Source organism: Streptomyces coffeae (genome assembly GCF_016741875.1).
Classification (GTDB): Bacteria; Actinomycetota; Actinomycetes; order Streptomycetales; family Streptomycetaceae; genus Streptomyces; species Streptomyces coffeae.
This window is the reverse complement of record NZ_JAERRF010000001.1, coordinates 115011-171760: the sequence shown is the minus strand read 5'-3', so window position 1 is coordinate 171760 and position 56750 is coordinate 115011. Positions and strand designations below refer to the sequence as shown.

The following is a 56750-nucleotide window of genomic DNA, read 5'->3' as shown; positions in this document are numbered from 1 at the left end:
TCTCCCACGCCTCGTTGTGCGCGGCCTCGATGAGCTTCTTGACCTCCTCGTCCACCAGCGCGGCGACCTCTTCCGAGTAGTCGCGCTGGTGAGCCATCTCACGTCCCAGGAACGGCTCGGAGTTGTCGGAGCCGAACTTGATCGCGCCGAGACGCTCGGTCATGCCGTACTGGGTGACCATCGCGCGGGCCGTGGCCGTCGCCTTCTCGATGTCGTTGGAGGCGCCGGTGGTCGGGTCGTGGAAGACCAGCTCCTCGGCCGCCCGGCCGCCCATCATGTAGGCGAGCTGGTCGAGCATCTCGTTGCGCGTGGTCGAGTACTTGTCCTCGTCCGGCAGGACCATGGTGTAGCCCAGGGCCCGCCCGCGGGAGAGGATCGTGACCTTGTGGACCGGGTCGCTGTTCGGAGACGCCGCCGCGACCAGGGCGTGACCGCCCTCGTGGTACGCGGTGATCTTCTTCTCCTTGTCGCTCATGATCCGGGTCCGCTTCTGCGGTCCGGCCACGACACGGTCGATCGCCTCGTCCAGGAAGTGGTTGTCGATCAGCTTCTTGTCGCTGCGGGCCGTCAGCAGGGCGGCCTCGTTCAGCACGTTCGACAGATCGGCACCGGTGAAGCCGGGGGTACGGCGGGCGACGGCCGACAGGTCGACGTCCGGCGCGACCGGCTTGCCCTTCTGGTGGACCTTGAGGATCTCCAGACGGCCCTGCATGTCGGGACGGTCGACGGCGATCTGCCGGTCGAAGCGGCCCGGGCGCAGCAGCGCCGGGTCGAGGATGTCCGGCCGGTTGGTGGCGGCGATCAGGATGACGCCGCCCTTCACATCGAAGCCGTCCATCTCGACGAGCAGCTGGTTCAGCGTCTGCTCGCGCTCGTCGTGGCCGCCGCCCATACCGGCGCCGCGGTGCCGGCCGACGGCGTCGATCTCGTCGACGAAGACGATGGCCGGGGCGTTGGTCTTGGCCTGCTCGAACAGGTCACGGACCCGGGAGGCACCCACACCCACGAACATCTCGACGAAGTCGGAGCCGGAGATCGAGTAGAACGGGACGCCCGCCTCGCCCGCGACGGCGCGCGCGAGCAGCGTCTTACCCGTACCGGGCGGGCCGTAGAGCAGCACACCCTTGGGGATCTTGGCACCCACGGCCTGGAACTTCGCGGGCTCCTGGAGGAACTCCTTGATCTCCTGGAGCTCCTCGACCGCCTCGTCGGACCCCGCCACATCGGAGAAGGTCGTCTTCGGGGTGTCCTTGGTGATCAGCTTGGCCTTCGACTTCCCGAAGTTCATCACTCGGGAGCCGCCGCCCTGCATCTGGTTCATCAGGAACAGGAAGACCACGACGATCAGCACGAACGGGAGCAGCGAGAGCAGGATCCCGACGAAGGGGTTCTGCTTCGACGTCGAGACGTTGTACCCGTCGGGGATCCCGTTGTCCTTCTGGGCATTGGCCTGAAGAGTCCTGGCGAGGTCGACGCCCTGGTCACCGATGTAGGTGGCCTGGAGCTTGTCGCTGCCCGAGATCTTCGCGACGTTGTCCTTGAGCTTGATCTTGATCTTGTGCTCGTCGCCGGTCGTCAGCTCGGCGGACTGGACCTGGTTCCGGTTGATCGCCTTGACGACCTGGCTGGTGTCCACCGACTTGTAGCCGCCGGACGAGCCGACGACCTGCATCAACACGACCACGGCGAGGACGGCCAGCACGATCCACATGACCGGCCCACGGAAGTAGCGCTTCACGTCCATCCATACGGGGCGAAGCCGCCCCGTCCCTCCTGCCACAGTGAGGCACGGCAGCCCTGGAGGGGGCGCCTGTGCGTGCGGTGTATTGCGGTGTATTTGTGGTGTATGAGCTGTGTAATCCTCAGTCTCGAAAAAGACTGACCTTCGGACGGTACCCCAGCATTGTCACCCGACGCCGCCGTGGACTGTTAACAAAACCGCCTTCCCATGCTCCAACGGCGGGAAACCGCGACAGGTTCCCCGCCGGGCGCGGCGCGGCGTCGGCGCGGCGTCGGGGCGGTTCAGCCGCCGTAGACGTGGGGCGCCAGGGTGCCGACGAACGGCAGGTTGCGGTACTTCTCGGCGTAGTCCAGACCGTAGCCCACGACGAACTCGTTCGGGATGTCGAAGCCGACCCACTTCACATCGATGGCGACCTTGGCCGCCTCCGGCTTGCGCAGCAGGGTGCAGACATTCAGCGAGGCGGGCTCGCGCGAGCCGAGGTTCGACAGCAGCCAGGACAGCGTCAGACCGGAGTCGATGATGTCCTCGACGATCAGGACGTGACGGCCCTTGATGTCGGTGTCCAGGTCCTTGAGGATCCGCACCACGCCCGAGGACTGGGTGCCCGCGCCGTAGGACGACACGGCCATCCAGTCCATGGTGACGGGAGTGGACAAGGCGCGCGCCAGGTCCGCCATCACCATCACCGCGCCCTTGAGGACACCGATGATGAGCAGGTCCTTGCCCGCGTATTCCGCGTCGACCTCGGCAGCCAGCTCAGCCAGCTTCGCGTTGATCTCTTCCTCGGTGATGAGAACCGACTTCAGGTCGGTGCCCATGTCCTTGTCGTCCACCCGCGCCACTCTCGTTAGGCAATCCGGCAATTCGGCGGGCGGCTCAGCCCTGCCGGATGACCAGTCTGCCACCCTCCCGCCGGGCCTCGACCCGCCCGGGGAGGTTGATGGCCCGCTGACCGCGCCAGCCGGTGATCAGCCGGTCCACCTCTTCGATGTGGCGGGCGAAGAGCGAGCCGGCCGGGGCGCCCGCGGCGATGGCGGCGCGGCGCAGCACCCGGCGGCGGACGGCGGTGGGCAGCCGGTGCAGCCCCACGGTGTCCAGCTCGACCGTGCCGCCGCCCTCGGCGGGCACCTCGGCGGCGGTCACCACATCGGCCTCGGCGCGGGCGGCCCAGGCGTCCAGGGCGTCGGCGTCGTCACGGGAGAGCTGGGCGGTGCGGGCGAGCGCCTCGACGACCCCCTTGCCGAGGGCCTTCTCCAGCACCGGCAGTGCCTCGTGACGGACCCGGGAGCGGGTGTAGGTGGGGTCCACGTTGTGCGGGTCGTCCCAGACGGGCAGCGACTGGGCCAGACAGGCCTTGCGGACGGTGTGCCGGTCGAGCTGGAGGAAGGGGCGGCGGTAGCGGCCGCCCGCCCCGGAGACGAGGGCCATTCCGGACAGCGAGCGGATGCCGGAGCCGCGGGCGAGACCGAGCAGAACCGTCTCGGCCTGATCGTCGCGGGTGTGGCCGAGCAGGACGGCGGCGGCGCCGTGGCGCTCCGCGGCGGCGTCGAGGGCGGCGTAGCGGGCGTCGCGGGCGGCGGCCTCGGGACCTCCGCCCCGGCCGACATCGACCGGGATGGACTCGACCGGCGCGAGGCCGAGCTCGCGCAGGCGCTCGGCGACCTCGGCGGCGCGGACGTCGGACCCCGACTGAAGGCCGTGGTCGACGGTGATGCCGCCGGCCCGCAGACCCATCCGGGGGGCCTCGAAGGCCAGTGCGGAGGCGAGCGCCATGGAGTCGGCGCCGCCGGAGCAGGCGGCGAGCACCAGCGGCCCGTCGCCGGGCGTCGGCCGGGTGCGCGGGGCGGCGGCCGGGCGGGAGGAGGGCGGGGTCGGAGCCGAGGAGGCGACGAGGACGTCGTGGAGGACGCGGCGCACCGCCAGGCGTATCGCGGCGACCGCTGGATGGGGACCCATGTCCGTTTCCCATCTGTCATGCGAGGGGGTGCCTCGGGGGGCGTACGAGATGTCGTCACGCAGAGTATGTCGATGGTGACAGAAGCGAGCTGTTCCCCGAGCATCGCACGCCTACCCGTGGCTCACGGTCCCTCGGACGAGTGATTAAGGAGGGCATTCCGCCGCCGCCGAGTGTGCCGGTTCTACGACTCCGCCCTACGGTGCACCCGCGCGACCCACTCCGCCGGTTTGTTGATCTCCGACTTGGTCGGGAGCGTGTTCGGGGACGTCCAGACCCGGTTGAAACCGTCCATGCCGACCTGGTCCACCACGGCCCGTACGAACCGCTCACCGTCACGGTACTGCCGCAGCTTGGCGTCGAGCCCCAGCAGTTTGCGCAGTGCCTGGTCCAGCCGTCCGGCGCCGCTGGCACGCCGCTTCTGGAACTTCTCGCGGATCTCCGCGACGGAGGGCACCACCTCCGGGCCCACGCCGTCCATCACGTAGTCCGCGTGGCCCTCCAGCAGCGACATCACCGCGGTCAGCCGGGCCAGGATCTCCCGCTGGGTCGGGGTCTGGACCAGCTCGATGAGGCCGGCCGCGCCGCGGTCCCTGTCGGCCTCCCGCTCGGTCCGGCCGCCGCCGACGGACTGGACGGCCTCGCGCAGCCGCTCCAGCAGAGTGGCCGGATCCACATCGGTCTCGCCCAGGAACGCCTGGATCTCGGACTCGATGTGGTCGCGCAGCCACGGCACCGCGGTGAACTGGGTGCGGTGGGTCTCCTCGTGGAGCGCCACCCACAGCCGGAAGTCGTGCGGGTGGACGTCCAGCTCGCGCTCCACATGGACGATGTTGGGGGCCACCAGCAGCAGCCGGCCGCCGCCCGCGGTCCCGGGCAGCTCACGGCCGGCGGGCGCGAAGGTCTCGTACTGGCCGAGCACCCGGGAGGCGAGGAAGGACAGCAGCATCCCCAGCTCCACGCCGGTCACCTTGCCGCCGACCGCGCCCAGGACGGCCCCGCCGGGCAGTCCGCCGCGCCGGTCCTGCATCTTGCCGAGGAGTGGCTTGAGGATCTGGCGGAAGCCCGCGACGTTGGCCCTGATCCAGCCCGTGCGGTCCACCACCAGCACCGGGGTGTCGAAAGCCGGACCGCCGTGCACGGCCATCCGGGTGAACGCCCGGACGTGCTCCTCCGACGACTTGGCGTGCCGCCGCAGCTCGGCGACGACGGCGCGCGCCTCGTCCCGGCTCACCTCGGGTCCCGGTCGGACCAGCCGGGTCGCGGTCGCGACCGCGAGATTCCAGTCGACCATCTCCACACCACCGATGCTCGTCATGGCTTCACGGTACGTGGCCCGCGTCGCATCCGGGAGGAGACGGCGGCCCGCACACCCGGTCGCCGGGGACCACTGTCGCCCCGGTCAGCGGCAGCCGCAGTTGGCCAGGGCCGATGCCATCCGGTCCAGGGCGCGCTGGGCGCCGTTCGCGTCGGTGGTGCCGTTGGTGATGAAGGTGAAGACCAGCAGCCGTCCGTCGGCGTCGACCACCGTGCCCGCGAGCGAGTTGATACCGGTGAGGGTGCCGGTCTTGGCGCGGACCACACCGCGCCCCACCGAGTCCTCGGCGTAGCGGGTGCGCAGGGTGCCGTTGAAACCGGCCACCGGCAGTCCGGTGAGGACCGACCGCAGTGCGGAGTCGTCGCGGTCGGCGGAGCGCACCAGCGTCTGGGCGAGCAGGGCGGCGGAGACGCGGTCGGCGCGGTCCAGCCCGCTGCCGTCGGCGATGTGGATGCCGCCCATCGGCAGCTTCAGCTTCCGCAGCCGGGCGGTCACCGCCGTGGCGCCGCCCTCGAAGCTGGCGGGCTGTCCGGCGGCGATGGCGGTCTGCCGGGCCAGGGCCTCGCCGAGGTCGTTGTCGCTGTTGGTCAGCATCCGCTCGACGAGCGCGGACAGCGGCTGGGAGCGGACGGCGGCCACCGCCTGGGGGGTCTTCCCGGCCTCCTGGGCGCGCGGTTCGCCCGTCACCGCGATACCGCGGTCGCGCAGCATCGACGCGAAGGAGCCGGCCGCGTCGGAGGCCGGGTCCCCGGCGCGCGGGGCCGGGCCGTGGTCGCTGTTGTCCTGCCGCCCCTCGTCGACCATGAGCGAGGTCACCGGCGCGATGTTCTCGTTGACGCCGATGGGGTGCAGCTTGGGGCCCGAGTAGAGGGAGGTGTCGTAGCCGAGCCGGACCGTCCGGGTGCCGCGCTTCTTCAGCGCGCGGGCGGTGTCGTCGGCCAGCTTCCGCAGTGAGGCGGGCTGGTCCGGGCCCTTCACGGCGCGCGCGGTGAGCGTCGGGTCGCCGCCGCCGACGAGCACGATGCCGTCCTTCCCGGCCTCGACGACGGTGGTCTTGATGCGGTAGTCGGGACCGAGGGCGGAGAGCGCGGCGGCGCCGGTGGCCACCTTGATGATGGAGGCGGGCACCGCGGCGCTGTCGGCCTTCGCCCCGAACACCTGGCGCCCGCTCGCCACATCCATGACGGCCACCGAGCGCCGGTCGCCCAGGGCCGGGTCGTCCAACAGCGGTTCGAGGGTGTCGGCGAGCCCGGCGCCGGTGGGCGGCGGCACCGCGTCCTCGCCGGTGTCCGGCGACGGCTCGGCGGTGGGCGCGCCGAGTGCGGCCAGCACCGGGGAGGCGCTGGGCGCGGGCTTGTCCCCGCCCGGACGGTCGCCACCGGTCGCCGGTCCCCCGGCGGCGCGGGCGCGTTCGGCCGTACGCTGGCCGGCCTCCCAGGGCCCGGCCACCAGCACCGAGCCGATCGCGACCGCGAGGCCCACCGTCGCGGAGACCGCCGTCAGCCGCGCGGTGTGCCGCTGTTCGCGCGTGGTCTGCCGCCACTGGTTCCGCACTTGGCTCCGCCCGCGGCTCAGCCACTCCCTGACCTGCCACGATCTGGCTTCAGGCACGATCGACCAGCCCCTTTCGCCACCACACACCTGCGTGGGGGACACTTAATCACCAGACGTATGTGTTGATCATGGAGGAGCCACCCGTGGAGTTCGACGTCACCATCGAGATCCCGAAGGGTTCGCGGAACAAGTACGAGGTGGACCACGAGACGGGGCGCATCCGTCTCGACCGTCGGCTCTTCACTTCGACCAGCTACCCCGCGGACTACGGCTTCGTCGAGAACACCCTCGGCGAGGACGGTGACCCGCTGGACGCCCTGGTCATTCTCGACGAGCCGACGTTCCCCGGCTGCCTGATCAAGTGCCGTGCCATCGGCATGTTCAGGATGACCGACGAGGCGGGCGGCGACGACAAGCTGCTGTGCGTCCCGGCCTCCGACCCGCGGGTAGAGCATCTGCGTGACATTCACCACGTGTCGGAGTTCGACCGCCTGGAGATCCAGCACTTCTTCGAGGTCTACAAGGACCTGGAGCCCGGCAAGTCGGTCGAGGGGGCCAACTGGGTGGGACGCGCCGAGGCCGAGGCCGAGGTCGAGGCGTCCGTCAAGCGCCTCGAGGCGTCCGGCGGCCACTGAGCCGAAGCACCGCGGACGGGCCGGATCGCATCCGGCCCGTCCGCTGTTTTTTGCTGAATTCCGGGGGATTTCCGGGGTGATGGAGCGGGACACCCGGGGCTAGAAGCCGCGGGTGCGCTTGGCCGCGCGGCGGCCGGACGGATCGATCGTGGCACCCGGCAGCTTGAGGAAGAGCCGTGCGGACTCGTTCCCCAGATTCACCCCGATGGCAATCGCCAGGGCCAGTGCGGCCGCTTGGGTGAGATGGGCGACCCCGCGGTCCAGATTGCCCTGTGCCAGGGCGAGCAGTCCGAAGTAGGTCGCGCTACCGGGCAGCAGCGGACCGATCGCCGCCGTGACGTACGGCAGCGCGGAGGCGAAGCGGTAGCGGGACTGGAGCTGGCCGAAGAGGCCGACCAGCCCGGCGGCCACCGTGGTGGCGGCCACCGGCGGTACGTTGGCGGTGTCGGCGAGCGCCGCGTAGACCACCCAGGCCACCCCGCCGTTGAGCGTGGCGAACAGCACGGTGTGACGTTCCTGCTGGAGCAGGATCGAGAACGTCAGGGCGAGCACCATCGCCGCCACTATCTGGATGGGCGGCCGCTCCACATGGCGCAGCGCCGCCTCCGGATTGAGCTTGGCGTCCAGCTGAAGGCCGCCGTACAGCACCGTGAGCACCCCGCACACGATGCCCACGATGAGGTAGCCGACTTCCAGGAGCCGGGCGGCGGCGGTGATGTAATAGCCGGTCAGCCCGTCCTGGACACCCGCCACCAGGGCCCGCCCCGGGATCAGCGCGAACAGTCCACCGGTGATCACCGCGGACGACTGGAGCCCGGAGCCCACGAGGCTGAGCGCGACGCCCATCGCGGCGGGCGGCATCGCCGCGGCCACGAACTGGTAGAACTCCGGCAGCCCGCGCCCGGAGGCCAGCCACGCCAGCCGGTCGCCGAGCATCGCGCCGACGGCCGCGGCGAAGAACACCAGCCATTCACCGCCGACCAGCATGCTCGCCGCTCCGGCCAGTCCGCCGCCGGCCACGGTCAGCGCCCAGCCGGGGTATGGGTGGCGGTTACGGCGTATCTCGGCCAGCCGCCGGTACGCCTCCTCCAGCGTGATGTCCTCGTGCGTGGTGATGTCGTCCACCAGCCGGAAGACCGCGGAGAGCCGGGTGTAGTCGGTGGCCCGGCGGCGCACGGTACGGCTGGCGGTGACCGGGTCGTCCACCAGCGAGGGCTGATAGCTGACCGACAGCAGGGTGAAGGTCACCGTGGGCTCGCAGCGGTCGAGTCCGTACGCATGGGCCACGCCGAACATGGCCGCCTCCACGTCCTCGGCCCCCTCACCGCCCGCGAGCAGCAGCTCGCCGATGCGGAGGGTGAGGTCGAGCACACGGGGCACGGCGGGGCCGCTGTCGCCCTCCTGCCGCTCGACGCGCTCGGGGACCGGGCGCTCGCTGAGCGGCATCCGCAGCATGGTGCGCATACGGTCCTGCCAGGGCGCGTCCTTGGTCAGCCGGACGACGGGTATCCCGCCGGGCGGGGTGAAGGCGGGGAAGCCACCCGTGGTCGAGTTGCCGTTCTGCGAGGTCTTCACCCCGCCCGGCGGGGCGAACGCCGAGCCCTCCGGCTCGGCGGCGGGTTCGGCGGCGAACCCCTCCGGGACGGCGAACTCCGACGTCGGATGCTCGTCCTCGGGGGCTGGCGGCAGTGGCAGTCCCAGGGGCGGGGTGAAGGCACTGTGCGCCTCATCGGACTGCGGTTTGCCGTTCCCCGCCGTGTCCGTCTCCACGGCCCCGCCGCGTTGTCCCTGCTGTCGGTCCGACCCCACGTCTCCTCGCTCCTCGCCGGCCTCCTCGTGCATGTCCGGGCAGCCGAACGCTCAGGCGACGGCGGCACCGCAGCCCATTGTGCGGGGCGGTGAGATCGAACGGGAGTGGGGGAGGTGGTGTGGCCGATGTGCAGCGGTGTGACGCGGGGTGAACGGGATGTGACCGGCGCGGACGGTGGCTCCGAGGCCCGCGGGTCAGCGCTTGGCGTGGCGTCCGCGCGGCGCCTGCGAGGGAGCTCCGGCGCCCGGCTGCCCCCCGGCCGCGCCCTGCTCGGCGGATCCGGCGGCCGCGCTCTTCTTGGCCTTGCCGCGGGCCCGCAGGAACTCGATGACGATCGGGATCACCGACAGCAGCACGATGCCGATCAGGATCAGCTCGATATGCGCGTGGACGAAGTCGACCTTGCCGAGCGCCGCGCCGAGCAGGGTGACACCGGTGCCCCACAACACCCCGCCGATGATGTTGAAGATGATGAAGGAGCGGTAGTTCATCCGGCTCACGCCCGCGATGATCGGCGTGAACGTCCGCACGATGGGCACGAAGCGGGCCAGCACCAGCGACTTGGGCCCATACTTCTCGAAGAACTCGTGCGCCTTCTCCACGTTCTCCTGTTTGAAGAGCTTGGAGTCGGGGCGGCGGAACAGCGCCGGGCCCACCTTCCGGCCGAAGAGATATCCGGCCTGGTCACCCAGGATCGCGGCGGCCGCGATGGCGACGCACACCAGCCACAGATCCTGCTTGATCACATCGGTGGTGACCAGCAGTCCGGTGGTGAACAGCAGCGAGTCGCCCGGCAGGAAGAAGCCGATGAGCAGGCCGGACTCCGCGAAGACGATGGCGAGGACGCCGAGCAGACCGAAGGTCTCGATCAGATAGTCCGGGTCCAGCCACTGGGGGCCGAGCGCGAGAGTGGTCACGGGTGACAGGCTCCTGGGTCGAGGGAAGCAGGCTCGTGCGAGGCCCGGCCGCAGGTCGGGGCGGACTGGTTGCGGTGTTCTTCGCAGTGTGCCGCCAAAGCTATCAACGCCGGGTGCGTGCCCTCGGTTCCCACCGGCCCGGGTGGGGTGCCCGGAGGGCCCGGAGGGGGATCTCCGGACCCTTCGGGCGGCTCAGGCGCCGCCGTGTCCCGCGCGGCGCGCGTTGGCCAGGATCGCGTCGCGGAGATAGGCGGCCAGCCCCGTCCGCACCGCGTCGTAGGTGGCGGTGAAGCGCTCGTCCGCCACAAACATCTCGCCCAGACAGGTGTGGATTTCGTAGGTGCAGTCGTAGGACCAGCGGACGATCTGCTGCCGGTGCTCCTCGGCGAGGTCCATCGCGGCCTCGGACTCCGGCGGGGTCCCGGCCTCCAGGAGGGCGGCGAAGTCCTGGTTGAGCCGCTCGCCCTCCTCCTTGATCCGCAAGAGGTCGTCCTTGCTGTAGGTCGCGTACCGGCGCATCGACTCCTTATACGCCTCGGTGTGGCCCCAGCGCTGCTCGGCCTCCTCCGCGTACTGCTCGGGGTCGTTGTCGCCGAAGACCTCGAACCGCTCCTCCGGGGTGAGTTTGACACCCATCTTCCGTGCCTCCATGGCGTGTTCGACGGCCGCGGCCATCTGCCGCAGCTTCTCGATCCGGTCGGTCAGCAGCTTGTGCTGACGCCGCAGATGGGCCTGCGCGTCCACGTCCGGATCGTCGAGCAGGACCGCCACCTCCTCCAGCGGAAAGCCGAGCTCCCGGTAGAACAGGATCCGCTGGAGCCGGTCGAGGTCGGCGTCGTCGTACCGCCGGTGGCCGGCCGGGGTGCGGGCGCCGGGGCTCAACAGCCCGATCTCGTCGTAGTGGTGCAGGGTGCGCACCGTGACGTTCGCGAAGCCCGCGACCTCTCCCACGGAATAGCTCATGGTCCGCTTCCGCTCTCCTGGTGTCGGGGTACCGGTCGTGCTCTCGGTACGGGCTCCACGGTGCGCCCTCACGTCACGTGAGGTGCAAGTCCGGATGGCGAAACCCGGATGAGCCGCCGTTTCGGTCACTGGCATCCTGCTGATTGTGCTCGGGATAACGGATCTTTCGACGTATCTGGCGGGACTGGCGCTGATCATCCTTCTGCCAGGCCCGAATTCGCTCTATGTGGTGTCCGTCGCGGCCCGTCGCGGCCCCCGTGTCGCCTATCGGGCGGCGGCGGGTGTGGTGTGCGGGGACACGGTGCTGATGGCGCTGTCGGCGGGCGGGGTGGCCTCGCTGCTGCATACCAGCCCGCTGGTGTTCAACGTGGTGAAGTTCGCGGGCGCGGGTTATCTGACCTGGCTCGCGGTGGGCATGCTGCGCGGGGCGCGGGCGCTGTGGCGGCGCGGTCCGGGGGCCGTTCGGGCCGCGGACGACGGCGCGCAGGGCGCGGCGGGTACGGCGGACGCGGCGGCCGAGGGGAAGCCCGCGGAGCGGCCGTACCGCCGGGCGCTGGTCATCAGCCTGCTGAACCCGAAGGCGATCCTCTTCTTCATCTCCTTCTTCGTGCAGTTCGTGGACCCCGAGTACGCCCATCCGGCACTGTCGTTCGTGGCGCTGGGCGCGTGGGCGCAGCTGTTCAGCATCACCTATCTGTCGGTGCTGATCTTCAGCGGCACCTATCTCGCGGCCACCTTCCGGCGGCGCAGGCGGCTGACCGCCGGTCTGTCGGCGGGCGCGGGCGCGGCGTTCCTGGGCTTCGCCGCGAAACTGTCGCTGAGCAGCGCGGGGTAGCGGCCGGGGCGGCGGCGCCGCTCCCGGACGGCACCGGGGAGCGGCGCGGGACCGAGCCTTACGCCCGATATGCCCGTACTTTCGGGAAGATGGCACTTCATCGAGGCTCCAGCGTCAGACACCGCGGAGAAGAGCGGCCCGCCTTCTCCGTCAACCCCTTCTACGGCGCGGCCGACCCGGTCAGCGGCATGGCCGCCGAACCACCGCGCCGCCGCCTCCCGGACGGGCCGATGGCGCCCTCCGCCGCGTACCAGTTCGTCCATGACGAGCTGATGCTGGACGGCAACGCCCGGCTGAATCTCGCCACCTTCGTCACCACGTGGATGGAGCCGCAGGCGGGCACGCTGATGGCCGATTGCCGGGACAAGAACATGATCGACAAGGATGAGTACCCGCGCACCGCCGAACTGGAACGGCGCTGTGTGGCGATGCTCGCCCGGCTGTGGCACGCCCCCGACCCGGACGCGGTCATGGGCTGCTCCACCACCGGGTCCAGCGAGGCGTGCATGCTCGCCGGCATGGCCCTCAAACGGCGCTGGGCGAAGCGGAATCCGGTGCGCTATCCGGCCACCGCCAAGCCCAATCTGGTCATGGGCAGCAATGTCCAGGTGTGCTGGGACAAGTTCTGCAACTTCTGGGAGGTCGAGGCCCGGCAGGTGCCCATGGAGGGCGACCGGTTCCATCTCGACCCCCAGGCCGCCGCCGATCTCTGCGACGAGAACACCATCGGCGTCGTCACCGTGCTCGGCTCGACCTTCGACGGGTCCTACGAACCGGTGGCCGAGGTGTGCGGGGCGCTGGACGACCTCCAGGAGCGCACCGGGCTGGACGTACCGGTCCATGTGGACGGCGCCTCCGGCGCGATGGTGGCGCCGTTCCTCGACACCGACCTGGTCTGGGACTTCCGGCTGCCGCGCGTTTCCTCCATCAACACCTCCGGCCACAAGTACGGCCTGGTCTACCCCGGGGTGGGCTGGGCGCTGTGGCGCACCACCGAGGACCTGCCGGAGGACCTGGTCTTCCGGGTCAACTACCTCGGCGGGGACATGCCCACCTTCGCGCTCAACTTCTCCCGGCCCGGGGCCCAGGTGGCCGCCCAGTACTACACCTTCCTGCGGCTGGGGCGGGACGGCTTCCGGGCCGTCCAGCAGAACTCCCGCGATGTCGCCTGCTCACTGGCCGAGCGGATCGAGGCGCTCGGTGACTTCACCCTGCTGACCCGCGGCGACCAGCTGCCGGTCTTCGCCTTCACCACGGCGGAGGGGGTGGACACCTTCGATGTGTTCGACGTCTCGCGGCGGCTGCGGGAGTGCGGCTGGCTGGTGCCCGCGTACACCTTCCCGCCGAACCGCGAGGACCTGTCGGTGCTGCGGGTGGTGTGCCGCAACGGCTTCTCGATGGATCTGTCCGACCTGTTCATGGACGATCTGCGGAGTGTGATGCCGGAGCTGCGGACGCAGGCGAAGCCGCTGGGACGGTCGGCGTCCGACGCCACCGCCTTCCACCACTAGGGCTTCTCAGCCCGGCTGGGACGCGGTGTTGAGCAGCAGCTCCGCTCTGCGGCGTACGGCCTCCAGAGCCCCGGGTCTGCGGCCGGGTACCCGGCCGCGCAGATCGATCAGCCGCGGGGCGAGGGCACTGGCCCTCCCCGGGTCCTGGACGAACTGCCACTGGTGGTGCGCCCGGTCCACGGCCCCCTCCACCTCGGGATGCCCGGCCGGTTCCCCGTTGCCCAGCCGGGCGCCGGCCACCGCAAGCCACAGCTCACAGGCGCGGGCGGGGTCGTCGGCCAGCCGGGCGAGATCGGCGCGGACCTCCAGCCAGTGGATCGCGTCGGCGGAGCGGGGACCGGCCGCGCGCAGCGCCTCCTGCTCCCAGGCCGCCGCCATGGAGGCGGCCTCGCTGTGCCGCCCGGAGTGCGCGGCCTCGAAGATGGCGGCGTGCGGATCCGGCACCGGGACGGACCCGGGGGCGGGCGGCGGCCCCTGCCGTACGGCGTCCTGGGGTACGGCGGCGCGTACGACGGCGTCCGGCACCGTGTTCACCGGCCGCTGAGACGTTTCCCCTGACCCGTCCAGCAGCAGTGCGGGCCCACCGCCGAGCCCCGCCTCCGCGACGGCCCGCTCATGCAGCAGGGCGTACGGCAGCGGGCCGGGGGCACCACCCGCCGCGGCACCGCGCAGCACCTCGGCCAGCGCACGGCTGTAGACCGGCGCCGCGAGCTGCCGCTTGGGCGGGGCCGGGGCGACCGCGCCATACAACGTCAGCCCGGACGCGAGCCAACCGGTGTCGCCCGAGGCCCCGGAGAGCCCCGGCCACGCCGTCTCGTCGGCCACCAGATCGGCCAGCACCGTGGTGCTGCCGGGCGGCCGCTGGGCGAGCTCGGCGGCCAGCCAGTGCCACGGCAGCGCCGTGTACCGGGCCGTCCGCGCAGTGGTGCGTGCCAACGCCAGGTGCGGTAAACGCTGTTTGGCGTCCACGGTGAGCCGGCCCGCGAGATAGATCAGCACCGGGCCCGGATGGGCGGCCGCGGTCCGCAGATGGGTCAGCACGGTCTGCGGGTCGGCGGGGTCGACGAGTTGGACCACGCTGGCGCCGCCGGGCGTGCCCAGCAGTGCCGCCGGAGGCACCGCCGCGAGCTGTGGCAGCGCGGCCGCCGCATCCATCATGCGGTGCTTTCCGGACGGTCCGGCCGCGATCAGCAGGGCGTATCCCGGCCCCCCGGCCGTGGCCGCCCCCATGCCCACGCTGTCGTTCCCCATACCTGCACCGTATCCGCAACCACCCAGCACCGGTGACGATGTGACCGAGGTGGCATCCGGGCCCGGTGCGCCGCCGTCAGCGGGTGAGCCTCCGGTAACGGCCGACGGCCAGCGGGAAGAAGACCGCCACCAGCAGCAGCGGCCAGCAGAGGGCGAGGAGTTGGGCGTGGTCGGCGGCCCAGGAGCCGCCCCCGGCGCCCGGATTCCCGAACAGATCGCGGGTCGCGGCGGCCGTCGCCGACATCGGGTTCCACTCCGCGACCGCCCCCACCCACGCGGGCATGTGCTCGGGCGCGGCGAACACATTGGAGAAGAAGCCGACCGGCCAGACCAAGATCTGTACGGCCTGGACGAGTTCGGGCCGTCCGGCCACCATGCCCAGGTGGATGCCGATCCACAGCATCGCGAAGCGCAGCCAGAGCAGCAGCCCGACCGCGTACAGCGCCTCCGCGATCCCACCGTGCCAGCGCCAGCCCATCGCCAGACCGACCCCGATCAGCGCGCACAGGCTCAGCGCGGACTGGAGCATGTCCAGCACGCTGCGCCCGACCAGCACCGCCGAGGGGGCCATGGGCATGGAGCGGAAGCGGTCGATGACGCCCTTGTTGAGGTCCTGGGTGACGGCGAGCATCGTCCCTTCCAGACCGAAGGCCATGGTGAGGGCGAACACCCCGGGCACCAGGAACTGCTTGTAGTCGCCGCCTCCGGGGACGGTCATCCCGCCGCCCAGGAAGTACGCGAACATCAGCAGCATCATCACCGGGAAGACCAGGTTGACGACCACCTGGACGGGCTGGCGCGCCCAGTGGGCGAAACCGCGCCGGGTCATGGTCCAGGAGTCGGCGAGGGCCCAGCGCAGGGTGCCCGAGGGCTGTGCGGTGGTGTCCGTCGCGGTGGTCATACGCCCGCCCCTTCCTTGGTGGTGTGGTCCGTGGTGTGGTCCGTGGCGTCGTCCTTGCTGTGGTCCTTGGTGTCGTCCGCCGTCTCCTCCGCCGCCCCGTCCGCGGCGCTCCTCCCGGTGAGATGGAGGAAGACCTCGTCGAGGGTGGGGCGGCGCAGCACGATGTCCTCCGCCTCGATCCCGGCTGCCGCCAGGGCCCGTACGGTCTCGGTGAGCGCGGCGACGCGGTTCTCGACACGGGCGGCGACCCGCCGTCGGTCGGCGTCGGTTTCGACCTCGTCCTCGGCCGCGCCGGCGGCCAAGCCCACGACCGAGGCGGCGGCGTCGAGTTGACCGCCGTCGCGCAGCACGACCTCGATGCGGTCCCCGCCGATCCGGGCCTTGAGCTGGTCGGCGGTGCCGTCGGCGATGACCCGGCCGTGGTCCACCACGCAGATACGGTCGGCGAGTTGGTCGGCCTCCTCCAGGTACTGGGTGGTGAGCAGCACCGTGGTGCCGCCGCCGACCAGGGAACGGACCGCGTTCCACACCTCGGTGCGGCCGCGCGGGTCGAGCCCGGTGGTCGGCTCGTCCAGGAACAGGACCTGGGGCCGCATGATGAGGCTCGCGGCCAGGTCCAGCCTGCGCCGCATCCCTCCGCTGTACTGCCCGACGGCCTTGTGGCCGGTGCCGGTGAGGCCGAACCGCTCCAGCAGCTCGTCCGCGCGGGCGCCCGCCCGCCGGGCGCCCAGGTGGTAGAGGCGGCCGAACATCTCCAGGTTCTGCCGACCGCTCAACTCCTCGTCCACGGCGGCGTACTGGCCGAGCAGTCCGATGCGGTAGCGGACCTGGTCGGGGTGGCGCCGTACGTCGTACCCGGCGACCTCCGCACGGCCGCCGTCGGGCCGCAGCAGGGTGGCCAGAATCCGAACGCAGGTGGTCTTGCCCGCGCCGTTGGGACCGAGCACGGCATGCACGGTGCCCTGGGGAACGGTGAGGTCGAGTCCGGCGAGGGCCGGTTTTCCGCCGTAGGTCTTCCGCAGTCCTTCGACCACGATCGCGGGATCGCTGCCGGTCAAGGTCTTCCCCTCTCGATTGCATTAGTCAAATTTGACTAAGCGGCTCCGGAGGCTACTCCCCGATCCGCGGACTAGTCAAACTTGATTAATGGATGGATCTCTCGTCGTCCTCCTGGGCGGAGGCGTTCTTGGTTGGGGCGTCCTAGGCGGGAGCGTCCTTGGCAGGGGCGTCCTCGGCGAGGGTGTGCTCACCGGGTGGCCGCGCATCCTCCATCAGCACATCCACCGAGCGCTTCCCCTCGCCCGCCATCACATAGGCCCCGCCCTCGAGGCGCTCGATCAGCCCCCGGGTCCACTCGGCCCCGCTGTCGGCGGAGTGCAGCCAGAACTTCATGATCTCGCCGATATGGCCCCACTCGTCGGGCGACTCCTCGGGGGGCATCCAGTGCCGGGTCACCTCGTCCCGCCACCCCTCGAGCGCCGCCACCCGCCGCTTGAGCAGATCGATGGCCTCGGCCCGGGTGAGGTCGACGATGAAGCCCACCCCGGCCGTCAGTTCGTCCAGCTTCTGACCGTGTTCCAGCAGGGACTTCCGCAGCAGCCGGAAGTACTCCTCCTCCCCCGCCTCGGTCAGCTCGTACTCGGTGCGCGGCGGACCGCCGGCCGTGCTCGGAGCGATGTCATGGGCGCGCATCAGCCCTTGCTTCGCCATCTGTTTGAGGGCGTGGTAGATCGATCCGGGCTTGGCGTTGGACCACTCGTGCGCGCCCCAGAACTCCAGGTCGTTGCGGACCTGATAACCGTGCGCCCGCCCGTGCTGGCGCACCGCTCCCAGCACCAGCAGCCGGATCGCTGACATCGCCCGATCTCTCCATCCCGCCGTTGTCCCCGCGGCCCTCTTGCTGCGTCCAGGCTAGACGTGACGGGCCGGGCGGGGCGGACCGGGCGAGCGGTTCAGGAGGTGGCGGAGGGGGTGCCCGTCTCGTCGATGAGGACGAAGGCGGTCTTGCCGTCGAGGGTCTCCCGGATGACATCCGCGTGACCGGCGTGCCGGGCCATCTCCTGGATCAGGGTCAGCAGCAGGAACCGCATCGACCGCTCACTGCCCTGGGGGAACCACGGGGCGCGGGGCAGCGGGAAGGTGCCGTTCAGATCCGGCAGCGAGCGGATGAACTTCTCCGTGCGCTCCGCCACATCGTCCCAGAAGGCGAGCAGACTCTCGACGGTCTGACCCTCCTCCAGCTCAAAGCTGAGGTGCCAGTTCTCGTGGTTGCGCACGATGGTGTGCGGTACGCCCTTGGCGTCCTCGACCCAGCCCTGCTCGACCTCGGCGACATGCTTGAGCAGCCCCGCGAGCGACAGTTCGCTCGCGGACGGCTTGCTGCTCGCCTGCTCGGCGGTCAGCCCGTGCAGGGTCCGGCGGATCGCGCCGCGCTGCGCGTCCAGGAAGCCCAGCAGGGCACCGGCCTCGTCACCGTGGGCTTCCTGACTCACCAGAGTGGGCATGGGATCCGCCTTCCGTCGGTTCCGCCGACCGGGGTGTTCCGGTCGGGCTGATGTCTTCGACGGTAGACAGCGATGCGGTCAGTTTCTGTCCTCATCGATCGGGAGAGCCAAAAACGGGCGGACCCCGGAACCCGGCGAGCCCCGGAACACCATGGATCAGAAGGGGAACTGGCTCCGCCCGTGCTGGATGGAGATCCACTTGGTGGTGGTGAAGTCCTCGACCATCGACTCGCCGTTGAGCCGCCCCAGCCCGGAGAACTTCTCCCCGCCGAACGGCACGATCGGCTCGTCGTGCACGGTGCTGTCGTTCACATGGATCATGCCGGTGTGGATGCGCCGGGCGAACCGCACCCCGCGCTCGATGTCGCCCGTGTGCACGGCGCCGCTGAGCCCGTAGTCCGTGTCATTGGCGATCCGCACGGCCTCCTCCTCGCCGTCGAACGGGATCAGCACCACCACCGGGCCGAAGATCTCCTGCTTGAGGATGGCCGACCCCTCCGGAACCCCGCCCAGCACGCTCGGCTCCACCAGGGTGCCCTCGGCGCGCCCCCGCACCAGCGCGGTGGCGCCCTCGGCTATGGACTGGTCGACCAGGGAGCTGATGGTCTCGGCCTGGCCCTCGTTGATCAGGGGGCCGATGTGGGTGGTCGGATCGCCGGGGTCGCCCACCTTCAGCGACTTCACCTTGGCCACGAACTTCTCGGTGAACTCCCGCTCCACCGCGCGGTCCACCAGCACCCGGTTGGCGGCCATACAGACCTGCCCCTGGTGGACGAAGCGGCTGAACACCGCCGCGTCCACCGCGTAGTCGAGGTCCGCGTCGTCCAGGACGACCAGTGCGCTGTTGCCGCCCAGCTCCAGGATCGACCGCTTGAAGTGGGAGGCGGCCACGGTGGCCACATGACGGCCGACCTTGTCCGACCCGGTGAACGAGATGACCTTGGGCACCGGGTGCTCGATCAGCGCGTCACCGATCTCCGCGATATCCGTGACCACCACATTGAGCAGTCCGGCGGGCAGCCCCGCCTCCTCGAAGACCTTGGCCACCAGACCGCCACCGCAGATCGGGGTGTTCTGATGCGGTTTGAGGACCACGGCATTGCCCAGGGCCAGCGCCGGGGCCACCGACTTCAGCGAGAGCAGGAAGGGGAAGTTGAACGGGCTGATGACGCCCACGACCCCGACCGGCACCCGGTAGAGGCGGTTCTCCTTGCCGTCGACCGGGGACGGGATGATCCGGCCCTCGGGACGCAGCGCCAGCTGGATGGCCTCCCGCAGGAACTCCTTGGCCAGATGGAGTTCGAACCCCGCCTTCACATGGGTGCCACCGCACTCGGCGATGATCGTCTCGGTGAGCTCCTTCTCGCGGTCCTCGATGATCCGCAGCACCCGCTCGAAGACCTGCCGCCGGACATAGGGGTTGATGGCACCCCACGACGGCTGCGCCCGCTCGGCCGCCCGATAGGCGAGATCGATCTCCTCGACGGTGGCGACGGTGATGGACGCCAGCTTCTCCCCGCCGTAGGGGTTGAAGTCGACGATGTCCCAGGATCCGTTGCCGCCGCGCCACTCACCGTCGATGTACTGAAAGGCCAACTCGGAGAAGTAGGACATGCCATCCCTATCTGGAGGACGCGGTGTCACGGCAACGACACCCGCGCACGGGTGGGGGGTCATCCTGACGCTACGTCATCCTACTGGCGCGTCAGGCGCCGCGAAGGAGTTCTCCGAGCAGTTCCCGGCTCTCGCGCGGTGACAGACTGTCCGCGCCCAGCCGCGCCAATACCCGCTCGTACTGCGCCACTTCATCGCGTTTGTCCAGGTAGAGCGCGCTGGTGAGCTGTTCCAGATAGACCACGTCGGGCAGGTCGGACTCCGGGAAGCGCAGCAACGTGAACGTCCCGCTCTCGGCCGCGTGGCCGCCGAAGGAGAACGGCATCACCTGCAAGGTCACATTCGGCTGCTCGGAGACGGCGATCAGATGGCGCAGCTGGGCGCGCATCACCTCGCGCCCGCCGTACGGACGGCGCAGCGCCGCCTCGTCCAGCACCGCGTGGAAGGCCGGGGCGCGCTCGGAGACCAGCAGCTTCTGCCGCTCCAGCCGCAGCGCCACCCGGCGGTCCACCTCGGCGGCGGCCGCCTGGGGCTGGCCGCGGGTCACCACGGCATGGGCGTAGGCCTCGGTCTGGAGCAGCCCGTGGATGAACTGGAGCTCGTAGCAGGCGATATGGGAGGCCGCGCCCTCCAGGCCGACATAGGTCTGGAACCAGCCGGGCAGCACATCGCCGTAACTGTGCCACCAGCCGGTGAGATTGGCCTCGCGGGCGAGCCCGAGCAGCGCCGCGCGCTCGGCCTCGTCCGTCACGCCGTAGAGCGTCAGCAGATCCTCGATATCGCGCGCCTTGAAGCTCACCCGGCCCAACTCCATGCGGCTGATCTTGGATTCGGAGGCACGGATCGAGTAGCCCGCCGCCTCCCGCGTAATGCCCCGGGACTCGCGCAGCCGCCTGAGCTGGGAGCCCAGGAGGATACGGCGCACCACCGATCCACTCGACTCACTTGCGGTCATCTGCGTGACCCTCCCTGTACGGAACTCACCCTTCCGAGGCGACCCCGCGGCCCCTGGGGCTGAAGTCTGCCACTTCCCAGGTTCCACGCTGTACACATGCCGTCACTCAGCAGGGCCATGTACGCATCATTGCGTAGGAGGAAAGGCGTGTAAATGCGGTCACTGTCCCTCAAAAAAGCACCGTGCACGTGCATCTGCCCTTGCATCTGCTCTACGCATTCGGAACCATAGGCTTAGCGCACGTGCAAGCTCGTACGAGATCTGGCCAAGAACCATCACGGCCACGGATGCAGGAGTGCTCGCATGGGGAGCGAAGGATCGACCCTCCTGGAGCCCTTGTGGCGAGGGCTCCCTCCGATCGACCCCTCCGGCATCTCCGGATCCGTCTCGTGCCCATTGCCCTCCCGCTTCGAAGCGGTCCGCGGCGCCCGGCAGTTCACCGGATCCACCCTGCGCCAATGGGGTCTGCCCGAGCTGTTCGACGAGGTGGCCCTGGTCGTCTCCGAGCTGGTGACCAACGCCCTGCGGTACGGGCTGCCCAGCGGGGCGGCCGGCGGTCTCACCGGCGGCCGGGGGGACGGCGAGAGCGATCCGCAGGTGCGGCTCCATCTGATGCACTGCCCCACCCGGCTGGTGTGCGCGGTACGCGACCTCAGCGAGAAGGGCCCGGTGGCGGGTGAGGCGGACTGGGCCGAGGAGTCCGGGCGCGGGCTTCATCTGGTGGAGTCCTTCACGGACGGCTGGGGCTGGCATCCGCTGGCCGGGCCACTGCGGGGCAAGGTCGTCTGGGCCCTGTTCCAGCTGCCCCGCCCCTGACCGCGACGTGCGGGCCGCACGGCCCAGGGTCCGTCGTCAAAGGGGGCGTCCGGGACGGGTCCTAGTGGTGGGCGGACTCCGGTGGCGCCGTGGCGATGCCCAGGGCGTGCAGCTGGAAGTACCGGGTCACATCGTGCATGGTGACGATCCCCTCCAGATGACCGTGGTCCACCACCAGCACCGGCATCCCTCCGCTGCCCGGCCGCGCCCGATCCAGCACCTCGGTCAGCAGCTCGTCGGATGTGGCCACCGTGCACCGTGACAGCGGTACGGCCGCCTCGCGCACCCGCCGGCTCTCCCGCTCCGCGGGCGGCACATTCGCCAGGGCGCGCAGCTGCACCACCCCACTGGGCCGTCCCTCGAAGTCGAGCAGAGGCAGTACGGAATGGCGGGAATGGGCCGCCACGTCGTCGATGAACCGCCCCACGGTCAGCCAGTCCGCCCCGGTGGCCACCGGCGTGGACATCGCGTGGCCCGCCCGCACCCCGCGCAGCGCCGTGGCCAATCCGGCCCGCTGGCGCTCCGCGTTGGCGATGACGACCATGAACAGCCCGATCAGCGCGAGCCACAGACCGCCGCCGTTGCCACGCAGGAAGGAGATCCAGCCGAAGGCGATGAGCAGCACCCCGAAGACCTGACCGCTGCGCCCAGCCGCCCGGTCGGCGCGCTCCCGGTCACCGGTGCGCCACCACAGCACCGCCTGCACCACCCGGCCCCCGTCCAGCGGGGCCGCGGGCAGCAGATTGAACACACCCAGCAGCAGATTGGCCCAGCCCAGCCAGACCAGCAGGGCCGCGGGCACACCCCATCCGACGAACGCGTTCACCCCGATCCCCGCACCGATGGCGATCCCGCCGAGCAACAGGCTGGTGAGCGGACCGCTGACGGCCACCAGCAGGGCGATCCCGGCGGTGCGCGGCCGTCCCATCTGGGTCACTCCGCCCAGCGCCCACAGCGTCACGTCCTCGACCGAGACGCCCTTCCGGAGGGCGGCCACGGCGTGGGCGGCCTCGTGCAGCAGCAGGCTGCCCATCAGCAGCACGGCGCCGACGAGGCTGGCGACGGCATACACCACGGCCGTCCGTCCGGGGGTCCACGCGGGCAGCGTCTCGCGGCCGAGGCCGTAGGCGAGCAGGGCGATCAGCACCGGGACGCTCCAGTGCATCCGCAGTGGCACCCCGAGCACATGTCCGACCCGGACCGAGCCCTTCATCGCCGCCGTCTCACATCAGCTGGGTCCCCCGCCGTCACTACCAGTGTCGCTCAGACGTGTGGGATCGGCGCCGTGCGCACCCGCGTGATCAGCCCAGACCGGCCGGGTCCTGTGCCAGGTGGTCGAATTCTCCGTCCTTGACCCCGCGCAGCATCGCCTCGACCTCGGCTGGGGTGTAGATGAGCGCCGGGCCGTCCGGGAAGCGGGAGTTGCGCACGGCAACATCACCGCCGGGCAGCTTGGCGAACTCCACGCACGCCCCTTGGGAATTGCTGTGTCTGCTCTTCTGCCAGGCGACCCCCTGAAGGTCCGCGGCCGCCATGCCGTTGTACGGGTGGTCGCGCACAGGGCTCTCCACTGTTCGTGCAGCTGACAACTGCCCGGATCATAGCCGCGTTCCTTTGCTAATGCATGGGCAAATGCGTTGGCATTTGCACAGGTAGATGCATCAGCAGATGCACGTGCACCACGCGTATCCGGTTGATCACCCGGCAATCGCGTCTCCTGCCCCGGGCAGAGCAGAACAGTCGTCATCTCTTCTTCCCTGTCCTCTAGGACGTCAACGACGCGCCCCGGGTTGGCCGCTCCCACCGACTTGCCGCCGGGCTGTCCGGGCCGCGGCCCGGGGCCGTTGTCAGTGCCCCCTGCAAGACTCACGGTCATGCGGTGGGCAGTGGCGGAGACGGACGACGGGGGTGTTCGTCTCTGCCCGCTGGACGCCGAAGGAGGAGCCGCCGGGCCGGAGGTGGAGGTCACGGCGGCTCAGGGCGGGATCGCCGAGGCGGTGCGGTCCCGTCCCGACGCCGACCGCTGGGTGTGGCGGTCCACCGCCGAGGTCTATCCCCGGCTGCTCGCCGCGGGGGTGCGGGTGGAGCGGTGCTGGGACACCGAAGCCGCCGAGGCGCTGCTGCTCGGCCACGAGGGGCGCTCGGGCGCACCGCGCTCCCTGGCCGCGGCCTGGGCCCGGCTGCGCGGGTTGCCGGTCCCGCCCGATCCGCCGGTGCGGACGGCGGAGACCCAGCCCTCGCTGTTCGAGCCCGGCCCGCCGCCGCTGCCGCCGGGCACCGATCCGCTCGCCGCCCTGCTCGCGGTGTACGCGCACCAGTTGACCCGTACCGAGGCGGCCGAGCACCCCGGCCGGATGCGGCTGCTGATCGCCGCCGAGTCCGCGGGCACGCTGGTCGCCGCCGAGATGAACCGTGCCGGGGTGCCCTGGCGCGCCGACCGCCACCGGGCGCTGCTGGACGAGCTGCTCGGCGAGCGCTATCCGGGCGGTCTCGAGCCCCAGCGGCTCGCCGAGCTGGCCGACGAGGTCTCACGCGCCTTCGGCGGCACGCGGGTGCGGCCGGATCTGCCCGCCGAAGTGGTCAGGGCGTTCGCCCGCGCGGGCATCGCGCTCGGCTCGACCCGCGCCTGGGAGCTGGAGCGGATCGACCATCCCGCCGTGGAGCCGCTGCTGCGCTACAAGAAGCTCTACCGGTTGCACACCGCCCACGGCTGGGCCTGGCTCCAGTCCTGGGTGCGCGACGGCCGCTTCCGCCCCGAGTATCTGCCCGGCGGCACCGTCTCCGGCCGCTGGACCACCCATGGCGGCGGGGCGTTGCAGATCCCCAAAGTGGTGCGGCGCGCGGTGGTGGCCGACCCGGGCTGGCGGCTGGTGGTCGCCGACGCCGACCAGATGGAGCCGCGGGTGCTCGCCGCCATCTCCCGCGACCCCGGGCTGATGGAGGTCGCGGGCAGCGGCCGCGACCTGTACGCCACGCTGTCCGACCGCGCCTTCGCGGGCCGCCGCGACCTCGCCAAACTGGCCCTGCTCGGCGCCATTTACGGACAGACCTCGGGCGATGGGCTCAAGCATCTCGCCGCCCTGCGCCGACGCTTCCCCGCGGCCGTCGCCTACGTGGACGACGCGGCCCTCGCGGGTGTGGAGGGCCGGTTGGTGCGCACCTGGCTGGGCCGCACCTGCCCGCCCGCCGCGGGCGCCGACGGCGAGGAGTTCGCCGACGAGGCGGGGCTGCCGCGCGACCAGGACGAGGAGCCGTCGTACGGCAGCACCGCCGACGCCCGCGCCCGCGGCCGGTTCACCCGGAACTTCGTGGTGCAGGGCAGCGCCGCCGACTGGGCCCTGCTGGTCCTCGCGGCGCTGCGGCGTTCCCTGGTCTCGGCCGGGCTCCGCGCCGAGCTGGTCTTCTTCCAGCACGACGAGGTCATCGTGCACTGCCCGGAGGAGGAGGTCGAGGCGGTGCGGGAGGCGATCGCCGGGGCCGGGGACTCGGCGGGCCTGATCGCCTTCGGCCGGACTCCGGTGCGCTTTCCGTTCACGATGGCGGCGGTGGAGTGCTACGCGGACGCCAAGGACTGAGCGGCGCCCGCGCCCCGCGCGGGCCTCCCGCCGAGGCACCGCGCGGGCACCGCTCGGACCACCCCGCGCACGACGGCGCTCCGCAACCACCGCCTGGACCCGCACCACACCCCCACGCAGGACACGCACCGACCACCGCGCGGCGGAACTCCCGCACGGACGCGCACCAAGACACCACGCAGGCACCACTCGCACCACCCCGCGCACGGCGGCGCTCCGCAACCACCGCGCAGGACGCGCACCACGCCACCGCGCGGGCGCCCAACCGAACCAACCCACCGGTGCGCACACACCACCACGCGGGAGCGCTGACGGAACCACCCGCGCGGCGCGCACGGAGTCGCCGCGCGGGACCGTACGGATGAGGAGGACGGGCCTCGCCCAGGCGGCGCAGCCCCGCAGGCGCCCGCCCTGATCATCCGCACACGATGATCGCAGGGCCGCCGGGGCGGCGGCCCGCCACGCCGCCCACAGGGAGACCTGCCATGAGCATCAGCCTTGAGCGACTGCGCCGCTGCTCCATCGCCGTGGACCTCGGCGCGAGCAGGACCCGGGTCTATCTCAAGCGCACCGGGGTCATCGTGGACGAGCCGACCGTCGCCGCCGTGAACACCCGCACCGGCGGTCTGATCGCGGTCGGGACGCTCGCCGAGCGCATGACGGGCCGTACGCCCGCCCACATCCGGGTGGTCCGCCCCGTCTCCGGCGGCACCGTCATCGACATCGCCATGGCCCAGCGGATGCTGCGGCTGCTGGTCGGCAACAAGCTGCGCCGCGCCTGGCGCCGCCGCCCGCTGATGAGCGCCGCCGTCTGCGTTCCGCACGACGCCGATCCGCTGGCCCAGCGCGCCGCCATGGAGACGCTCACCGGTGTCGGCGCCCGCCGGGTGGAGCTGGTCGACACCCTGATCGCCGCCGCCGTGGGCTGCGGACTCCCGGTGGAGCGCCCCGAGGCGACGATGATCGCGGTGTGCGGCGCGGCCACCACCCAGGTCGCGGTGTTGTCACTGGGCTCGATCGTGGCCGCCGAGCGGGTGCCGGTCGGCGGCGACACCGTCGAGCACGTCCTCGTCCAGCATCTGCGCAATGAACACGCGCTGATCCTGCCCAGCCAGGCCGTCCGCCCGCTGCATCAGGCCCTCAGCGGCGAAGGAGCCGTCGGGCACGACACCGAGGTGCACGGCCGGGACGTGGCCACCGGGCTGGCCCGCTCGGTGCGGGTGGACGTCGAGAGCCTGCGCACCGCCCTGCGTACCCCGCTCACCGGGCTGCTGGACTCGATCGGCACGGTGCTCCGCCGCTGCCCGCCCGACCTGGTGGCCGACCTCGCCGACCGCGGGATCATGCTGGCGGGCGGCAGTGCGTTGCTCCCCGGTCTTGACTCGATGCTGCGCGAGGCCACCGGCATGCCGCTGAACATCGCCGACCGCCCCGGTGTCTGCGCGGTGGAGGGGCTGGGCGCGATGCTGGACGGCAAGGTGCAGCCCATGATGCTCGAGGCCATCGTCTCCTGAGCCGCCCCGCGCACCCTCCCTCACGCTCTCCCGTACCCCCTCCCCTGAACGTGATCGGATTTTTCTTCGCGACGCGTTGAGCAGCCGCCCCCTCCTGTCCGTAGTGATGGAGGAAGAGGCCGAACGGCCGCCCAACCCCCCCGGGGCCCAGACCGGGAGTCGCCAGATGTTGTCCAACTCAGGTCAGGTCCTGGAGGTTCGTGTGCAGGACGATGCCGCCGTGGCCGATGAGCGTCCGTCAAGATCCCATCGCGGGACACCGGACGAGCAGCTCATGCGCGCGCTCTACCAGGAGCACGCCGGGCCGTTGCTCGCGTTCGTTCTGCGCCTGGTGGCGGGCGATCGGCACCGTGCGGAGGACGTCGTCCAGGAGACCCTGGTACGCGCCTGGCGGAACGCGGACCAGCTGTCCCGGGCCACCGGTTCGATCCGGCCCTGGCTGGTCACGGTGGCGCGGCGGATCGTCATCGACGGCCACCGCAGTCGGCAGGCCAGGCCCCAGGAGGTCGACCCCTCCCCGCTGGAACTCATGCCGGCGGAGGACGAGATCGACAGGGCGCTACGGCTGATGACACTGACCGACGCGATGCACGACCTCAGCGACGCCCATCGCGAGGTGCTGGTCGAGACCTATTTCAAGGGCCGGACGGTCAACGAGGCGGCGGAGACGCTCGGCATACCCAGCGGGACGGTTCGATCCCGGGTCTTCTACGCGCTGCGCTCCATGAAGCTCGCGCTCGAGGAGAGAGGAGTGACGGCATGACAGCGCAGGCGCACCACGCGGGACATGACGCCGTTGGGGCGTATGTGCTCGGCGTGCTCGACGAGGTGGAGGCCACCGCCTTCGAAGCCCATCTGGCCGGCTGTGAGCAGTGCGGACGGGAGCTCGACGAGCTGACCGGACTGGAACCCCTGCTGGCGGACCTGGCCGCGGACATCCCGGGGGTCCACAGCACCCCCGGCCGCACCTCGCTGACGGGCCACACCCCGCATGCGTTCACCGCCACCCCCACCGCCATCGACACCCTCACCGCGCGTCCCGGCCCCGCCCTGCTGAACCGTATGGTCGCGCGGGTCGCCGCGGCCCGCAGCAAGCGACGGCGGCGCGGCCTCTACCTGGTCGCGGCGGCGGTCGCGTTGATCGTCGGCGGACCGCTCGGCACCATCGCGGTCACCTCGGACTCCGGTAAGGAAACCACGGTCGCGGCCAGCCCCAAGGCCGCGTTCGCCAAGATGCCGGTCAAGGTGCACGGCACCGACCCGGACACCGCGGTGAACGCCTCGGTCGCCCTGGAGGACAAGATGTGGGGCACCGACGCCGTTCTTCAGCTGAAGAACGTCAAGGGCCCCTTGGACTGCAGTCTGATCGCGGTCGGCAAGGACGGTCATGAGCAGGTCATGACGACCTGGTCGGTGCCGAAGTGGGGCTATGGGATGAAGGACAGCCCCCACAAGGAGGCCAGAGATCCGCTCTGGGCCCACGGCGGAGCAGGCATGAAGCTCGCCGACATCGACCACTTCGAGGTCCGCACCAGCGACGGAAAGCGTCTGGTCTCGCTGAACGCGTAGCACGCGCGTCAGGCCACTCGGATTGCCGAACGTACCGCGCGACGCCGTGAGCGGGATGTTACACAGAGTGTGATATGTCGTCTTTCGCGTCCCCGGGGGGTCCGGATCCGAGGAGGCACCTGTGGCTGACCCGGACACCCATCAGCAACGCATGTTCGCCCAGTACGTACTGCCCGAGATCGAGGTGCTGCTGCGCGTGGCGATGTCTCTGACCGCTCAGCGCGCGGACGCCGAAGATCTCGTGCAGGACACGTTACTACGGGCGTACCGAGCAGTCGGGCGTTTTGACGGGAGACATCCACGGGCCTGGCTGCTGACGATCATGCGGCATGCGGAGGTGAGCCGGCGCCGCCAGCGCCGGCCCCGGCTGCTCGACGACCCCGACACCGAGTTGGAACGGCTGACCCCCGCCCTCGACGCAACACCCGAGGAGCTGGTGGTCGACACGGCCTTCGACGAAGCCGTGGACGCCGCGTTCACGGCGCTATCGCTCCGTGACCAGCAGGTGGTGCGGCTGGTGCATGTGGACGGGCTGTCCTACGCGGAGGCCGCACAGGTGCTGGACGTGCCGAAGGGCACGGTGATGAGCAGGCTGCACCGGGCGCGCAAGCGGATCCGCAACCAGTTGCTGGCCACGGGACTGGAATCACAGCGAGGTGGGCCATGAGCAGATGGACATGGTGGCGGGACACCGATCGGCGCCGGAGCAGACAGTGCCCGGTGGACGGGTCGATGCTCCAGTCGTATCTGGACGGTGAGCTGGACGCGGAGGGCGCGGGCCAGGTGCGCTCGCATGTGGCGGAGTGCCACGCCTGCGCCCGTGAGCTCGCCGTCTACCAGCGGATCAGCCGCGCGGTGGCCGCTCGGGCGGACGCGGGCCCGGACGCAGCGACGCTCGAGCGGCTCCGGGAGTTCGCGGACTCCGTCGCGGAGCGGGAGAGCCAGGAGCCGGGGACGGCGCAGGGCGCGGAGCGCGACGCGGGGCAGAGCGCAGTGCACAAGGCCGGAGGCTGACGGACCCCGTCCCGGGCTCCGGCCGAGGTCCGGGACCGAGGCCCGGCCCCGGAGTCCGATCGGGGTCCGGGATACGGCCCGGGTCCGGGATACGGCCCGGGTCCGGCCCGGCCGCGGCCCGCGCGGCCGCCCGCTCCCGCGCGGTACCGCGCAGCAGCGCCACCGTGATCAGCAGGGTCCCGGCGGCCAGCGCGACATCGGCGAGGTTGAACACCGGACCGCGCGCGGCCACCGTGATCCAGTCGATGACGGCCCCGCGCAGCGGGCCCGGCGGTCGCAGGGCCCGGTCCACGCCGTTCCCGATGGCGCCACCGGCGATCAGTCCAAGCCCCAGCGCGGCCCCACGGCTGCGCGCCCGTAGCCCCACCCCGGCCGCGGCCAGGGTGGCCGCGGCACCCGCGAGGGTGATCAGGGTGATCAGCACCGGCCGCCCGTGCCCCAGCCCGAAGGCCACCCCGGTGTTCTGGACCAGGAGTACGCGGAACGGTCCCAGACCGGCCTGCGGCCCCGGCCTCCCACCCCAGGCGGCCAGCGCCAGCGCCTTGGTCACCTGGTCGGCCACGAGCACCGCGAGCACGGTGACCGGGAAGAGGATCCGGCCGGTGGACGGACGGGGCTGTCTCATGGGAAGGAAACCCGGTCGGCGGACGCCCCGCTTCCCTTTTCCTCCCTTTTCACCTACGAGGCTCCGCTACAGGGAGTGACAACCGGGACACGACGGAGGGCCCGCAGGCGTGCCTGCGGGCCCTCGCTGTCCTATCGCCGTGATGGCGTGGCACCAGCCGGGGTCACTCCGACTTGTTCCCCTTCTTCGCCTCCAGCAGAGGCGTCTGGTACTTGGACAGCATCTTCATCTTGTTCTTGTCGACCGTCTTCCAGTCGTTGTTCAGAACACCACCGGTGTCACCCGAGTTCGGGTTCCACGACCAGTACGTGTAGCTGATCTCGTGCTTCTTCAGGTAGTCCATCAGAGCGTTCTGCCAGACGGCTTCCTTGGCCTTACCGGCGGTCTTCTTACCACCGAACTCACCCAGCAGCAGCGGACCGATGTTCTGCTTCTTGATGTAGGCCCAGTGCTTCTCCCAGATGCCAGGCATGTTCTTGGGGAAGTTCTTCTCCATGAACCAGCCCTGCATGTAGACACCCGGACCGTAGTCGTGCGCCGAGTAGACGACCTTGTTGTTCTCCTTGAGCTTCACCGGGTGCGTCTTCACACCCTGGAGGTCGCCACCCCACCAGAACTGCTCGTTCTTGTGGCGGTCGGTGCCCTCGACGAAGATCAGCCAGTCCTTGTTGACCTTGTGGATCGCGTCACCGGCCTTCTGGGCCGCCAGACGCCAGTCGGTCTTCGGGTTGCCGTCGCCCCACGTGGCCTGGCCACGCGGCTCATTGTGGAGGTCGGCGCCGATCACCCGGTCGTTGTCCTTGTAGCGCTTGGCCAGCTTGACCCAGTCGGAGAGCCACTTCTGCTCGGTCAGGCTCTGCGAGTACCACAGCTCACTCTGGCCCTGCGCGTCCGGACGGTGCTGGTCCAGGATCACCCGGATACCACGGTCGGTGGCAGCCTTGACGATCTTGTCCATGATCTGCTGGGGCTTGAGGCCCTTCAGGTCGGGGTTCAGCTTGTAGTTGACCCCGGTCACCTTGGCCTTGGCGTCGAACATGTCGTTCGCGTACGGCAGGCGCAGGGTGTTGAAGCCCTTGTCGGCCATCTGGTCCAGCATGGACTCGTAGCCACGGCTCCACAGACCGTGCGGCGCGCCGGTACCGGTCTCGAAGCCGAACCAGTTCACACCGGTCAGGATGACCTTCTTGCCGTCCGAGTCCACGATGTCACCCTTCTTGGTGGACAGCGGACCCTCGGAATCGGCGCCGGCGACCTTGTTCGACGCGGCGGCGGTGGTGGAGCCGGTCGAGTCATCGGAGTTCACGGCGAAAGCGGTGACGGTGCCACCCACGGCAGCGGCAGCGACGACGGCCGTCGCGATACCCACACGCAGACGGTTGGGGCGCGGAATGCGCGACGTCTTGGTGGTCTCGCCAGTGGTCGGGGCGTTGTTCTGGTCCATGGGGGAATTCATTCGCTGATGCTCCTGAGGAATTCGGGTACTGCGGTCTTGAGGATGCTGGTTACTGTTGTCGGAGATTCCAGACATTCCATTTGCGGGTCGGAGACGGCGGTCAGCCGGACAATCCGAGCGCTCGGAAGGAGTTCGCCGATCAGGCGGTCCAGCCGTTGTGTTTGCCAACTCGGCTCGTCCACGTCGATCAGCACCACATCCGGCTGCATGTGTCGGGCCAGAGAAATTGCTTCACGGGCCGACCCAGCTATTCCGGATAGCTCCAGTCCGGGCTCCTCGACTACGAGGTCCGCGAGAGCACTCAGCATGAGAGCGTGGTGCTCCACAACGAGAACTCTGTGCATCGATGGAGCTCCTTCGGTTTTGTCCTTTCGCTCCACGACATTAGGGAATGAACCAGGGTCGAATCACCGTACGCACGATCGAAATTTGGCTACTTCAATTGCAGGAATTCAGGGCACGCCAAACGGCCGAATTCCGCCTACCTCAGTTGAGGTAGAGGAATTCGGCCGTTTCGTATGAGTTATGTCCGATTTGTGGGGGTGGTTCAGGGCGCACGGGGGCCGGGGAGGGGCCCGAGGGGCGGTGTGGAGGAGCCCTGGAGAGGTCCGGGAGAGCCCCGGGAGAAGGGCGTGAAAAAGCCCGGCCGGTGCTCCGGCCGGGCTTGTTGTCGCAGGTCAGCGACGGGTTAACCGGTCAAGCGGTACGCATAGCCGGGGACGAAGTTCCCCGCGCCTGCGACACAGCCGTCCGCCTGCCCCGGATGCTTCACCCAGAGGAAGGCGTCGACCCCGGACAGTCCCGTGGCGGTGGTGGGCGCGGCGCCCAGCTTGCGGCCCGGAGGGTCGCAGAAGCGGTGCTGCCGGGTGGGTCCGGCCCCGTTGCGGCTGGTGTCGACCACCATCCCCAGCCGGGGACGGCCCAGGTCCCGGATGACGGACCGGCCGTAGCGCACCTCGTCACGGGTTTCGTTGAAGTTGGAGACGTTGAGGGCTATGCCGTCCCCGTACCGGTCGGCACCGGCGTCCCGCAGCCGCTCGGCCATGGTGCGGGCGGGCTGCCAGCCGGAGTTCCCGGCGTCGTAGTAGACCCGGGCCCGCGGGGCCCGCCGCTGGAGCACGCTGCCCGCGTAGGACAGCGCCTCGAACCGCTCCGCGCGCTGCCGCCGCTTGAGGCAGCCCAGGTGCGCGAGCGCGTCCGGTTCGAGGATCACCAGGGCGGGGGCGTCGCCGATCCCTCTGGTGAAGGCGTCCATCCAGCGCTGGTACGCCGCCACGTCCCCGATACCGCCGGAGCTCAGCTCCTCGCAGTCGCGCAGAGGGATGGAGTAGGGGACGAGGACCGGCAGCCGCCGCTCGGCCGCGGCCCGCTGGACCAGACCGTGGACCCGCTCCTCGACCAGCGACTCATTGGTCTCGGTGAACCAGGCGGCCTGTGGCTGGGCGGCTATGTCTCTGCGGATCGCCGCCGCCCGCCGGTCGCGCGGATGGTCGCGCACCCACTCGGCGGCCGGGTTGTGCGGGTCGGTGTAGAAGCGGGCCGTCGCCGGGAAGAAGGGTTTGGCCACCGGGAGTGACCGCTGGGGCGGCCAGTCGGGGGCGGACCGGGGCGTGAGCAGCGACTGCATGATGGCCGCGGCCATGGCCGCCTCCACCACCAGCACCATCACGGCGAGCTGCACCATGCTCCGGACCGTCCACCGGGTGGTGCGGCGACGCGTCGCCGGGCGGTCTCCTCCGGCCCGGCCGCGTAGCGTCACGGGCATCGCTCGGCCCGCCGGTCAGCCGTTGCGGGAGTTGTTGTGCGGGGGCCTGCGGCGGCTGATCAGCACCACCGCCAGGACCGCGAGCACCACCAGCACTCCGGCCACCACCCCTATCGTGACCAGGGCGGATTCATCTCCCGTCGGTTCCTCGGCGGAGGCGGGCTTGGTCCGCGGACGGTGCCCGGCGGCGGAGAGATCGGTGGAGGCGGGCGGCGCGGCCCGGTCCGCCAACGCCTTGGCCGGGGCGATCCGCCCGAAGCCATGGGCCGGATCGTGGCCCGTCGATCCCTTGCGGTCGGCGGTGTCGATCAGCTTCTGGACCACCTGGCGGGAGTTCCAGCGGGGGTGCTCCGAGCGCAGCAGGGCGGCTCCGGCCGCGACCCAGGGGGCGGCGTACCCGGTGCCGTCACCGGTCCAGTAGTTGTTGTTACGGGCCGTGGTCAGGATGCCGACACCGGGCGCGGCCAGCGTGAGCTTCCCGCCGCGGTGGGAGGAGGTCCACACCGCGCCCTTCTTGTCGGTGGCCACCACGGCGACCACACCGGGCAGCGCGGCCGGGTAGCTGGGGCGGTTGCCCTCCTTGCCGTTGTCGCCCGCACCGGCCACCACCACGGCGTCCTGGGCGATGGCGTACTTCACCGCGGACCGCAGGCCGGGGGTCGGGCGCTTGAACGAGACGGCCACGTCGATGACCCGCACACCGTGGCTCGCGGCGTGCCGGATGGCCTTCGCGGTGGCGTCGGCCTGGGGTTTTCCATCGCGGTAGACACCCAGGGGCATGACCTGTGCCTCGGGTGCGAGGCCGGACACCCCGTCCCCGTGGTAGTTGCGGCCGGTGCCGACGATGATTCCGGCGGCATGGGTGCTCTGTTCCGCCGCCCGGCCCTCGTCGCGGTTGCCGGAGCCGCCGGTACCACCCGTGAAGTCCTTTCCGCGCACGATGCGCCCGCGCAGATCAGGGTGTTTCGCGTCGACACCGGTGCCGATGACTGCGACAGTCACTCCGGCACCCTTGCTGAATTTCCAGGCGCGCTCGGCCTTGAGGGCGGTCAGCGCCCATTCGGAATTCTGGAGACCTCCGGAATCGGATTCACTTGCCGCGGCCGGCGTGGCCATAGCGAGGGTCATCAGCACGATGACCGCTCCGGCCCGGCCGGCGAATCGATGGCGTGACATCACGTGACCTGACATTACGTCACCTACTCTCCTCGCACGGGATGCAAGGCCGTCGGGCCCATTTCATCTTGGGCATCCCCCGGGGGTACTGACACCCGCGAGAGAGGGAAGAGCAGGTCCCTTCTTTGGGGGACCGCCCCGGGAGGCGCGGTCCCCGCTCTCCCCAATACGGGGGAGAAGAGAGGTCCGCCGAAGGTGTACCAACCGCTCCCCCGACCGCGGGTACTACCTCCTTTTCGGGTGACGCACTCTGGGACTCACTGGCCGAAAGAGCCTCCTGTCGAGGGAGTCGCGATGCAGCGTTTCCGAACGTTCAGCGAGCGCACCGGCGAGCCGGGCGAACGGGCGGAGGTCACCGTCCGGAGGTGGACCGGAATGTTCTCGCGAACCCTCTCGGTGCGGAATCCGCCGGTGGGCCTGTCCGGTCTCGCCGTGCGCTTCGCGGTCGTCGGCGGGGGCGGCGTCCTGGTGAACACCGCGGTCCTCTATGTGCTCTATCACTGGATCGGAATTCCGCTGCTGGCGGCGTCGTCGATCGCGGTGGAGCTCGCGGTGGTCCACAACTATGTGCTGAACGACCGGTGGACCTTCGCGGCCCGCGCCCGGTCCGCCGGACGATTCGTCAAATTCAATGTATCCGTACTGGGCGGACTTGCGGTCAACGTGCTCATCGTCTGGTCGCTGGTCCGCGCGGGAATGCATCTGCTGCTGGCGAATTGCTTCGGTATCGGAGCTGCGTTCGCGGTCAATTTCGCCACCAGTACGGGCTGGGTCTGGGGGAGGCGAAGCCGATGATTGTCGCGGCCATCTATTTCGTGCTGGTGTCGGTATCCATCCTGCTCACCGTGCAGTCGACCCATGTCCTCTATCTCATGCTCTACACCTGGGACCGGTCGGACGCCGAACGGAAGGCCAGGGCGCCGGAGTCGTTTCTGCCGCCCCATCTCTCCTTCAGCGTCCTGCTGCCCGCCCGCCATGAGGAGGACGTCATCCAGAGCACCATCGAGCGCGTGGTGCGGGCCGACTATCCGCCCGACCTGCTGGAGGTCTTCGTGATCTGTTCACAGGACGACACCGGCACGGTGAAAAAGGCGGAAGAGAAGATCGACGAGCTGAACCGCGAAGGGCTGCACAACGTGCGCGTCGTGGTCTTCGGCGACAAGCCGATCAACAAGCCGCACGGACTCAACGCGGCCCTTCCGCACACCACGAAGGACGTGGTGACGATCTTCGACGCGGAGGACGACATCCACCCGAAGATCTTCAGCCTGGTCAACACGGTGATGGTCCAGGAGCAGGTCAGGGTGGTCCAGGCCGGAGTCCAGCTCATGAACTACCAGTCCAACTGGTACTCGACGCTGAACGTCCTGGAGTACTTCTTCTGGTTCAAGAGCCGGCTGCACTACCACGCCCACTACGGCTCCATCCCGCTCGGCGGCAACACCGTCTTCTTCGCCCGTGAGCTGCTGATGCGGCTCGGCGGCTGGGACGACCGCAACCTCACCGAGGACGCCGACATGGGGCTGCGGATCTCCGCCATGGGCGAGAAGGTGCGCGTGGTCTACGACGACCGGTATGTGACGAAGGAGGAGACCCCGCCGACCCTCGGCCACTTCATCCGGCAGCGCACCCGCTGGAGCCAGGGCTTCATGCAGACCCTGAAGAAGGGCACCTGGAAGGAGATGCCCACGCGCAAACAGCGCTGGCTCGCCTTCTATGTCCTGGCCTTCCCCCGCGGACAGGCGCTGCTGGGTCTGTATCTGCCGCTGTCGCTGGGGATGATCCTGATCCTCAAAGTGCCGGTCCTGATCGCGCTGTTCTCGTATCTGCCCGTGCTGCTGCTGGCCGCGCACTTCCTGGTCCAGGTGGTCGGTCTCTACGAGTTCACCGGCGCGCACGGTCTCGAGGCCTCGCCGAAGACGGTCGTACGGATGGCCATCGCCTGGTTCCCCTTCCAGATGGTGCTGGCCTACGCCGCGCTGCGCGCCATGCGGCGGCAGCTGATCGGCCGCCACGACTGGGAGAAGACGCAGCACGTGGGCGCCCACCGGGCGACGACCGAGGAGGCGGAGTCGCGTGTCGGATAACACCAGGCCCCCGGAGCCGGTCGACGCTCCCCGGCGCCCCGCGCGGCGCCGCCGCCCCCGCTTCTCCGTGGAGCGCGGCTGGTTCCCCCCACTGGGTGGCAAGGGCAAGGCCGCCCTGGTCTTCGCCCTGCTCACCGGAGCCCTCACCCACGGCTACCACCTGTTCCGCTATCCGCTGTACCTCACCGACGAGGGCATCTACATGCAGCGGGCGTGGTCGCTGGTGCGGGAGACCAGCCTGTCCCCGTACACCTATGACTACGACCACGCCCCGATGGGCTGGATCACGCTGGCCGGGTGGGTCTTCCCGCTGCCGAACCAGTTCGAGACCTTCGGGAACGCGATCAACACCGGTCGCTTTCTGATGCTGCTGGTGCATCTCGCGAGCGTGTATCTGCTCTTCGAGGTCACCCGGCGGCTGTCCGGCAGTGTGCTGGCCGCGACCGTGACCACGTTCTTCTTCAACGTCTCGCCGATCGCGGTCTACTTCCAGCGCCAGGTCCTGCTGGACAACCTCATGATGTTCTGGCTGCTGCTGAGCCTGTTCATGCTGCTGCGCCGGGAGACCACCATCAGATCGGTGTTCGGCGGCGGGCTGGCCCTGGGGATCGCGCTGATCACCAAGGAAAACGCGATCTTCTTTGCGCCCAGCTTCATGTATCTGCTCTACCGGCGGGTCAAGGGATCGCCCAGCCAACGGTTCACCGGCAGCCTGTGGCCGTTCGCCGCGGCGGCCCCGATCGGCGCCTATGTGACCTACGCGCTGCTCAAGAACGAGCTCATGCCGAGCAGTCTCGACTTCGATCTGAACAACCCGCCCGCGGACCACGTCTCGCTGCTCTACACCCTGTGGTGGCAGCTCAACCGCAACCAGGGCACCCTGCTCAGCCACAACGGTCTGCTGCACACCAGCTGGCTGCCGCGGGACGGACTGCTGCTGGTGGCCGGGTTCATCGCCATGGTGATCTGCCTGTTCTGGGGACTGCGGGACCGGAAGCGCAATCTGGGGTTCCTGATCGCCGGGACGCTGGCCTTCGGCTACAGCTTCTACCTGCTGCGCGGCAGTGTCGTGCTGGACTTCTACATCACCCCGCTGATCCCCATGTTCGCCATGAACATCGGCATGGTCGTGGACCGGATGCTGAAGGCTTCCTATTCCAGTCGGCTGCTTCAGCGGGCGCATTCCACGGTGCGGGTCATCTTGCCGGCGATGGTGGCCGTCATTCTGCTGTCGGCACCCTCCACCGGATATCTCATGACGACCAACACCGAGGGCGTCACACAGATCGCGGACCAGTACCAGACCAAGCTGAATTTGACCGGGATGCAGCATGCGCAGATCGCCTGGATACGCAAGAACGTACCGTCCAACGCGCGCATCGTCATGGACGACGACCTCTGGGGCGAATTGCATGACGTACGTCCGTTCTATCCGTATGCGCATTCCCACTGGAATGCTTCCTCGGACCCCGATCTACGGGACAAGCTCTTCAAGAAGAAATGGCAGAACATCGACTACATCATCATGTCGAACAAGATGCGCAAGTCCATTGCGGCAAACAACTCGGACGGCCGGGAGAACTGGATACTGCAAGCGCTGCGGAATTCCGACCGGGTCTGGTCGGACACCCAGGGCAATATCAAGCTGGAAATCTACCGTGTGCAATAGCCATGGGAAGAGGAGGTGAAGGCCATGCCTGAGTACGACGACGACTGGGATGTTCCGGAGGACGAGGACAGGGATGTTCCCGAGAACGAGGGAGACATCCCGGACCGGAACAGCGACAGGAACAAGAAGAAGATCACCTGGAAGACGGTCCTGCTCGCGCTCGTGGTCTTCGCGATCGTCGGATCGCTCGTCCAGGTCATCGCGCGCGGCGGCTTCGGAGGCGCCCTGAACACCACCGGCAACGGCGGGGGCGGCTCCGCGAAGAAGGAGCGGTCCGAGCAGGAGGTGCGGCCGCCGAAGCCGCCCAAGACCATCCGGCTGGGCAACCAGCGCATCCCGCAGTCCTCCGGCCCGATCATCGTGATCAACCCGGGCCTGGTGACACCGGGCAGCAAGGCCGCGGTCGAGGGCGGTGGCTTCGACAAGAAGGCCACGGTGGACATCCTGCTCAAGGCCCGGAAGTCGGCCACCAAGGGCCGTCCCATCGGCAGTGTCAAGACGGACCGCTACGGCTCGATCTACGCCCGGTTCACCCTGCCCGAGTCCGCCGGCAACCGGCCCACCACCCTCGTCGCCCAGCAGCGCGGCAGCACCAAGGCCGCCGAGGCCCAGGTGGTCACCGGTGGCGCGGTCGGCACCGCCAGGATCAACAAGATGGTCGGGCGGCCGGGCGATGTGGTGTCGGTCAGCGCCCATGGCTTCCGCCCCGGTGAGGCGATCGACGTGTTCTGGGGACGGACCACCGGCACCCCCGTGACCACACTGCACACCGACAGCGGCGGCGGTGTGGGCCGCGCGGACATCAAGGTGGGCGTCGCCCCGACCGGCTCCAGCACCCTGGTCCTGGTGGGCAAGCGCAGCAAGACCACGGCCACCGCGCCGTTCCAGATGCTGGCGATGTACCCCACGATCAAGTCCTCGCCCTACGCGCTCAAGGCCGGTCAGCGGCTGACGCTGTCCGCCAAGAAGTTCGCGCCCGGCGAGCGGGTGCTGGTCTACATCAACTCCACCGGCGGCCTCCCCGCCTTCACCGCCCAGGCGAACGAGATGGGGCAGATCCGCGATGTGGCGTTCAACGTTCCGTACGGCCTCAAGGGACGGCAGACGCTGATGGCGATCGGCGACCAGAGCCGGGCCGTGGTCCGCTCGGGCTTCACGGTGCTGCCGTACACCCCGTCCGCCGAGCCCAGCGCCTTCGGCGGCAGGGCGGGCACCACGCTCAGCTTCTACGTCGCCGGCTTCGCCCCGGGCGAGACGGTCAACGCCTACGCCGGCTCGGCCGCCAACAGCCAGCGGAAGATCGGGACCTTCCAGGTCGACAGCCGGGGCAAGGCGTCGGCGGTGGGCTCGTACAAGATCACCGCGGCGGACGAGAACGGTGTGTCCTTCCAGCTCATCGGCCAGAAGAGCGGCGGCGTGGCGAAGGCCAGCATCAATATGTCGTCCGGCCAGGGCCAGGGGCACTAGGGACGGGAACGACACCCGAACGAGAACGTGGGCCGGGGTCGCACCGGCCGGCAGGGGGCGGGGCCCACGTTCGGGAAAGCGGTCACGCAAGGGCCGCGGGACGGCTCGCCGACGGGCCGAGAGTGCCGTAGATGTACCATGCGTCCTGGAGTGTCCTATGAGTGTTATTTTCGGCCCGAACTCGCGAAGAGTCCTGCAATTCCTGACCCATATCGAGGACCTCTCGCCGGAGGAAATCGACCGGGTGGCCGATCTGTGGAAGCAGACCTCCAGCCAGACCCGTGCCGAGGGATGGGCGGAGGTCCACCGCACCACGACCGATGTGGAGCGGTACCGGATCCTTGTGGCCGCCTCGGTGGCCCGCCGGGCCGCCCTGGACACGGCGCAGCACCACCACCGGAGCGACTGGGCCTTCTGGGCCGCGGTGTGGGACGCCGCGGCGGCCGTCGCCGTGTGCGACCGCATCGGAAGTCACTACAACGTGCTGGTCGCGCCACTGGCCGCGGTCATGCCGTCACTGGCGCACTGCCGCCGCGATGAACTCAGCACCCGCGAACTCCAGGGTGCCGTCCTCAAGGGAGGTGGGTAGCGATGGGCGACAACCGGATCGACGTGGTGGTGGCGGATGACGACCCGGCCGTCCGGGAGGCACTCGCGGACCTCATCGACTCCCACCCGGACCTGGAACTCGTCGGACTGGCCATCGACCACGAACAGGCCGTGCGCTCCGCGGTCGAGCACCGCCCCAAGGTCGTGATCATGGACGTACACATGCCCAAGGGCGACGCCCCGGGCAGTGTCCGCGCCATCCGCGACCAAGTCCCCGGCGCCCGGGTGGTCGCGCTGTCCGCCCACGGCGACCGCGAGACCGTCCTCAACATGCTCGCCGTCGGGGCCAGCGGCTACCTGGTCAAGGGCACTCCGGCCGAGGAGATCCTCGAGGCGATCATCCGGGCCGCGCGCGACCAGTTCAGCATGTCCGCGGAACTGCTCGCCGACTGCGCCGAACCGATGCGCCGCGCCGACCGCGCCTCCTGGCGCTTCGAGGACCTGGTGGGCAGCCGCCTGGAGGAGTCCTACCTCGAACTGCTCGGCCACGCCCCGTGCGGCGTCCTGGTCCTCGGCTCCCGCGGCCGGATCGAGTACGCCAACGCCCACGTCCGGCACATGTTCGGCTACAGCTCGGCCGAGCTGCGCGACAAGCGGCTGCGGGACCTGGTTCCCGAACACTTCCGGGCCGCCTCCGAGCAGCTGATCGGCCGGGTCTTCACCGCGCCGTCCGCGATGTCCGGCCGCCGCCGCGACGGCGCCGAGTTCCCCGCCCAGTTCAGCGGCGGCCACCTCCAGGGCAAGCGGCCCCGGTGCGTTGTCTTCGTCTCCGACCTCAGCCAGCTGCGGGCCGCCGAGAGCCGGTTCCGCCAGCTCATCGAGTCCTCCCCGGACGCGATGGTGATCGTGGACTCCGCCGGGCGGATCCAGGCCGCCAACAACCGCACCGAAGCCCTCTTCGGCTACGACCGCGACCATCTGATCGGCCGCGCCGTGGAGGCGCTCCTCCCCGACCAGCCGCTCACCATCTCGCTGCGCGAATGGGACGACACCGTGGAACAGCCGGTCGGCCACAGCATGGAGCTGGTGGGCCGCCGCAGCGACGCCAAGCAGTTCCCGGCCGACATCAGCATCAGCCCGCTGCGCACCGAGGAGGGGCTGCTGACCGTCCTCACCATCCGGGACATCACCGAGGTGCAGCGCGCCCAGTTCGTCCTGGAGCGCAGCCTGGAGCTGCTGGAGGTCACCGATCGCGACCGTCAGGCGCTGCTGAGCCATCTGGTCCACGCCCAGGAGGCCGAACGCGGGCGGATCGCCGCCGATATCCACGACGACACCATCCAGGTGATCACCGCGGCCAGCCTCCGGCTCCAGCAGCTGCGCCGGCGACTGCGGGACCCCGAGGAGCAGCGGGTGATGGAGAAGCTGGACGAGACCCTCAAGCTCTCGCTCAGCAGACTGCGGCAGCTGATCTTCGATCTGCGCCCCTCCAGCCTGGAGCACGGCTGTCTGGCCGGGGCGCTGCGCGGACTGCTGGAGCAGATACGCACCGAGACCGGGGTCACCTACCGGCTGGAGGACCGGCTCACGGTCAAGCCCCCGCCGGAGACCATGGCGCTGATCTACCGGACCGCGCAGGAAGCCCTGATGAACGTGCGCAAGCACGCGCGGGCGAAGACGGTCCATGTACAGCTGCTCGGGCTCGACGAGGGCTGTCTGGTGCGGATCGTCGACGACGGCGAGGGCTACAACCCGCTGGAGGTGGAGTCCCGCCCCGGCCATCTCGGCCTCTCCCTGATCCAGGAGCGGGCCCAGATCGCGGGCGGCTGGTGCCGTATCGAGAGCGCGCCGGGCTCGGGCACCACCGTGGAGTTCTGGGTGCCGCTCGGTGAGGTGCGGCCACCCGCCCTGGACCCACTGGGTCCCCCGGAAGGGGACGTACAGCCGTGACCGCACCGGCGGATCTGACCAAGGTGCTGATCGTCGAGGACCACCGGGTGGTGGCCGAGGGGCTGTGGGCCCTGCTGGCCGAGTACGCGGACCTGACGGTGGTCGGCTGGGCCGACTCGGTCGCCGAGACCGTAGCCATGGCCAAGGAGCTGAAGCCCGATGTGGCACTGGTCGACTTCCGGCTGCCCGACGGCACCGGCGCCGACGCGGCCGCCAGCATCCGGGCCCACGATCCGTCGACCGCCATCGTGATCCTCAGCGCCGACGCCAGTGACCCGGCGCTGCTGGCCGCGGTGGAGGCGGGCGCCTGCGGCTATCTGCTCAAATCGGCGAGCGGCGACGAGATCGCCGCGGCCATCCGCTCGGCCGCCGAGGGCGAGACCCTCATCCCGGCCAGCACCCTGGTGGAGGTGCTGGCCCGGCACCGCGAGACCGCCCGGTCCTCCGCCGCGCAGACCGAGCGGCTGGAGTCCCTGACCAAGCGCGAGCAGGAGATCCTCACGCTGATGAGCCAGGGTCTGGACAACCGGGCCGTCGCGGAGCATCTGAGCATCAGCTACGCCACCGTGCGCACCCATGTGCGCAAGATCCTGGAGAAGCTGGAGGCGCGCTCCCAGCTGGAGGCGGTCGCCAAGGCCGCCGAATTCGGCTTCAAGCCCGCGCAGCCCGAACGGCCCGGGTCCGACGGCTGACGTCCCCGGGGAGGCCATCGGCCCGTACGGCCCGGCTGACCGGCCCTGCGGGCCTCCACCGTATGGGGCGATGCCAGAGGGGGACCGGATGGGGGACAAAGTCCCCCTTCAGGTGGAATTCCCGGCACGCCGAGCCGGGTTCCCTCCCCATGCGAGTCCTTACGCGGATCCGATGGCCCCCGAGCCGGGGCCCCGTCCCCCGTCCGCCCCGACGGTCACGTTCGCCCCGGCGATCGCGACCGTCCCGTTCCCTGGGCAGGTGAGCCAAGTGGCGCTTCGCGTTCTCATCGCCGACGACCATGCGGTGGTCCGCCAGGGCCTGCGCATGATCCTCGGGCTCGACAACGACATCAAGGTGGTCGGTGAGACGACCAACGGCCGGGAGGCCGTACGGCTGGCCCGGGAGCTGTGCCCCGACGTCGTCCTGATGGACCTGCTGATGCCCGTGATGGACGGGGTCTCGGCCACCGCGGAGATCCGCCAGGACCTGCCCGAGGTCGAGGTGGTGGCGCTGACCAGTTCGCTCGACGACGCCATGGTCATGGGCGCGGTACGGGCCGGGGCGATCGGCTTCCTGCTGAAGAACGCCGAGGCCGACGACCTCAGGAACGCGGTCAAGGCCGCCGCCGCGGGCCAGATCCATGTCTCCCCCGCCGCGATCTCCCGGCTGATGGGCCAGGTCAGGGACCCCAGCGGCCCGGAGCAGCTCACCGAGCGGGAGACCGAGGTGCTGACCATGCTCGCCCGCGGCAAGGCCAACAAGGAGATCGCCCGCGATCTGCGGATCGGCCAGCAGACGGTGAAGACCTACGTCAGCCACATCCTGACCAAGCTGGGCGTGCACAGCCGGACCCAGGCCGCGGTCTACGCGGTGCAGTCGGGCCTGGTCCCGGCCGGTGAGATCAGCCCGCCCGAGGAGCTGGAAGCGACGACGAGGGAGCAGTGGTGGTCGGCGTGATCGGCGGACACGGGATCCTGATCGGACGGCGGCGGCGCTCCAGGGCGGCGCTCGCCGAGGTCACCGAACACCTCCTGGCGGGCGCGACCGGCGATACCGTGCTGCGGCTGATCGCCCGCGGACTGCGCGAGGCGCTGGGCGCCGATATGACCCGCGTGATGGTGCTGGAGCCCGACGACGTGCTGGCGGTACGGGTCACCGACGGCACCCCGGCGGTCACCCCGCGCGGACCGCTGACCCCCGGCGGCTCCGCCCCCGCCCGCCAGGCGATCCGCGCCGGACGGCCCACCCTGTCCGGCGGTGAGCGGCGGCCGCCCCGCTACCGCCGGATCCCCCATGACACGGCCCTGACCTCGGTACTGGACGCGCCCCTGGTGGTGCGCGGCCAGCCGGTGGGGGTGATCGAGGTGGCCAGCCGTCCCGGCGGCCGCCGGCTCACCCGCGCCGATGTGCGGACCGTCGAGCGGTTCGTGCCGAGCGCCGGGCACGCGGTCGCCCGGATCCGCCACCGGGACCAGCTGCGCCGGCTGGCCTCGGCCGCCGCCGGACACAGTGCGGTACGGCGCACCCTGGATTCCCTGGCCGCGGGTGCGGTGGCCCGTACCGGCGCCGCGAGCTGCACCGTCTATCTGCTCGAGCCCGGCACGGGGACGACGCTGCGGATGGCGGGCGGCGGCCACGGCCACACCCCGCCCTCGCGCAGACCCGCGCTGGAGGCGATCGCCGGAACGGCCCCGGTGATCCACGACGGCAGCGGCGGCACGGCCGGTGATGGCCCCGCCCGGGGCGCGGTGGCCGCCTGGCCGCTGCTGCGCGAGGGCACCGCGATCGGGGCGATGTGCTGCCACTTCCCCGCGGGCCGCGACCCCGCCGACACCGATCTCACCGTCCTGGAGGTGATCGCCGGGCATGCGGTGTGCGCCGTGGAGCGGGACCGGCTGGGCTCGGCCGCCCAGGAGAAGGCGGTGCGCGAGGAGCGCCGACGGATCTCCCGCGAACTGCACGATTCGGTCTCCCAGGCGCTGTACGGCATCGCGCTCGGCGCCCGTACCGCCCGGGAGCTGCTGGAGCGCGATCTCGCGGGACCGGCCGGACTGGCCGAACTCGCCCAGCTCGCCGAGCCGATCGAGTACATCCGGCGGCTCGCGGACGTCGCCATCGCCGAGACCCGGACGCTGCTGTGCGAGCTGCGGCCCGAGTCGCTGGAGGGCGAGGGGCTGGTCGCCGCGCTCACCCGGCATGTGGAGGCGCTGCGGGACCGGTACGGTATCGCGGCCGAGGCCCGGCTCGGGGACGAGCCGGAGACCACGCCCGAGGCCAAGCACGCGCTGTTCCGGATCGCCCAGGAGTCGCTGCACAACGTGGCCAAGCACTCCCGCGCCCGGAACGTCACCCTCCATCTGCTCAGTGGTCCGGGCACCGTGACGTTGACGGTCGCCGACGACGGTGTCGGCTTCGACTGCCAGGGCTCCTTCCCCGGCCATCTGGGGCTGCGCTCCATGCGGGAGCGGGCCCGCGAGGTCGGCGGCACCCTGAACGTGGACAGCAGCCCGGGCCGGGGAAGCCGGATCCGGGCCACCGTCCCGACCGGCCCATGAGCCCACATTTCTGACGGCATATGAGACATTTCTGTGCATGCAGCCGACCGTGTGGGACCGCACGCTGGACGCCGGGCTCAGCGCCGGGCACACGGCGGTCGAGGAGGGCCTGTTGAGGGCCACCCGGAGCGATGTGCCGTTCATCACCGAGGCCGCGCGGCGGCGCCTGAGCGCGCGCGGCCCCCGCCTGATGCCGCTGCTGGTGCTGCTGGCCGCGCGGTTCGGCGATCCGGACGCGCCCGGGGTGGTGCCCGCGGCCGTTGTCGTCGAGCTGACCCACCGGGCGACGCAACTCCACGACGAGGTGCGGGACGAGACGGGCGTACGCCGCCGGGGCCCCGGCGCCGCCGGTCCCGCCCCGGACGCCAACTGGGACAACACCGTCGCCGTCCTCACCGGCGACTTCCTCTTCGCCCGCGCCTCGCATCTGCTGGCGGGGCTGGGCCCACAGGCCGTACGGCTCCAGGCCGCAGCGTTCAAACAGCTGGTCACCGGCCAGATCCTGGAGACGGCCGGGCCACCGGACGGCCATGATCCGGTCGCCCACCACCTGGCGGTGCTGACCGGCCGGTGCGGTTCGCTCACCGCCGTCTCCGGGCGGCTCGGCGCGATGACCGCCGGGGCCCCTCCGGCCGTCGCCGACGCCCTCGACCACTACGGCGAGCGGCTGGGCGTCGCCCACCGGCTGACCGCCGAGGCGGACACGGCCCGGTCCGCGGACGCCCTGTCCCCGGACCGCCGCCCCACGCTGCCGCTTCTGCTGCTGCGGTCGCGGGGTGGGGCGAACGGGGACCAGGAGCTGTACGACCTGCTCACCGCCGGACCCGCCGAATGGGAACGGCACGCGGAGGCGGTGGCCCGGCTGCGGGCCCATCCGGTGCTTGCGGAGGTCCGCCGGGAGGCGGTCCGCCAGGCGCAGGCGGCCCGCACCGCCCTGTCACCGCTGCCCGACGGCCCGGCGAAGTCCGCGCTGGACGAGCTGTGCCGGGCGGTGGTGCGGCGGGCCACCGCCGACGGGGACTGACCGTTTACGACGGCCGCTCACCGCGCAGCAGCGCCTCGCCGAAGCGGCGCAGCCGTGAGAGCGCGTCGAGGTCCAGCGGCTCCCGGCGCCGTACCAGCGCCCGCCTGATCTCGCGCTGCTCGCCCGCCGCACCGCATCGGCACCCCGTACCGACGCCCGTGGGCCGGGCCCTTCGTCGCCTCACAGCGAGGAAACCCGCCGGACGCGAGCGAGAATTCCACCACCGCGCGGCCGGGCCGCCGCACCGCCGGGGGCCGCTATGGCTCCCCTACGGTGTGGCTGATCACCAGCATCGACTGGAGCCGCACCCCGGCGGCGCAGGCGCGGGCCGGGCCTCGGCGACGTACGGATGGGCGGCGTCGGGGGTGTACACCGCACACCGGCCGTCCTCACCGCCGATGCCCGCCGGACGAAGCACGCCTTCCACCGCAGATGGTGGTCGAGGACCCGGCGGTCGGCCGCCGCCGGGTCACCGGAGGGCCGCAGGGTGCCCGGCGGATACGGACGGGTGTGGCTGCCGAAGGGGACGGCCGCCGCGGGGCCCTGTCCCCCGTCATCGCAGTCGGCGCCGCCGGGTCCGGCGCGCCCAGCCCAGCAGCGAGAAGATCACGTCGGCCACGGGAACAGCACGGCGCCGATGACCAGCAGGTAGCCCAGCCCCTCCACCGTGGTGCCGATGATCCCGAGCGCCATGGCCACGATGACGAGGAACAGGAACAGAGCCACGGCGCGACGTCTCCTCGGGTCGGCGGCGAGCCTTGGGCAGCGGCAAGCCGTGGGTCAGCGGCGGGCGAGCCGCCGTTCACCGGCGGCGGCCTGGTAGGGCTTGCCGTAGTACTGGAAGATCGTCCCCTCCTGCTCCGCGGGCAGGATGTCGTCCGTCCCGATCGACGGGGCCTTCTTCACCCTCGACCGGTCGTACGAGACCTTGACGTACCCCGGCCCGACGATCGCGTCGTCGACGGGGACGAACACCAGGCGGTGGCGGGTGGGCACCCCGGTACGGACGGTGGCCATATACGGTTCGTCGTTGGTCGTGGCCACGTAGATCGCCTCGAGTGAACCGATCTTGCGGCCCTGCTCGTCGACGACGGCGCGGTCGCGCCACTCACGGATATCGGCTGGCTGGATCATGACTCATCACCCTCTGACCTCTGTGCTTCAAGGCTGCCTCGCCTTTCCGCACAACGCCACGCCATCCACCCACAGGGGGTACGCGGCCGTACGCCGTAGGGGCCCGGCCGGAGGTTCCGGCCGGGCCCCTACGCATCGGCTATGCGGCTATACAGCTGTGCGGCTATTCGGCGAGCAGTCCGCGGCGCAGCCGGGTGAGCGCCTTCGTGAGCAACCGTGACACATGCATCTGGGAGACACCCAGCTCGGCGCCGATCTCGGACTGGGTCATCTCGTCCCCGAACCGCATCTGGAGGATCCGCCGGTCCCGCTCGCCGAGCTGCTCCATCAGGGGCTTCAGGGCGTGCAGGTTCTCCACGACCTCCATGGCGGGATCGAGTTCACCGATGCGGTCGGCGAAGGTGGTCACCCGGGTGGTGCCGTTCTCATGGTCGGCGGGGGCGTCCAGCGAGGTGGTCAGGTAACCGTTGCTGGCCACCAGTCCGTCGAGGACTTCCTCCTCACTCAAGCTCAGATGCTCGGCCAGCTCGGCGGTGGTCGGCGACCGGTCCAACCGCTGGAAGAGCTCCTCGTTCGCCTTGGCCAGGTCGATCCGCAGCTCCTGGAGCCGGCGGGGCACATGCACCGCCCAGCTGGTGTCCCGGAAGAACCGCTTGATCTCCCCCACGATGTAGGGGACCGCGAAGGTGGTGAACTCCACCTCACGGGTCAGGTCGAACCGGTCGATCGCCTTGATCAGACCGATCGTGCCGACCTGGACGACGTCCTCCATCTCCACCGAGCGGTTCCGGAACCGCCGGGCGGCGTAGCGGACCAGCGACAGGTTGAGCTCAATCAGGGTGTTCCGCACATATTGGTATTCGTGCGTCCCCTCTTCGAGCTCCGTCAGCCGGTCCAGGAACGTTTTGGTCAGCGCCCTGGCGTCCTTCGGCGCGACCTTCGAGGGGTCCGCCACCGAGGGAAGGCCAGCGAGCCCAACTCCACTGTCCTGCTCAGCTTCGGCTGCCGTCATAGCTGACGAGACCACGGGTGCCGTGCCGTTCACGTCGCACTCCCTGTATCGGCTGCATGCATAGGCTGATTGGAGACGCGTGTACCCACCCTCTACACCTTCATTCCTAGAAATCTCGGCGGCACGCCGGAAGCGGTGCGGATGGCCCGGCGTCCGGCCCACCCCGGAGCGGCCACGACTGACCCACCGTCAGCACCATCCCCCAGGCCGCGCCGACCCGCGGCCGGGCACGAAACAGGCCCCGCGGCCTCCCGCGCGACGCCGACGATCCGGCTCTCACCGGTCTGGCTCGCCCCCTGAGGCCGACCAGCGGCCGCCCACGCTTCCCCACCCGCGTGCCCGACCGAGCGACGCGCGGGCCTCTCGTCCAGTCACGCCGCGACGTGGACCACGGAGACGAACCGGCGACAGGGTGCGACACGTGAACAAATCTTGAGAGTTTCGGCACACCTGTCACGCCTATGTCACAGCCTATTGATTCAACGTTGCGACTGGTTGGCGTAGTTGGAAGGATGGCTCTGGAAACGACCTTCTATTAGCTCGGCGAGGGGGCCAGATGAAGTTCGACATGGGGGCTCAGACCCTGTCGACCTTGCAGTCGAAGTCGCGCGGGTCGAGTGACGATCTCGGTGCGTTGATTCGCCAACTCGTGCAGGCAGCCGAACCGTTGGAGGGAAAGTTCAACGGCTCCGGCAAGGCTGCGTTCGACTCGTTCAAATCACGGTCGGACGAGATCTCGCAGTCGCTGCACGGTGCGCTGTCCTCGATCCTGGGTGGACAGTCGGGGATGGACTCGGCATTCGGCTCGGGTGACCAGGAACAAGGTGACAACGCGCGGACACAGATGTCCGCGGCCAACTTCGACGCGGCCCGTTTCTCCGGCCGTTGATCTTCGGCCGCTGACCGCGATTCCTTCGAGCTCAACGGGGAGTGAGCATTCATGGCTGCCGGCAGTGACCGCCGCTCGTACGACACGGGCGCGTCCGCGGACGCACAGGGCAACATCCAGGCGGTGATCGCCCGCCTGGAAGAAGTGATCACCGCGCGCGACGCCCAGGTGAAGGCGGCGATGGCCGACTTCAGGGCGGACGGTGTGGCGGATGAGTACCACGGCAAGGAGCAGCGCTGGAACCGGTCCTCGCAGGAGGTCAAGAACATCATCCAGCTGCTGAAGACAACACTGGAGAAGAACGACGGCACCGCGCAGCACACGCTGTCGCGCGCGAAGGCCGCGGTCGACAACATCGGCTGAGCCGCGTAGCCGACGGCACCGCTGACGTTCACTGGGGGGGCTCATGACGGGCTGGGATCTGAAGCCACAGGGTATTTCGGGCGTACTCAAGACAACGGGTGAGTTCGCGGCGAAGATCGAGACGCACGCGAAGTCGTACGGCAGCCACCTTCAATCGGCGGCGGAGAATGCCGGCACCATCAGTGCCGACGCCGGCAAGGGAGGGGAGAAGGCCAAGGGGGGCCTGGTCGCCCTGGCCCTCTCCCAGTTCTCCACCCACGCCACACCCGATCTGAAGTTCATCGCGGCGCGAGCGGGCAAGTCGCTGAAGGGCGCGATGAATGCCACGACCGAGTACCTCAACGGTGATCTGCACATGGCCGCCGAGGCCCAGCACAAGGCTCTGCGCGACCCCGATCTGGACCCGAAGAAGCCGGGGATACAGACCAAATGATCAAGCCTGAGGAGATTCCCCAGTACACCGGTGATCTGGATCTTCTGGAAAAGGCCTACACCGGGCTGAAGAAGGACGCCGGTCATATCCGTACCGTCGGCGCCGATGTCCACAGTCACTTCCAGGGTCTCTCTGCCTACTACAAGGCGCCCGAGGCCGAGCAGCTCTTCGCGACCACCCAACCGGTCAAGGACCGCGCCGATGGCTTCGCCGATGACGTGGGAACGGTCGCCACGGCCCTGTCGGAGTACGCCACCGAGATCCGCCCCCTGGTCACCAAGCTGGCCAACCTCAAGACGACCGCCACCACGTTCGTCAACGACCACAAGGGCGACGACGACTGGCAGTACGACGAAGACAAGGTCGACGAACACAACCAGCTGCGCGATGACATCACCCGGACCGTCGCCGCGTTCTGGGCCGCCGAGCGCACCTGCCACAACAAGATCACCGCGTTGTTCCACGGCGCCCAGATGGTCGCCGGGGACGGGTCGGACCGCGAGAACCAGTACGGGTTCAACGCGGACGACATGGCGAAGGCCAAGCTCCCCTGGGGCGACCCGGTCGAGGAGAAGCACCACGCCTGGGAGATCGGCCACTGGGTCAAGTCCTTCGTCTGGGACGGCCTGATCGTCGACGGCGTGTGGGGCACCCTCAAGGGCCTGGGCACCCTCGTCGGCTTCGGCGGCTGGGACGCCATGGGCAAGGCATGGAAGGGCCTGGCCCAACTCGCCACCGGCCTGGCCATCACCTCCATCCCCGGCGCGGGCACCCTCTTCTGGGCCCTCCCGGACGACAAACTCCCCTCCTGGCTGCGCGACTCCCGGACGGCCATGAAGGAGACCGGCAAAGCCCTCGTCGCCTGGGACGAATGGGGCAAGAACCCCGGCCGCGCCGCGGGAGCGGTCACCTTCAACGTGCTGACCACCGTCTTCACCGGCGGCGCGGGTGGCGCCGCGTCCGGCGCGGGCAAGGCGGGCGCCGTCGCCAAGACCCTCGCCGCCGCGAGCAAGGCGGGGAAGGTCATCGACCCGATGACCTACATCACCAAGGGCGCGGGCGCGGGTCTGTCGAAGATCGGCGACATCGCCAAGGGGCTGAAGGGGATCGAGTCCATCGACATCCCCCAACTGCCCGACGGCACGGTCCACATCCCGGAGGGCTCCTACCTCACCCCCGACGGCAAGGTTCATCTCCCCGACGGTTCCGGTTCGCCCATCCCGGACGACGCGGCCAGGATCCCCAAGGACAGCGTCGCCCTGCCCGACGGCGGCCTCCTGCCCCCGGGCAGCGTCAAACTGCCGGGAGAAGGCGCCCCGCGCTTCATGGACACCGACGGCAACATCTACAAGTCCGACGGCTCGCTCGCGCACGACGGGGCCCACGCCCCCAGGGACATCGTGGACCGCCCGGCGGGCTCCGACGTTCCCAGGGTTGACAGCCCCACCCGCCAACCCGACCTCGTCGCCGCAGGCGCCCGCACCCCCGACAACGCCGCCCACATCAACCTGGGCGGCGGCCTGGACGACATCGGCCGCCTCGGCGACGACCTGCCGGGCGGACGCGTCGGTGACGACATCCCGGGCGGGCGCACCGGTGACAACCTGCCCGGCGGCCGGGCCGGAGACAACCTTCCCGGCGGCCGGGCCGGAGACAACCTCCCGGGTGGCCACGCGGGCGACAACCTCCCCGGCGGCCACGCCCACGACCACGGCCCGGGCCCGTCGGCCAGCCACGAGCCGCCGTCCGGCAACCACGGCGACGGTCCCAACAGCGGTGGCCACCATGGCGAGAGCGGCAGCGGCGGACACAGCAGCCACAATGACGGCCCCAGCACAGGCAGCGAGGGAGGTCCGACAGGACCGACCCACGAGGCGGGACAGATTCCGTCGAGTGGGGGGCACCCTGAGGTACCTGGGGGAGCACATCCTGGCTCCCCCATAGACGAGATCGCTCCGGATCGGTACAGCCGGGGCAGCGAGGCGTCACACCCCCCTACCGAACCCATGCGTCCCGAGCAGGAAGCCGCGCTCACGGATGCGCTCACCCGTGCGAAGATGGCTCCACAGGATCAGGCGAGTGTGCTACGCACCCTGCGCAAAGAACCCTTCGGCGCCGAAGTCGCCGACCTGATCTCGCGCGGGCATCTCAGTGACGCGCAGAACTACAACAAGATCCTCGACATGTGCAAGCAGGCTTCGAGCAAGGAACAAAAGGGCATGGTCCCGGCCGCATATATGGCTCTGACTCATGCAACAGAGCTGCAGAACAGGGGCTTTAATCGCCTTGCGTTCGAGCTCGAAGACGATGTAACCGGTCTCGATCTGGACGTCACGACGCTCCATCCCGACGGTACGCCGGGCTTCGGCTATCAGCTGAAGGACGTGGACAATATCTCCGGGATCAGGAGTGCGGCCAAGAAGGCGGGCAAGCAACTCCTACCCGACGCAGCCACGAAGAAGTTCGCGATTCTCGATGTGCATCAGTCGCTCGCGGATCTCAACGCCAAGATGTTCAAGGAAGTAGAATTCCAGGCCCGGAAGGCAGGGGCTACATTTCAGCTACGCTTCCACGATGGGTCCATCACCGTTCCGCCCAACCGTCCCGTTCTCCCGTGAGGTAATGCATGTCGACCCTGATGCGCGCTCCGCGTGAATGCGGATCATGGCTCTGGGATCTCGAAGAATTCGCACCACCCGGCCTGGAGTCGGCTTTGACCACGGCGGCCCGCATGGCAGAGGTCCTCGCAGCGCACGACCTTCTGACGCCGCAGCGCCTCGAATACCGTTGGTACGTACTCGACTCGGGCGGAATCAACATCACGACGAACCTGGCGCTGACGGTTCCCCTCAGTGATGCAGCGCTTCCCGAGCGAGTGCGTGGTAGCCGTCCCGTCGGATTCCCGGACGCCGACGTCGACGACCTGCACGTCGTGGGGCCGGGACGGTGGGTCGACGCCCAGGGCACGCCTCATACCGAGCCGCGCCTGCTGGACCTGTCGGTCTCCCCTGCCCCCGTTGGGCTCTCCGCTGAACTCGCTGTCCACCATGACATTTGGGGCTGGTTCGACTTCGCGGGCCGGCCGCACCCCGATGTGCACCAGCGCAATGCGCCTCGCCTCACGGCCGCCATCGAGGACCTGAATGCTCTGCTGGGCGTGTCCGGGGAGCCCGGCGAACCCACGTACTTCGGTTCGGCCACGGAATTGGGCATCGCAACCCCCGACGCCCGCGACGACGGCTCAGGCCCCGACGTCACGGACAGGCTATGACGTCTGGCGACGCTTCCAGGAGTGAGACTGATGCCGGCTCCGGGCGTTCCGCCCAGCGGCACGTTCATGCCGGAGCACCCGGCGAAGCCACTGCGGCGCCGAGGCGACGTCGGCGACCACATGGCGGAGTACGCCCCTGCCGCCCTGCCTGCGCGCCCCTTCACGCCACCCTGAGCTGCAATCCTCGGCTCGGCATCCCCTGACCCGGGGTGTACGGCCCCCGCACGATGGCTTACGTTGCATAGAGGCAGTGAGGAGGGGGATTCCGAGACCAGTGGCACGGGATTACGACAGCCAGCTCCTGGAGTCCGTGGCCGTACGCCGCCGCAGAATGCGGGACGCGCTGCTGTTCGGCGCTCAGCGGGCGCGGCGTACGGCGGATGAGCGGATCGGCAAGATGTTCGCCGGAATCGCCATCGCCGCCGTCCTGTGCGCGGGTTGCGTCGGATGGTCGTTCCTCCAGCACACCTTGCAGAAGCAGAAGAACGAGCAGGAGAAGCGGCAGCGCCAGGAACAGCAGTATCAGCAGCCGCCCCAGACACCACATCCAAAGAATTCCGAGAAGTCCGAGAAAACCGACAAGAGTTCATGATGATGCCCACCAGGTTCCATGCCCTCGACGTCGCGACGATAGGTTCCCATCAGTGGTGAACACAGCATCGACTTCCCGGACACAGCTCACCCGGGTGACGCTGATCGGCGAGCGCCGCCGGGCGGATATCGTCCTGCCGTCCGACGCTCCGATCGGGCAATTGCTGCCGGACATCCTCCAGTTGCTGGACGACCGGGCCGCATCGCGGCCGATGACCCGGCAGTTGATCACAGCCGACGGCTCCGCCCTGCCGCATGACGCCACCCTCTCCTCGGCCGAGGTCGCCGACGGGGCCGTGCTGCGGCTCGTACGGGCGCACGCGGCGCCGCCCGCGCCCGTGGTGCACGACGTCACCGATCTCGTGGCGGACGACCTGGACCTCCAGACCTGGCGCTGGCGTCCGGCCGCGCGCCGGATCAGCGCGGGTGTGGCGACCGTCGTCTTCGCGGTGCTCGCCGCGCTGCTCGCCCGCCGCGAGGTCGCCCTCGACGCGCTCGCCACCGCCCTCACGCTCGTCGCGCTCGTCCTCGCCGCGGCCGGTGCGGCCGCCGCCAAGCTCGGCCGCGGCAACCGCGGGCTCGCCACCGCGCTGCTGATCACCTCCGGCGGGCTCGGCGTCCTGGCCGCGTGGACCGCCGCCGACGCCCACGACTGGTCGGGGACCGCGCGGCTCGCCGCCGTCGCGGGCGCGGTCGTCCTGACACTGGTCCTGCTCGGCTACTTCTCACCGCTCGGCCGCGGCGGCCTCGTCGGCGCCGCGGCCACCACCGCGCTCGCCATCGCGTGGCTGGCCGTCGCCGCCGTGCAGGACAACACGGCCCGGCTCGGCGCCGTGATGGCGGTCTTCTCCGTAATCCTCCTCGGGCTGCTGCCACGGCTCGCCCTCATGGCCTCCGGCCTCACCGCGCTCGACGACCGCCGCTCCGCCGGGACGTCCGTCAGCCGTCACCAGGTGGGCAACGCGCTCGCGGCCACGCACCGCGGCCTCGCCCTCGCGACGATGGTCACCGCGGCCTCCGCGGCGGCCGGCGCCTGGCTGCTCACCGTGGCCGACGAGCCGACCGTGTGGACGATGACGCTCTCCTCGGTCGTCGCCCTGGTACTGCTCTCCAGGGCGCGCGCCTTCCCGTTGATCGCCGAGGTCGTGACGCTGATCGCGGCCGCCGCGGTCCTCGTCGTACGTCTGGTGGTCGTGTGGATGGGGCATACCGGGGGCACCGGACCGCTCGCCGTGCTGTGCGCGGCCGCCGTGCTGCCGCTGCTCGTCCTGGCAGTGCAGCCGCCCGAGCATGTACGGGTCCGGCTGCGACGGGTGGCCGATCTGACCGAATCCATCGGCGTCGTGGGACTCTTCCCGCTCGCCGTCGGTGTGTTCGGCGTCTACGGACAGCTCCTCAACAAGTTCTGAGTCGATCGCGCAGCCCTCCGGGCGGGGTGGCAGGTGGGAAAGAGGGCCGACATGGCGAACGCGGACAACTGGCAGGGCGATGTGCTGCGCACCCTGCGGGACAACGGCGCCCCGATGGATGCCCGGGTGGATGGCCCGATGGATGATCCCGTGGAGGCGCCACCCCCCAACGCCCCGCGGCAGGGCACCACCCCGCCGCAGACCCCACCACCGAGCGCGCCCCACCCGGCCCCGCCGCCCCCGCGCACCCCCGACTCCCGCCCCGTGGTCGACCCCGCCCTCGCCGCCGCCGCGCACCGGCCGCGCCACGGTGAGCACCTGGCCGCGCGCGCCGCGCGCACCCTGCGCCGTACCGTCTCCTCCTCGGCCGCGCGCGAGGTCGCCGAGACCACCGCCACCGCCGAGATCCTCCAGCAGCCCGTGACCACCGGCCGCCAGATCGCCGTCACCTCCATCCGCGGTGGCGCGGGCAAGTCGACCGTGGCCGCGCTGCTCGGCATGACGTACGCGCACTACCGGCAGGACCCGGTCCTCCTCGTCGAGGCCGACCCGGCCCTCGGCTCGCTCCCCTCGCGGCTCGGCGCCGAGTCCGTGCGCTGGACCACCGGCGACCTGGCCGGGATCGTCGAACCGCAGATGTCCCTGCTCGACGTCACCGGCTATCTCGTCCAACTCCCGGGCAACGCCTGGCTGCTCCCCGGCAGCCAGGGCCAGATCGGCGCGATGCTCGACACCAAGGCGTACGAGCGGGTCATGGTCTCGCTGCGCCGCTACTTCGGCGTAACCGTCGTCGACTGCGAGACGCTGCCCGCCGAGGTCGCCCGGGTCGCGCTCTCGGCCGCCCAGGCCCGGGTGCTGACCGCGCCCGCCACCCTCGAGGGCATCACCAGCACCCGCGCGGTGCTGGAGTGGATGCAAGGGCTGCCCCGCCACATGCTCGCCGGAACCGTCGTCGTCCTCACCGAACTCGTCCCGCACTCCGGCATCGACCTCGGCAAGGCGGCCCAGCAGCTCACCGCCACCGGGGCGAGCGTCCGGATGCTGCCGTACGACCGGCACTTGGCGGCCGGTGGCCCGATCCGCACCGAACGTCTCGCCCACGCGACCAGGGAAGCCGCCGCCGTCCTCGCCGCGGACGCGTTCCGGCTCTCCCAGCAGCGCCGCTGATCCCGAGGACGGACGCCGATGAGTACCCGACTGATCCACCGCCCGGCCCGGACCACCCGCCCTGCGGCCCCCTCCGAGGCGCGCACCATCGAGGCCCCGCCCAACCTCCCCGAGGGGAAGTCGGGCAACATCGCGATGTCGCTGCTGCCCGTCGCCGGTGTGCTGTCGTCCGTCGTGATGATGACGGTCGTCCGCAACAGCCAGTTCGCCGGGCTCGGCGCGATCATCGTCCTCGTCACCATCATCGGCTCCCTCGGCCTGGTCTTCTCACAGCGCGGCAAGGCCCAGCGCACCCGCCGCACCCAGCGCGAGGCGTATCTCACCTATCTCGAAGACCTCCGGGAGGAACTCGCCCGCGAGGAGCGGGAGCGCAGGGAGCGGGCCGATGTGCTCAACCCGCCGCCGGACGCCCTGTACGACATCGTGCGCGACCCGGCCCGGCTGTGGGAGCGCCGCCGTCTGGACGGGGACTTCCTGCGGGTGCGCGTGGGCACCGGTGAGATGCCGGTAC

General features: G+C 70.2%; 53 protein-coding genes and 1 pseudogene (2 of these 54 cut by a window edge). 29 read left to right on the top strand and 25 right to left on the bottom strand.

Annotated features, from left to right (window positions below; all coding sequences use genetic code 11):
- The 5 genes from ftsH to dacB all read right to left on the bottom strand — a co-directional run.
- Positions 1 to 1744, bottom strand: partial view of an ATP-dependent zinc metalloprotease FtsH gene (gene ftsH / locus JK363_RS00775; RefSeq protein ID WP_201870524.1) — the 5' portion only. It extends 299 nt beyond the left edge of the window; the window shows 1744 of its 2043 coding nt (coding positions 1–1744); it begins with the start codon at positions 1742 to 1744; its stop codon lies off the left edge, out of view.
- Positions 1745 to 2022: 278 nt separating this feature from the next.
- A complete protein-coding gene (gene hpt, locus JK363_RS00770) occupies positions 2023 to 2562 on the bottom strand; it encodes a hypoxanthine phosphoribosyltransferase (protein WP_201870856.1) in 540 nt (179 codons plus the stop codon).
- Between the two features lie 58 nt (positions 2563 to 2620).
- Positions 2621 to 3700: a tRNA lysidine(34) synthetase TilS gene (gene tilS, locus JK363_RS00765; protein ID WP_201870523.1), complete on the bottom strand. Its 1080-nt coding sequence runs from the start codon at positions 3698 to 3700 to the stop codon at positions 2621 to 2623.
- A gap of 182 nt (positions 3701 to 3882) precedes the next feature.
- A complete protein-coding gene (locus JK363_RS00760; protein WP_201870522.1) occupies positions 3883 to 5016 on the bottom strand; it encodes an Rv3626c family coenzyme F420 biosynthesis-associated protein in 1134 nt (377 codons plus the stop codon).
- Between the two features lie 84 nt (positions 5017 to 5100).
- A complete protein-coding gene (gene dacB, locus JK363_RS00755; RefSeq protein ID WP_201870521.1) occupies positions 5101 to 6627 on the bottom strand; it encodes a D-alanyl-D-alanine carboxypeptidase/D-alanyl-D-alanine endopeptidase in 1527 nt (508 codons plus the stop codon).
- Positions 6628 to 6713: 86 nt separating this feature from the next.
- On the opposite strand from dacB, the gene JK363_RS00750 reads away from it, so the two are divergent.
- Positions 6714 to 7205, top strand: coding sequence for an inorganic diphosphatase (locus JK363_RS00750; RefSeq protein WP_201870848.1), 492 nt, complete (start codon positions 6714 to 6716; stop codon positions 7203 to 7205).
- A gap of 99 nt (positions 7206 to 7304) precedes the next feature.
- Here the strand turns inward: JK363_RS00750 and JK363_RS00745 are convergent, their stop codons facing one another.
- From JK363_RS00745 to JK363_RS00735, 3 genes are all read right to left on the bottom strand, one after another.
- A complete protein-coding gene (locus JK363_RS00745; RefSeq protein WP_307821528.1) occupies positions 7305 to 9014 on the bottom strand; it encodes a threonine/serine exporter family protein in 1710 nt (569 codons plus the stop codon).
- Between the two features lie 195 nt (positions 9015 to 9209).
- Positions 9210 to 9932: a DedA family protein gene (locus JK363_RS00740; RefSeq protein ID WP_201870519.1), complete on the bottom strand. Its 723-nt coding sequence runs from the start codon at positions 9930 to 9932 to the stop codon at positions 9210 to 9212.
- 192 nt (positions 9933 to 10124) lie between these two features.
- Complete coding sequence (locus tag JK363_RS00735; RefSeq protein ID WP_201870518.1) at positions 10125 to 10895, bottom strand: MerR family transcriptional regulator; 771 nt, start codon at positions 10893 to 10895, stop codon at positions 10125 to 10127.
- 145 nt (positions 10896 to 11040) lie between these two features.
- Between JK363_RS00735 and leuE the strand changes: the two genes are divergently transcribed.
- A complete protein-coding gene (gene leuE, locus JK363_RS00730; RefSeq protein ID WP_201870517.1) occupies positions 11041 to 11730 on the top strand; it encodes a leucine efflux protein LeuE in 690 nt (229 codons plus the stop codon).
- An 89-nt stretch (positions 11731 to 11819) separates the two neighbouring features.
- Entirely contained in the window at positions 11820 to 13241 is a 1422-nt protein-coding gene (gad, locus tag JK363_RS00725) for a glutamate decarboxylase (protein WP_201870516.1), read from the top strand.
- A 6-nt stretch (positions 13242 to 13247) separates the two neighbouring features.
- Here the strand turns inward: gad and JK363_RS00720 are convergent, their stop codons facing one another.
- The 7 genes from JK363_RS00720 to JK363_RS00690 all read right to left on the bottom strand — a co-directional run bounded on the left by JK363_RS00720 (position 13248) and on the right by JK363_RS00690 (position 20466).
- Complete coding sequence (locus JK363_RS00720) at positions 13248 to 14492, bottom strand: hypothetical protein (RefSeq protein ID WP_236075465.1); 1245 nt, start codon at positions 14490 to 14492, stop codon at positions 13248 to 13250.
- Between the two features lie 76 nt (positions 14493 to 14568).
- Complete coding sequence (locus tag JK363_RS00715; protein WP_201870515.1) at positions 14569 to 15393, bottom strand: ABC transporter permease; 825 nt, start codon at positions 15391 to 15393, stop codon at positions 14569 to 14571.
- Positions 15390 to 16451, bottom strand: a complete 1062-nt coding sequence (locus JK363_RS00710; RefSeq protein ID WP_201870514.1) for an ATP-binding cassette domain-containing protein — start codon at positions 16449 to 16451, stop codon at positions 15390 to 15392. The genes JK363_RS00715 and JK363_RS00710 overlap by 4 nt, the downstream gene beginning before the upstream one ends.
- 142 nt (positions 16452 to 16593) lie before the next feature.
- Entirely contained in the window at positions 16594 to 17250 is a 657-nt protein-coding gene (locus tag JK363_RS00705) for a helix-turn-helix transcriptional regulator (protein ID WP_201870513.1), read from the bottom strand.
- A 95-nt stretch (positions 17251 to 17345) separates the two neighbouring features.
- Positions 17346 to 17897: a DinB family protein gene (locus JK363_RS00700; RefSeq protein ID WP_201870512.1), complete on the bottom strand. Its 552-nt coding sequence runs from the start codon at positions 17895 to 17897 to the stop codon at positions 17346 to 17348.
- 156 nt (positions 17898 to 18053) lie between these two features.
- Positions 18054 to 19511, bottom strand: a complete 1458-nt coding sequence (locus tag JK363_RS00695; RefSeq protein WP_201870511.1) for an aldehyde dehydrogenase family protein — start codon at positions 19509 to 19511, stop codon at positions 18054 to 18056.
- A gap of 91 nt (positions 19512 to 19602) precedes the next feature.
- Positions 19603 to 20466, bottom strand: coding sequence for a Sco1979 family transcriptional regulator (locus JK363_RS00690; protein WP_201870510.1), 864 nt, complete (start codon positions 20464 to 20466; stop codon positions 19603 to 19605).
- Positions 20467 to 20769: 303 nt separating this feature from the next.
- Here JK363_RS00690 and JK363_RS00685 point away from each other — a divergent pair, with 303 nt between their 5' ends.
- Complete coding sequence (locus JK363_RS00685; protein ID WP_201870509.1) at positions 20770 to 21282, top strand: ATP-binding protein; 513 nt, start codon at positions 20770 to 20772, stop codon at positions 21280 to 21282.
- A 61-nt stretch (positions 21283 to 21343) separates the two neighbouring features.
- On the opposite strand, the gene JK363_RS00680 is transcribed toward JK363_RS00685, so the two are convergent.
- A complete protein-coding gene (locus JK363_RS00680) occupies positions 21344 to 22495 on the bottom strand; it encodes a site-2 protease family protein (protein WP_201870508.1) in 1152 nt (383 codons plus the stop codon).
- A gap of 88 nt (positions 22496 to 22583) precedes the next feature.
- Positions 22584 to 22817 carry a DUF397 domain-containing protein gene (locus JK363_RS00675; RefSeq protein ID WP_201870845.1) on the bottom strand — a complete coding sequence of 78 codons (234 nt, stop codon included), beginning with the start codon at positions 22815 to 22817 and terminating at the stop codon, positions 22584 to 22586.
- A gap of 339 nt (positions 22818 to 23156) precedes the next feature.
- On the opposite strand from JK363_RS00675, the gene JK363_RS00670 reads away from it, so the two are divergent.
- The 6 genes and pseudogenes from JK363_RS00670 to JK363_RS44565 all read left to right on the top strand — a co-directional run.
- Positions 23157 to 24857: a bifunctional 3'-5' exonuclease/DNA polymerase gene (locus tag JK363_RS00670; protein WP_201870507.1), complete on the top strand. Its 1701-nt coding sequence runs from the start codon at positions 23157 to 23159 to the stop codon at positions 24855 to 24857.
- A 485-nt stretch (positions 24858 to 25342) separates the two neighbouring features.
- Positions 25343 to 26371 carry a rod shape-determining protein gene (locus JK363_RS00665; protein ID WP_201870506.1) on the top strand — a complete coding sequence of 343 codons (1029 nt, stop codon included), beginning with the start codon at positions 25343 to 25345 and terminating at the stop codon, positions 26369 to 26371.
- A 166-nt stretch (positions 26372 to 26537) separates the two neighbouring features.
- Entirely contained in the window at positions 26538 to 27134 is a 597-nt protein-coding gene (locus JK363_RS00660) for a sigma-70 family RNA polymerase sigma factor (RefSeq protein ID WP_201870505.1), read from the top strand.
- Positions 27131 to 27940: a zf-HC2 domain-containing protein gene (locus JK363_RS00655; protein WP_201870504.1), complete on the top strand. Its 810-nt coding sequence runs from the start codon at positions 27131 to 27133 to the stop codon at positions 27938 to 27940. Before JK363_RS00660 ends, JK363_RS00655 begins: the two co-directional genes overlap by 4 nt.
- Positions 27941 to 28061: 121 nt before the next feature.
- The gene (locus tag JK363_RS00650) at positions 28062 to 28607 is read left to right on the top strand and encodes an RNA polymerase sigma factor (protein ID WP_201870503.1); all 546 of its coding nucleotides are present in this window, start codon (positions 28062 to 28064) and stop codon (positions 28605 to 28607) included.
- Positions 28604 to 28747: pseudogene (locus JK363_RS44565) on the top strand (zf-HC2 domain-containing protein); the annotation flags it as partial. The gene JK363_RS00650 and the pseudogene JK363_RS44565, both read left to right, overlap by 4 nt.
- A 37-nt stretch (positions 28748 to 28784) precedes the next feature.
- Here JK363_RS44565 and JK363_RS00645 read toward each other — a convergent pair.
- The 5 genes from JK363_RS00645 to JK363_RS00625 form a co-directional block, all read right to left on the bottom strand.
- Positions 28785 to 29579 (bottom strand): signal peptidase II, encoded by a 795-nt coding sequence (locus JK363_RS00645; RefSeq protein WP_201870502.1) that lies wholly within the window; start codon positions 29577 to 29579, stop codon positions 28785 to 28787.
- Between the two features lie 163 nt (positions 29580 to 29742).
- Positions 29743 to 31023 (bottom strand): glycoside hydrolase family 5 protein, encoded by a 1281-nt coding sequence (locus JK363_RS00640; protein WP_236075464.1) that lies wholly within the window; start codon positions 31021 to 31023, stop codon positions 29743 to 29745.
- 8 nt (positions 31024 to 31031) lie between these two features.
- Positions 31032 to 31361: a response regulator gene (locus JK363_RS00635; RefSeq protein ID WP_307821526.1), complete on the bottom strand. Its 330-nt coding sequence runs from the start codon at positions 31359 to 31361 to the stop codon at positions 31032 to 31034.
- 362 nt (positions 31362 to 31723) lie between these two features.
- Entirely contained in the window at positions 31724 to 32719 is a 996-nt protein-coding gene (locus tag JK363_RS00630; RefSeq protein WP_236075463.1) for a glycoside hydrolase family 6 protein, read from the bottom strand.
- A gap of 96 nt (positions 32720 to 32815) precedes the next feature.
- Complete coding sequence (locus JK363_RS00625) at positions 32816 to 33802, bottom strand: S8 family serine peptidase (protein WP_307821525.1); 987 nt, start codon at positions 33800 to 33802, stop codon at positions 32816 to 32818.
- A gap of 468 nt (positions 33803 to 34270) precedes the next feature.
- Here JK363_RS00625 and JK363_RS00620 point away from each other — a divergent pair, with 468 nt between their 5' ends.
- The 10 genes from JK363_RS00620 to JK363_RS00575 all read left to right on the top strand — a co-directional run bounded on the left by JK363_RS00620 (position 34271) and on the right by JK363_RS00575 (position 45970).
- Positions 34271 to 34771: a GtrA family protein gene (locus JK363_RS00620; RefSeq protein WP_201870497.1), complete on the top strand. Its 501-nt coding sequence runs from the start codon at positions 34271 to 34273 to the stop codon at positions 34769 to 34771.
- Complete coding sequence (locus JK363_RS00615) at positions 34768 to 36063, top strand: glycosyltransferase (protein ID WP_201870496.1); 1296 nt, start codon at positions 34768 to 34770, stop codon at positions 36061 to 36063. The genes JK363_RS00620 and JK363_RS00615 overlap by 4 nt, the downstream gene beginning before the upstream one ends.
- Positions 36053 to 37732 (top strand): glycosyltransferase family 39 protein, encoded by a 1680-nt coding sequence (locus JK363_RS00610; RefSeq protein WP_307821524.1) that lies wholly within the window; start codon positions 36053 to 36055, stop codon positions 37730 to 37732. Before JK363_RS00615 ends, JK363_RS00610 begins: the two co-directional genes overlap by 11 nt.
- A gap of 24 nt (positions 37733 to 37756) precedes the next feature.
- Complete coding sequence (locus tag JK363_RS00605) at positions 37757 to 39199, top strand: hypothetical protein (protein WP_201870495.1); 1443 nt, start codon at positions 37757 to 37759, stop codon at positions 39197 to 39199.
- A gap of 157 nt (positions 39200 to 39356) precedes the next feature.
- Positions 39357 to 39788: a hypothetical protein gene (locus tag JK363_RS00600; protein ID WP_201870494.1), complete on the top strand. Its 432-nt coding sequence runs from the start codon at positions 39357 to 39359 to the stop codon at positions 39786 to 39788.
- Between the two features lie 2 nt (positions 39789 to 39790).
- Entirely contained in the window at positions 39791 to 41698 is a 1908-nt protein-coding gene (locus JK363_RS00595; RefSeq protein WP_201870493.1) for a PAS domain S-box protein, read from the top strand.
- Entirely contained in the window at positions 41695 to 42390 is a 696-nt protein-coding gene (locus JK363_RS00590; protein ID WP_201870492.1) for a response regulator, read from the top strand. The genes JK363_RS00595 and JK363_RS00590 overlap by 4 nt, the downstream gene beginning before the upstream one ends.
- Positions 42391 to 42658: 268 nt before the next feature.
- Positions 42659 to 43348, top strand: a complete 690-nt coding sequence (locus JK363_RS00585) for a response regulator (protein WP_201870491.1) — start codon at positions 42659 to 42661, stop codon at positions 43346 to 43348.
- Entirely contained in the window at positions 43336 to 44946 is a 1611-nt protein-coding gene (locus tag JK363_RS00580) for a GAF domain-containing protein (RefSeq protein WP_201870490.1), read from the top strand. The genes JK363_RS00585 and JK363_RS00580 overlap by 13 nt, the downstream gene beginning before the upstream one ends.
- A 37-nt stretch (positions 44947 to 44983) precedes the next feature.
- Positions 44984 to 45970: a polyprenyl synthetase family protein gene (locus JK363_RS00575; RefSeq protein WP_201870489.1), complete on the top strand. Its 987-nt coding sequence runs from the start codon at positions 44984 to 44986 to the stop codon at positions 45968 to 45970.
- A gap of 4 nt (positions 45971 to 45974) precedes the next feature.
- Here JK363_RS00575 and JK363_RS00570 read toward each other — a convergent pair whose 3' ends face one another.
- From JK363_RS00570 to JK363_RS00560, 3 genes are all read right to left on the bottom strand, one after another.
- Positions 45975 to 46154, bottom strand: a complete 180-nt coding sequence (locus tag JK363_RS00570) for a hypothetical protein (protein ID WP_201870488.1) — start codon at positions 46152 to 46154, stop codon at positions 45975 to 45977.
- A gap of 596 nt (positions 46155 to 46750) precedes the next feature.
- A complete protein-coding gene (locus JK363_RS00565) occupies positions 46751 to 47104 on the bottom strand; it encodes a PRC-barrel domain-containing protein (protein ID WP_201870487.1) in 354 nt (117 codons plus the stop codon).
- A 163-nt stretch (positions 47105 to 47267) separates the two neighbouring features.
- Entirely contained in the window at positions 47268 to 48116 is an 849-nt protein-coding gene (locus tag JK363_RS00560; protein WP_201870835.1) for an RNA polymerase sigma factor SigF, read from the bottom strand.
- Between the two features lie 556 nt (positions 48117 to 48672).
- Between JK363_RS00560 and JK363_RS00555 the strand changes: the two genes are divergently transcribed.
- From JK363_RS00555 to eccCa, 9 genes are all read left to right on the top strand, one after another.
- Positions 48673 to 49005, top strand: a complete 333-nt coding sequence (locus JK363_RS00555; protein WP_201870486.1) for a hypothetical protein — start codon at positions 48673 to 48675, stop codon at positions 49003 to 49005.
- Positions 49006 to 49056: 51 nt separating this feature from the next.
- Entirely contained in the window at positions 49057 to 49368 is a 312-nt protein-coding gene (locus tag JK363_RS00550; protein WP_176182112.1) for a pore-forming ESAT-6 family protein, read from the top strand.
- A 43-nt stretch (positions 49369 to 49411) separates the two neighbouring features.
- A complete protein-coding gene (locus JK363_RS00545) occupies positions 49412 to 49801 on the top strand; it encodes a DUF6507 family protein (protein ID WP_201870485.1) in 390 nt (129 codons plus the stop codon).
- Entirely contained in the window at positions 49798 to 52419 is a 2622-nt protein-coding gene (locus tag JK363_RS00540) for an ICP22 family protein (protein ID WP_201870484.1), read from the top strand. The genes JK363_RS00545 and JK363_RS00540 overlap by 4 nt, the downstream gene beginning before the upstream one ends.
- 8 nt (positions 52420 to 52427) lie before the next feature.
- Positions 52428 to 53072, top strand: a complete 645-nt coding sequence (locus JK363_RS00535; RefSeq protein WP_201870483.1) for a hypothetical protein — start codon at positions 52428 to 52430, stop codon at positions 53070 to 53072.
- A gap of 274 nt (positions 53073 to 53346) precedes the next feature.
- A complete protein-coding gene (locus JK363_RS00530) occupies positions 53347 to 53664 on the top strand; it encodes a hypothetical protein (protein WP_201870482.1) in 318 nt (105 codons plus the stop codon).
- Between the two features lie 52 nt (positions 53665 to 53716).
- Entirely contained in the window at positions 53717 to 55072 is a 1356-nt protein-coding gene (eccD, locus tag JK363_RS00525) for a type VII secretion integral membrane protein EccD (RefSeq protein ID WP_201870481.1), read from the top strand.
- A 51-nt stretch (positions 55073 to 55123) separates the two neighbouring features.
- Positions 55124 to 56239 carry a MinD/ParA family ATP-binding protein gene (locus JK363_RS00520; RefSeq protein ID WP_201870480.1) on the top strand — a complete coding sequence of 372 codons (1116 nt, stop codon included), beginning with the start codon at positions 55124 to 55126 and terminating at the stop codon, positions 56237 to 56239.
- An 18-nt stretch (positions 56240 to 56257) separates the two neighbouring features.
- Positions 56258 to 56750, top strand: the start of a protein-coding gene (eccCa, locus tag JK363_RS00515) for a type VII secretion protein EccCa (RefSeq protein ID WP_201870479.1). The gene runs 3542 nt beyond the window's last position; the window shows 493 of its 4035 coding nt (coding positions 1–493); its start codon is at positions 56258 to 56260; the stop codon falls past the right edge of the window.

Bases quoted from the DNA above. Each gene is read 5' to 3' on its own strand.
- hpt (WP_201870856.1), bottom strand. From the start codon at position 2,562: ATGGGCACCGACCTGAAGTCGGTTCTCATCACCGAGGAAGAGATCAAC.
- tilS (WP_201870523.1), bottom strand. From the start codon at position 3,700: ATGGGTCCCCATCCAGCGGTCGCCGCGATACGCCTGGCGGTGCGCCGC.
- JK363_RS00760 (WP_201870522.1), bottom strand. From the start codon at position 5,016: ATGACGAGCATCGGTGGTGTGGAGATGGTCGACTGGAATCTCGCGGTC.
- JK363_RS00735 (WP_201870518.1), bottom strand. From the start codon at position 10,895: ATGAGCTATTCCGTGGGAGAGGTCGCGGGCTTCGCGAACGTCACGGTG.
- gad (WP_201870516.1), top strand. From the start codon at position 11,820: ATGGCACTTCATCGAGGCTCCAGCGTCAGACACCGCGGAGAAGAGCGG.
- JK363_RS00720 (WP_236075465.1), bottom strand. From the start codon at position 14,492: ATGGGGAACGACAGCGTGGGCATGGGGGCGGCCACGGCCGGGGGGCCG.
- JK363_RS00715 (WP_201870515.1), bottom strand. From the start codon at position 15,393: ATGACCACCGCGACGGACACCACCGCACAGCCCTCGGGCACCCTGCGC.
- JK363_RS00705 (WP_201870513.1), bottom strand. From the start codon at position 17,250: ATGTCAGCGATCCGGCTGCTGGTGCTGGGAGCGGTGCGCCAGCACGGG.
- JK363_RS00700 (WP_201870512.1), bottom strand. From the start codon at position 17,897: ATGCCCACTCTGGTGAGTCAGGAAGCCCACGGTGACGAGGCCGGTGCC.
- JK363_RS00695 (WP_201870511.1), bottom strand. From the start codon at position 19,511: ATGTCCTACTTCTCCGAGTTGGCCTTTCAGTACATCGACGGTGAGTGG.
- JK363_RS00690 (WP_201870510.1), bottom strand. From the start codon at position 20,466: ATGACCGCAAGTGAGTCGAGTGGATCGGTGGTGCGCCGTATCCTCCTG.
- JK363_RS00685 (WP_201870509.1), top strand. From the start codon at position 20,770: ATGGGGAGCGAAGGATCGACCCTCCTGGAGCCCTTGTGGCGAGGGCTC.
- JK363_RS00680 (WP_201870508.1), bottom strand. From the start codon at position 22,495: ATGAAGGGCTCGGTCCGGGTCGGACATGTGCTCGGGGTGCCACTGCGG.
- JK363_RS00675 (WP_201870845.1), bottom strand. From the start codon at position 22,817: ATGGCGGCCGCGGACCTTCAGGGGGTCGCCTGGCAGAAGAGCAGACAC.
- JK363_RS00670 (WP_201870507.1), top strand. From the start codon at position 23,157: ATGCGGTGGGCAGTGGCGGAGACGGACGACGGGGGTGTTCGTCTCTGC.
- JK363_RS00665 (WP_201870506.1), top strand. From the start codon at position 25,343: ATGAGCATCAGCCTTGAGCGACTGCGCCGCTGCTCCATCGCCGTGGAC.
- JK363_RS00660 (WP_201870505.1), top strand. From the start codon at position 26,538: ATGTTGTCCAACTCAGGTCAGGTCCTGGAGGTTCGTGTGCAGGACGAT.
- JK363_RS00655 (WP_201870504.1), top strand. From the start codon at position 27,131: ATGACAGCGCAGGCGCACCACGCGGGACATGACGCCGTTGGGGCGTAT.
- JK363_RS00645 (WP_201870502.1), bottom strand. From the start codon at position 29,579: ATGAGACAGCCCCGTCCGTCCACCGGCCGGATCCTCTTCCCGGTCACC.
- JK363_RS00640 (WP_236075464.1), bottom strand. From the start codon at position 31,023: ATGGACCAGAACAACGCCCCGACCACTGGCGAGACCACCAAGACGTCG.
- JK363_RS00630 (WP_236075463.1), bottom strand. From the start codon at position 32,719: ATGGTGCAGCTCGCCGTGATGGTGCTGGTGGTGGAGGCGGCCATGGCC.
- JK363_RS00620 (WP_201870497.1), top strand. From the start codon at position 34,271: ATGCAGCGTTTCCGAACGTTCAGCGAGCGCACCGGCGAGCCGGGCGAA.
- JK363_RS00615 (WP_201870496.1), top strand. From the start codon at position 34,768: ATGATTGTCGCGGCCATCTATTTCGTGCTGGTGTCGGTATCCATCCTG.
- JK363_RS00605 (WP_201870495.1), top strand. From the start codon at position 37,757: ATGCCTGAGTACGACGACGACTGGGATGTTCCGGAGGACGAGGACAGG.
- JK363_RS00600 (WP_201870494.1), top strand. From the start codon at position 39,357: ATGAGTGTTATTTTCGGCCCGAACTCGCGAAGAGTCCTGCAATTCCTG.
- JK363_RS00595 (WP_201870493.1), top strand. From the start codon at position 39,791: ATGGGCGACAACCGGATCGACGTGGTGGTGGCGGATGACGACCCGGCC.
- JK363_RS00575 (WP_201870489.1), top strand. From the start codon at position 44,984: ATGCAGCCGACCGTGTGGGACCGCACGCTGGACGCCGGGCTCAGCGCC.
- JK363_RS00565 (WP_201870487.1), bottom strand. From the start codon at position 47,104: ATGATCCAGCCAGCCGATATCCGTGAGTGGCGCGACCGCGCCGTCGTC.
- JK363_RS00560 (WP_201870835.1), bottom strand. From the start codon at position 48,116: ATGACGGCAGCCGAAGCTGAGCAGGACAGTGGAGTTGGGCTCGCTGGC.
- JK363_RS00555 (WP_201870486.1), top strand. From the start codon at position 48,673: ATGAAGTTCGACATGGGGGCTCAGACCCTGTCGACCTTGCAGTCGAAG.
- JK363_RS00550 (WP_176182112.1), top strand. From the start codon at position 49,057: ATGGCTGCCGGCAGTGACCGCCGCTCGTACGACACGGGCGCGTCCGCG.
- JK363_RS00545 (WP_201870485.1), top strand. From the start codon at position 49,412: ATGACGGGCTGGGATCTGAAGCCACAGGGTATTTCGGGCGTACTCAAG.
- JK363_RS00540 (WP_201870484.1), top strand. From the start codon at position 49,798: ATGATCAAGCCTGAGGAGATTCCCCAGTACACCGGTGATCTGGATCTT.
- JK363_RS00535 (WP_201870483.1), top strand. From the start codon at position 52,428: ATGTCGACCCTGATGCGCGCTCCGCGTGAATGCGGATCATGGCTCTGG.
- JK363_RS00520 (WP_201870480.1), top strand. From the start codon at position 55,124: ATGGCGAACGCGGACAACTGGCAGGGCGATGTGCTGCGCACCCTGCGG.